Raw genomic sequence first — 55,559 nt, 5'->3', positions numbered from 1 at the left:
CTTCCGCAACTTCTACTTCACCCCCCGCCCAGACCCCCTGATAGGCATACATTCGTTTGGCGGGGTCTTCAGCTACGTTTTGGGGCGTATGCTGCGGCTTAAGCGGAGCTCCACGCCTCTGGCGGTTTGGGGCTGCAAGCTCTCAGCGGGGCAAGCTTTAACGATAACTAACATCGCTGACCGCGCAAGAGGACCCGGCTCAGGCGCCACTGTTTGGGATATGGCTGCGCGTTTCCACGTTGAGGTGGATCAAGTTAGCTGGGAAATGCTTGCTTCTGTGACGCATAAGCCCCTGGTCGTGGTGCGCAGGGTCGTTAAAAGTTAAAAGCGCTGAAAAACTATTTAGGCTAAGATAAGAGAGAACTTTTAGAGGGCAACACATAAAAATGTGCCTTAGAAGCAGTTACCGAAAAAGATGGGATACGTATGGACGCAGAACTTCAGAAGCTAGATGCCTTCTTTAACCCAAAGTCAGTCGCGGTTATCGGCGCAACCAAAAAAGTCGATAAAGCAGGATATGTCATCTTCAAAAACCTCGCCACCAACAAGGACCGCAGCGTCTTTAAAGGCGAACTTTACCCAGTTAACCCCGGCGAAGACTCCATCTTAGGCTACAAATGCCACAAGAGCCTAAGCAAAATCCCCGGAGAAGTCGAACTCATCGTTGTAATTGTACCAGCAAAAATCGTGCCCTCCGTCATGGAGGAGGCAGTGGCTAAAAAAGTTAAAACAGCCATTATCATCAGCTCAGGCTTCAAGGAAGTCGGCAACAAAGACCTGGAAGCCCAAGTTATCGCTGCCGCAGCAAAAGGCGGCATCCGCGTGCTGGGCCCCAACTGCCTAGGCGTATATTACTCCAAAACAGGCATCGACACCCTGTTTCTGCCCGAAACCAAAGTGCTCACCACCGGCGAAGACGTCGTCGCCACCCCCCGTCCGCTCCCCGGCAACATCGCCATGGTCACCCAAAGCGGAGCCTTCGGCGTCGCAGCACTCGACTATCTCACAGGCCGCCAGATGGGCGTAAGCAAATTCGTGAGCTTCGGCAACAAAAGCGACGTAAGCGAATCCGACATTCTCCATTACCTCCTCTATGACAACGAAACCAAAGTTATCCTCGTTTACCTTGAAGACGTCAAGTCAGGGCGGGAGTTCCTAAAAATCGCCAAGAAAGTCACCGTTAAAAAACCCGTTGTCGTCATCAAGTCGGGGCGCAGCGCTGCAGGTGCAAGAGCCGCCGCCTCACATACGGGCGCTATAGCGGGTTCAGATAAAATCTATGATGCAGCTTTTGAGCAGGGAGGAGTGATCCGCGCCCGCGACATGGAGGAGTTCTTTGACATCGGCAAAGCGTTGGCGATGCAGCCGCCTGCCATGGGCAAAAACATCGGTATTCTCACCGACGCCGGCGGACCGGGAGTCATGACGGTGGATGAGCTGGAATCCTTGGGTTTAACGGTTGAGCGTTTCTGTGAGGAAACAGACCGCAAATTCGAGGAACTGAAAGCCAAAGACGTCATCCTTAAAATCGCGGCTACCCACAACCCCGTGGACCTCACCGGCTCAGTTACCGACGACATGTTCGTAACCGCTGCGGACATCATGTTCCAGGACCCGCAGATCTACGGCATCATTCTGTTGGGGCTTCATCATATGCCTGGTCTTCGAGAAAAATACATCGACGGCATCGTTGAAATCAGCAAGAAATACAACAAACCCATCGTTATGTGTGACATCGGCGCAACCGAAATGGCGCTCTACACCCGAAGCCGCTTCGACAGGCTCTGCGTGCCAAGTTTTGAGTCGCCTGAGGACGCTGCCCGAGCCATGGCGGCGCTGGTTTCCTACGGTGAATACCTCAAACGCAACGGATGCGCAGACGAATACATAGCTAAATTCAAGAAGAACTGCAAACCCTAAACAGACACCGTTACCGAAACCACGCTGCCATCCACTAACCCAAATTTCTCCCTCAAACAAACAGCTGCAATGACTTCCAGGACATCTTTTGGGTAAGCAGCCACCTGGGGAATCACCACGGCGCAGGCTTGGTTGCCGATTTGGGCTCGGTAGAGGACGCCGGGGCAGAATCCGCTTTGGGGCACAACCAAAACGCCCTCGGCTTGCTCAATTAACCTGCGTTTCTCTATGCCTGCTTCTGTAAGCCGGAGGTTTAGGGTGCCGTCGTAGGGTACAAAACCCAGCTTCTGCTGTATCTGCTGCTTAACCCAGGGCAACCCCACAAACCGTTTGCCTTCGCCTTTCCCAGAATATACCGTGCCTTCAACGGTTATCTGCGTCAAAACCTGCGCCTTCGCGGCTTAAAGCTGAGATTTCAGCCACGTCGCCACCGACTTGAGGATGAGATCGGAGGATATGTCCACGACGGGCACGATGATTTTCTCTTTGGTTTCAATCGTCTGCATGTAGCGGGGCATAGGTGCAAAACCCACGAAGGTCCAGTAAACCCGCCGCTTCTCAAGCAACTCGCGGGCTACAGTTGTGTTGGAGGCGGATAGCGGAAAATAGAGGAAGACGACGCCGTCTACCCAGTATAACCCAGCTAGTTTGCCGCCTGCGATGACGGAGGTGAACCGAGCGATTTCTTCGGGGCTGCCGAAGCGGGTTTTCTCCATAACAATGATTTCTTTGAAGGGTTCATAGCTGACGGCAACTTCGTTATTGCTCATACTCTGCACCGTTGACACCTAAATGTCGGGGGTTCCCTTTTAATTTTGCCGTACCTGCCCTTGTCTAATCAGAATGGGAACCAAACCGAAGTAGCCCCTGATGCAAACAGCCAATTTGCCGAGGCATCGATATCGCAGGGCTACCCCTATGCGGGGTATCTTTTTTGCTTGATCAGGTTTCCTGTAATCGTTATCAGGATTACGTTGCCATTAACGGTGACTGTTATGTGTTTGGATGCGAGGTTGTAGAATCGGCTGAACCTTTCAGGGATTTCGAAAACCACGGTTTCTCTGTTTTTTTGGATAGGGGCAGTCTCTTTGAAGCAGGCGTTTTGAGCCCATTCGGGCATTTCGTGTCCAGCAACGCCGATGGTGGAGCTGTCTAGGGCAAAAATGTGGGCGCAGTCAAGCCACGCTCCATTTTCATGCAGCAAAAGATCTGCGGTATTGTTCAATTAAATTGATGAGCAATATTGATTCTAAAGAAATAGATGTTATATCGCAAATCGCAATACTAAGAAGTAACATGGAATATTACTGTAACACTTGTAAACAAGCGATAACTCAAGCTGAATACACTTATTCTACATACCATTTTAGAGTACCGCTTTGCCGTGAACACCAAGAAGCAGCCAGAAGAAACGGAAAACAACCAAAAGTCCCCTCAGGGACCAAGAGTCTTGATGAAGTAATCTTCAATTCAAGAGTGATAAACAACCAAAATCCCTCAGTAACCCAAGACCAAATGAAGATAGAGTTAGTGCTCAAAGACGAAAGGGCATTAAGAATTGTGAACAACATACCACCGATTAACAGAGATGAAATTCTCGAGAAATACATAATTCTCGGCGAAATGGTAACTTCCCACGCCGCCATAAGCACAAACAAAGAAACAATAGAAGAGTTCTTTTCACCCCTAAGAAGCGACATAGACCTAATCACCCAACAGTTGAAATTCATAATCCCAACCGTCTCAGCTCCCCCGAAAAAGGGAAAGATGACTGTGGAAACAATCTTTGAAAGCCTAAAAGAACACTTTATTGATGATTCCTTCGAAGATGTCTCAACAAACGCGAAATTCGCGGACATCTCAGCCACCACAGCGGATTCAAAAACACCAATCTTAATTGAACTCAAAGATTACAATGGGACAGTCCCTAACGCTGAAGTTGAAAAGTTCTGGAGAGACCTAGAAAGGCGAAGCACAAAATACGGCATATTCATCTCAATGCGGTCTGGCATCTACAAATGTTCAAGTTGCATAAGCGTAAAAACTGAAATGAACAAAACCGCAGTATTCGTAAACAACAGCGAACTAAACTGGTCTGGGCACATTTTCGCCTACTATGTTATTAAAAAAATCGCAGAAATAGAATCGCTTAAAAGAAGAGAACTAAAAGGAGATGAAATCTCCCAAACAATTTCTAGAGTAAACAAGCATATTACAGACCTCCAAAGAACAGTCGAATCAATTGACCGCATAGCAGATATTGCAGACGGTTTAAGAACAACCTGCAACAAGAAACTTGACGAATTGATCTCATTATCAAATGTGCTCAAGAAGAATCTGAATGAAGGCATAAACGAAATAATAACCGATTTAGAAAAAGTTGAAGCATAAAAATCTCAACGTAGAACCCGGAATGATTACTCGACCTATTGTACTCCAGGTGACCGACGCAGGTTGACGGATGTTTGATATTCATAGCCCTTTCCTGAAAGCATCTCATGATATCTATGTCTTGGTTGGTTAGTGGTTCTATGCATAAGCAATAGGGGGTCTATGTGCAGGCGTCTCTGCCCCTACGTGACTGGGGCAAAGTGACGTTTTCTTCCCCCGCAAGCTCCCGCTCCAGCTTATCGGCACGCTTCGCCACCGCTTCAGCTTCCGCTTTGATCTGCGGGTTCTGCATTTCGTCTTTGCGTTTCTGGTTAGACTCCAAAATCAACCGTAGCATGTCGCTGTCGTAGCTTTTCAGCAGCAGCTCCGTGTTGGGTATGAGGCAGTGGCCGCCGATGTAGCCGGGGAACATGATGGGGCGGTCGAGGCGTTGGCGGTGGGTGTCTTCGAGGAAGTCTAGGGCGTCGTTGAAGTCTGCGCCGTATTTGCGGCTGATGCGATGCATTTCTTGGAAGCAGGTTATCATCCAGGCGCGGTAGGTGGTTTCGAAGACTTTGGCTAGTTCGGTTTCGGTGCAGCCTTTGAGGACCTTGACAGTTAAGCCCAGCTTCTCAAAATGCGCTTTGGCCAGCGCAGATGCTTTTGGGGTGGCGCCGCCGACGTATTTTGGCCAACGCTTCATCTCCCAAACCATATGCTCGGCGGTGATGTGGACGCCCCGGGAGGGCGAATGCACGATGGGGCAGCCTATTTGGGCGGCAACTTTTAGGGTGGTGCCCGGCGGAACCGTGCTGTTGTTAACGACCAACGTGGGTTTGTATTGGGAGGCGTAGCCGGCGACGACGTCTGCGAATCGCTCAGGGTTGGCGCAGGGTAGGCAAATTTGGAGGGTGTCGATTTGGGGGGGCACCGCCGTTTTGGTTTGGTTGAGCTGACGCATTTTTGCTTCGTCTAAATCTAAGCCGTAAACCGAAAAATCCTCGCTTTTTTGTTGGTAGAGCATGAATAGGGCGTGTCCGATTTCGCCTAGGCCCACGATTAGCACTGTTTCTTTGGTCAAGCCATTTGCCTCCATGTGTGGATTGTTTGTTAATGTTAAACTATTTAAATCTGGAGCCAGAAAGTGAGATGCATGCAGAATGCTAAGCGTGGAGTAGGAATCGTCACCGGCAAGAATGTGCAGATAGGCGAGGGCTGTGCTATCTGGAACTATGTGGTTATCGGTGATAACACCCGAATCGGGGAGGGCTGCATCATCGGCAGCTTTGTGGATTTGGGCAAAGATGTGGTTTTGGGTAGAAACTGCAATATTCAAGCTCACGTGACTATCTCTAACGGCTGCGTGCTCGGCGAGGGCGTGTTTATTGCTCCTAATAGTAGCCTGCTAAACGATAAGTATCCTAAAAGCTCATTCATGACGCCTCCCGTGATTAAGGACGGCGCGGCTATCGGCGGCGGAGTTACCATCCTGCCCTCTGTTACTGTTGGCGAGAAAGCTGTTGTGGGCGGGGGTAGCGTGGTCACTAAGGATGTGGCTGCGTGTACGGTGGTGGCGGGTTGCCCGGCCCGTAAGGTTATGTCGCTTGCTGAGTTTGAGGCGAAACGCGAAGAGTTTTTGGCGGATAAGCGCAGGGTGAACTGATGAGGGTTTGGTATGACGCCTGCACGGGCAAGCATACCCGCTACGGCGCCGCCATCGGCAAAGCCCTCCGAGACCGCGGACACGAATTTATCTTTACCACCCGCCTGCACCCCGACACGTTGCCGCTGGCGCGTCTTTTAGGCGAAAAACCCCTTGTCGTCGGGAAATATGACCCCTCCACTAACACCTCGCGGCTCAGGGAAAGCGCCGAGCGCATAATCGAATTCGCCAAGCTTTTCGAAAAAAATCGCCCCGACGCCGCGGTCGCGCATCAATCCGTGGAGCTTTGCCGCGTCGCATTCGGTTTAGGCATACCCATCATTTTAACTGCGGATACACCCCACGCGTTGGCAGTGAACAGACTCACCATCCCCTTTGCCCATACAGTGGTGGTTTCTGAGGGGCTGCCGAAGGGTTTTGCCAAGCAGTACTGTCCCAAAAGGGTGGTGACGTTTCGCGGCGTGGATGAGGCAGCGTGGATTCAGGGTTATCAGTCTGCGAAGCTAAACGTTAAGAAGCCGCTGATTGTGCTTCGCCAAGTTGAAGCCAAAGCCGCCTACGCCGAGGGCAAAGCAGACACCGCCAGCCCCCTCAGCCTGCAGCTCTCCAAGTTAGGCAACGTGCATCTGCTGAACCGCTACAACGGGGGAGGCGACGCTTTCAAAGAGAAAACCGTTTTTGAGGACTCCGCAAGTCTTGTGGCGAACGCGGATTTGGTGGTGAGCTACGGGGGAACCATCAGCCGAGAAGCCGCTCTGCAGGGTGTGCCAAGCATAGTCGTCGGCGACATGGCAAACACGCCCGTTAACGTCTACACCGCTAAGAGGGGCTTTCCGCTTTTCATAGCACGCGAAGAGAAGGTGATGGCGCTTGCAAGGCAGTATTTGGGCAGGCGGTTTGATGTGGCTGACAAGTTGGCGGCGATGGAGAACCCCGTTGACGTCATAGTAGCTGAACTTGAAAGCCTCAGGTCGCCGGCGTAACCTCTACTTTGTCGCCGATGTTCACGCGGTATTTCTCGTGGAAGCTGCCCTGGTTGAGCGCTACCTCCAGAAAGCCGCTGCTGCCAAAGAGGGCAACTGCCTGCAACGGCTCAGCATCCGCGTAGGTACGTGTTACCGGCAACTGTAGGCAGGCATGATGGAACCTAACCGAGACGGAGGCTGCGTTGGCGAGGTCTTTTCGGGTTAAGTTGGTGACTACGTTGCCAAAGCCGTCCACATGCAGCACTTCGGCGCCTAAAACGCCGTTTCTGCATTCCACCTGAGTGAACATGGGGGTTTGGGGGTCAAAGAGTTCTGGTCCGAAGCTCTGGATGGCAACGCCTTGGCTGAGGTGCGCTGCTGCGGGTGCAAAGATGTCTCTGCCATGAAACGTGCAGGATACAGTGGGCAGCATCAGCTTGGGGTTTGAGATTTCGTATATGCGCTGGATTCCCTGTGCCTGCGCCGCCAGCATCAGCACGCCGTTGTCTGGACCCACAAAAAAGGCCCTCTGGGTCTGCACAGCTATTGCGCGCCGCTGTGTGCCGACGCCGGGGTCAACCACCGCCACATGCACGGTGCCGTCTGGAAAGTAGGGTGCGGCTGACGCCAGCATAAACGCTGCCATGCGGACGCTGAATTTGTCGACGCCATGGGAAACATCGATTATCTGAGCCTGCGGGTTGATGCTTAAAATTGCGCCTTTCATTTCTGCAACATAGGGGTCTTTGAGTCCGAAATCGGTGGTTAGAGTAATCATGTTTGCTCAGCCACCATGCACCACGGGCACAAACACGACTTCGTCGTCGGCGCCGACTTTGGTTTGGTACCCCTCGAGGATGCTGATTTCTTTGCCGTTGACAAGGATAAGGGAGTTGGATTTGGCATCGTTGAGTTCCTGGTCGCTGAAGATGCTTTTGAAGGCGGGGAACTGCGTGGTTAGGGCAGCCACGACCTCCGCGATGGTGGTGCCTTGGGGGCAGTTGAGGGTTAACTGTTTTTTGCCTGAGATGTGGCGTAGGGCACCGATGAATTTTATGGTCTGGGGCATATTTGGCCTCACCTTGAGAATACTCGGGGCTTCTTTAAAATCTATACATTCAGCAGCCATTTTTTGGGAAAGAGGAAAAAAGAGTTACTGTGGGGCGTCTTGGTTTTTGATCTGTTTTCTCTGCCTAGACATCAAAACCACGCTGACGATTGCCACCAGCAGCGAAACCACCACGACCCCGACTAGAATCGGCACCAGCATAGACTCTGATACATCGCCGATTAGGGGAGCAGATGAACCGTCCAGCGCCATAACCACCGAGTGCGTGCTGTGCGTGTACTCTGTGGTGATTATCCAGGCGTTGTTTTCTGCGTATGTGTGGTAGGGTACTTCTTGGCCGTCAAGGTAGATTTTGAGGTTCGCCACCACCGGCATAACCGACTGGGGGATACATATTTGTACGTAGCCGACGGTGCCTGATGGACCCGAAACGGTGAAGCCTAATTGATCCGCCTCTGAGTCGAAGTTTAACGCGGAGAGCGTGGAGTTGGAGGAAACCGAGAAGACGTTGTCGTCCTCGTTATTTGAGGGCGTCACGGCAAAGCTTATGGCGGTTGTTAGTGGCGCGTAGGCGTCGTCGCCGAGCCAGGTGCCTTTGATAAGGTAGTTGCCTGATGCAGAGGGCATCCAAACCGCGGAGAAGTTGCCTCCGTCGCCCGTAATGAGGTAAGCCAGGTCATGCCATGTTTGTCCTCCGTTGGCGCTGTACGCGAAAAGTATGCCTGAGCCTGAAAGCCCGATTTGATTGTAGACTAAGGCGCCGTCTATGTTTACTTTAAAGCCCGATGAGGTGGTGGAGCTGGCGCAGTAGAATGATAGGCTTGGGACTGGCAAGTTGCTGTTTGGCGGCGTGGGGTTAGGGGTTGCCTGCGGAGAGGGGGAGGGTGTGACATCGGGGATGTTTCCTGAGTAGAATGCGCCTATTTGGCGGTCCTGGGTCATGGGCACAGATATGCTGGTTCCCAGTCCCTGATAGACGCCGTCAAGGTACCAGCCGCTGAAGTTGCAGCCCGCATTCGGATACGCCGTGACGGTTACGGTGGAGCCGATGGAGTAATTCCATATGCCTGCAGTCGGCGCGGTTTGGCCGCCGCCGTAGGGGTTGTTTGTGATTGTGAGGCAGACTGTTCGGACGCTAAATGTTGCTACCAGAGTGTAGTCCTGGGTCATGGTTATGGGGATAGAGGTGAGTTTTCCCTGGTAGACTCCGTTGAGGTACCAGCCGTTGAAAACGTAGCCGGGGTTGGTGTAAACGTAGGCGTAGACGGTTGAGCCATAGTAGAAGTATCCTGAACCGGGATACACGTAGCCTGCTCCAGGATAGTTAACTTGGACGTTTAGCCAGTTCTGTGAAAGAGGATAATAGTATGACTGCGCGTTTGCTAACGACGCAAACGATAAACCGCAGCTTACGATTAGAACCAAAACTAATGAAACGCCTATCTTGCCCGCGCCTTTGCCCATAGATTTAGCCTCAACTTATCTGCTCTGGGAATGCTTATAAAGTTTAACTCAGCACCTGAATGAGTAATGGCAGGCGAAAAACCGAAACAGCCACAGACCATATAGCTATGAAACGCTAAACCTATACTGTCCCAAAGGGCGGTCGCATGGTTAACAAAAGAAGCCTCACTTTCCTGCTCTTAGTCGTCGCAGCAGCGGGTTTCCTCTACCGCTTCGCCCTAACCACCATGAACACCTATCCGCCCGGCGCCGACATCGGATTACATGAAAGCGTCATTAACTCCATCCTCAGCCCCCAAACCTCCTTCTTCCACAATTATTACCACATGGGCGGCGGTGTCTCAGCCACCAACCCAGGCTACCACATATTCACCGCCTTCATAATAGCCCTGAGTGGCGCCCCAGATTATCTGGCGCAGGCAGCGGTGGCGTCGCTGTTTTCTGCGCTCATGATACTGGCGGCTTTTTTGCTAATTAAGACCGCCTGGGGCGAATCAGCGGGGCTGGTTGCCGCGGTGCTGGTGGCTTTCTCTGCAAGCGACCTCATCATGCTGGATTGGGCAGGGTACCCCAACATCGTGGCGTTGACTTTGATTCCTATTCTTTTCTATTTTTTCCTTCAGCCCACGCGGCTGGCTTTGAAGGGCACTCTTGCCGCTGCATCCATACTTGCCTCAGCACTTTTCCTGACACATCTGTTCAGCGCCATCGTCTTCTCTGCCATAACGGTCCTTACCCTGCTGCTAAGTTTAATCTTCTCCAGAAAGGGGTTAGCGCCTAAAAAAACGCTGCTTTGGCTAGTTCCCATAATCCTAGGAGCGCTATTGGTGGCGCCTTACCTCATAAATACCCTCCCGGTTTACTTCGGCTCACAAGGCGCCATCACCGGTTCCGCTGCGGTAAATCAGCAGGCAGTCGTGGAAACCCGTGTGCCCCCCGTCCTCATCGTGAGCTTAGCCATCATACCCCTCTTCCTGTTCCCCGTCATCTCTAAACTGCGCAGCGGCAGATACTTCACCTTACCCACCCTTCTGTTCCTGTCAGCAGTACTTGTGCCGCTTGCCGCAACCCAAAGCTACCTCGCAGGGGTCTTTTTGGATTACCAGCGGTTCCTCTATTTCTTGGCTTTGCCCGTTATGGCTTGCTTGGCCTTGGTCATTCTTTGGGTAGCCAACAACACCGAAAAAATAGTCAACAAAAAAATCAGGGGCTTATCCACCGGCAAACTCAAGACGGCTGCCACGGTGGTCTTGGTGGCTGTGTGTCTGTTAACGCCTCTTTTTGCGTTGCCTTGGACACCCTGGCGGCAGGAATCTTCGGGGATTTCGCAGGCGAACTTTTTCCAATTTATGACTCCTGCCAAATATGCAGCTATCCAGTGGGCGGCGGCTAACACCTCTGAGGCCTCGATTTTTGTAGCGGACGCAAATTATGGCTGGTGGCTATCGGGCTTTGCCAAGAGACCTACCTTTAGCGCCGTGGATCCGCAGTACCTGATTTTGCAGCGTGAGTTTGAACCCGCGCAGGTGGCGTCGAATCTGCTGCAGGCGGATTACCTCGTCGATAACGGGTTGCTGCAGGTTGAGCAGGCGGGAAGCTTGGCTAACGGCAGCACACACGACATCTACGCGATTCTCAACAGCAGCTATGTTCACCCCAAGGTTTTCTCGCTTAACGACACCCAAATCAGCCTTCTCTACCGAAGCAGCGGGGCACCAAGCGAGGTGAAACTGGGCGACTTCAACCAGTCATGCACCCGAGTCATCGGTGAGGGTAACAGTGCATCCTTTGTTATAACCCGCGGTAACTCGGAGTTCAACGTAACTGAGGAAATCACGATTAACCGCGGCGTCCGCTTCGCCAAGGTCTCCTTTATTTTCCAGAGCCTAAATGACGCGGAGTTTGATTGGCTACGTATCCCCTTTCTGGCACGCGGCGAAGTCAGGCAGTGCGCCAACAGCATCGGTATTGTCGATAATAGCCTGCATCAGATTAACCAGATTGTGTTTCCCAGCGCCAGGCTGGGCAGCGACGTGTGGCTTCAGGAGAACTCGGCTTTCTACGAACTCGTCTACAGCCTCCAAGGCGGATGCACCGCTGAGGTCAGCTTCTATGTGGGCATCTACCCGATTTCGGAGACCCAAGGCGAGGACGCAGCCATCCTTAACGGTTTAATAGAAAGCTATTCCCGAACCTACATCAACAACGTCGCCGATTTGCCCCTGACATGCTTCGATTACCAAGTAGCCCTCAAAAAATACAACATCAGCTACGTTGCCCTAACAGACCTCTCTTTGCTGCCCCGGTTTGCCGATGACCCCACCTACTCGTTGGCGTTCCGAAACAGCGAAGTCGCCATATTCAAGGTTAAAACGACACCGTAATTCCCACGGCATCCCCGCATCCCACCCTCTGAGCAGACAAATTACATTGACCGGCTGGAATCTTCGTTGACTCTTTATATAAGGGAGGGGAGAGGTGGCCAGAGCAACAGTGGCAGCCAGCGGTTTGCATACGCTTCCATATACTGCCTATATAAAAGGGGCCTATAGAAAAAAATCGCAGATGACAGAAGAGTTGGATAAAAAGAAGAAAGGAAAAATGGAGATTAATTTTCTGGTTACTTGCCCATGATTTTTCTTGCGGCTATTTCGATATCTTCCGCTTTGATGGTTTTTCTTCCAGCGTGCATCGCGAAATCCAGTGATTCCTTGGCGATTTTGATGCCGATTTCCTCGAGGGCTTTGGCAAGTTCTTTGGCTGCGGCTTCGCTTACTCGGTCAGCGCCAGCTTTCTTGCAGAGTCTATGCATGGGAGCTACAGCAATTTCTAATTCAGTCATATCAGCTTCACTTCTGGTTCTTTTTCTTTTTAAAGGCATATTTAACCTTTGTTATCGTTTTTTCGTCTAAAAACACCCTCATCCAAAACTGAATAGGCAAAGCTTAAGAAAATCTTAAAACCAACCACCGCAATATACCCGCTGAACACAATGAACCTGATAGACGCACACATCCACCTGTCCGACACAGGATACAGCGGCCACATAGACGAAGTTATAGCTGACGCAAAAAAAGCAGGCGTCAAAGCATTAATGACTAACTCAATGGATCTGCAGACCTGCCAAAGCGACATTCAACTTGCCGCTTTGCACCCCAACATCATCTACCCCGCATTGGGCATTCACCCCTGGAACGTCAACGTCCTCAAGGAAGGTGAACTTGAAGCAACCATAAGCTACATTCAAGCCCAACGTGGCGCCGTGAAAGCCATCGGAGAAATCGGTTTAGACTACAAATACGAATCCATCTGGGAAAAGCAACTGATGGTTTTCGACCGGATGCTGCATCTTGCCGAGTCCCTAAACCTCCCAGTCATCATCCACTCGAGAGGCACCACCGACAAAATCGTGGAGATGCTTCCCAGCTACAACCTAAACCGCGTGCTCCTCCATTGGTTCAGCCACCCCATGGCAGCCCTCAAAAAAGCCATCGACAACGGCTACTACATAACCGAAGGACCACCAGTCACATACTCCAACGGCATCCGCGAAGTCGTCGAAAACACGCCCCTCACCCACCTGCTCACCGAAACCGATGGTCCAGTCGCCTACTGGAAACAGCCCTTCAAGGGACAACTTACCAAGCCCTCCTTCATCCAGAACGTGGTAGCCGCGGTGGCGGAAATCAAAAAGCAGCCCCAAGAAGAAGTTGCCCAGCAAGTCGCCAGGAACTTTGAGGGCTTCTTTGGCATAAAACTTGCCTAAGTAGTCAATTTTTTTTGCATCGGCACCTACGCTGCTGGTCGACTGTTTAAATGCGTGGTTTTAGCCGCAAGCTTAAATTAAGCCTGTTCTCTATTGAGAGTTGCTCCTACGCTTTTAAACGTCGGAGAAAAAAAACACCGTTAACTCGGAGGAAACTGATCTGGGAAAAGTAAAGACTGAGCAGATTAAGCATCTGGGCAAAGAACTAATGACTCGCTTCCCCAACAAATTCACCACCAACTTCGACGACAACAAACGCTTAGTGGACGAATACACCAAAGGCACCACCACGCGAGTCCGAAACAAAGTTGCAGGATACATAACACGTACCCTATCATTAGCTCAAGCCGGCTCTGCAGACGAATCTGACATCGAAGAAGAACTCGCCGAATAAACAGGAACACACCCGCATGATGGATGAGTACCGGAAAGGTTGGGCGCTAAGGTACCTGCGTGAAGCAAAAGCTGAATTGGAAGCTGCACGCAAAATCCCCTACATGGCGCCAGGACTGGTTTTAGAGGCCATCCGCAAAGCACGAAACGCCATCTACTACAGCCTCGGAGAACCCGCCTTCATCGAGGTACTTATCCGAGAGGAAATAAGCAAAAACCCCCAGCCTGACGACTCAGTGCTGCGGTTCCTCATCGAAATCGAAACCATCGTGCAGCAGATCAGCCAGCTTGAGGAAGTCAACGGCGACGCCATGATGAAGCAGGCTGATTCCATCGTGGGCATTGCCGATGACATCGTGCATACCCTCACGCAGGACAGCGTTGGAAACTAGCTCTGCCTGCAAGAATTTTCTGTTTTCTAATCTATTTTATTATTTACCGAATCATTGCCATAAAGCGCCAACATCCCCTTTCAGGGGAAAACGATTCGTCTTTTCTGCACTGAAAATGTGGTTAGGCGATTTTGGTTAGCTCCACCTGCAATTCGCTGTAGTCTGGTTCAACGCTGGGGTTTTTTGACGCCCACATATATCGTATGATGCCCTCTTGGTCAAGGATGAACACTGCACGTTTCGCAGCCACAAACCCCTCCACTGCCTCATCGCCCGGCAACTCTAAACCGTAGAGTTTGACGACTTCAAGTTTGTCGTCGCTAAGTATGGGGAAGAATAGTTTTTCTTTTTGCTGAAATTCCCTGTTTGCGTTGGGGTCGTTGACGCTGACACCGATGACCTGCGCATCTAAATCAGTGAGCCTATCCATAGCATCACGGAAGGAACAAGCCTCCATCGTGCAGGTTGCAGTGAAGGCGCCCACAAAAAAGGTTAAAACAACTTTTTGCCCCATAAACTCATGTAGGCTTCTGGGCTGCATGTTTGAATCCAGTAAAGTGAAGTCAGGAGCCTTCTCTCCAACTATAACATTAACCAAAACAAAGTCACCTACTGAAAAAAGAGCAAAGCAAGTATAAATTGGTACTGCTAACCGAAGGTGAAGGCGGAAGGGCAGATTTTGTTAAGCACACAGACCTGGCATTTGGGCTTCTGTGCGATGCAGACTTGGCGGCCATGGTAAATCAGCAGATCCGTCAGCGGCATCCACTTGTCCTTAGGCACAATCGCCATCAAGTCACGTTCAATTCGGTCCTGATCATTCTGATGCGACAACCCCAATCGCTGAGCCAGCCGCTTCACATGCGTATCCACCGCGATGCCAGCGGTTATGCCATAGGCATTGTAGAGGACGATGTTGGCTGTTTTGCGTGCAACACCCGGCAGCTCCAAAAGATCAGTCATGGATTTAGGCACTTGGCCGCTGTGCTTTTTAACCAATATTTGACAGGTGCCTTTGAGGTTTTTGGCTTTGTTGTGGTAGAAACCAGTGGAACGAATGTCCTGCTCGATTTCTTTGGTTGGGGTGTCAGCGTAGGCTTGGGCGGTGGGGTATTTTTTGAAAAGTGAAGCGGTGACTATGTTTACTCGGGCATCGGTGGTTTGGGCAGAGAGCATGGTGGCTACTAGTATTTCGAGGGGGTTGCTGTAGTTGAGGGCGGTTTTGGCGTTGGGGTACTGTTTTTCGAGGAGTTCGATTATTTGTATGGCGCGTGGTTTGGGGTCTAGGTATATTTCGGGTGTTTTCACGTTGGGGACTCCGGAGGTTTGGCTATGTATGTTTAGCTGTTATTTGGAATAAAAGAGTTTTGAATCCCCTCGGCACCCTGCTCTAAACACTTGTTTAGTAATATGCGGTTATCCTTTAAACATGCAAACAAAAACTTGCAGCTTGTGGAGTAATGTTTATATAATTTCCATTAAACTGAAAAGCTGTCACATAACAGTTGAGTGAACCCCCATGGCAAACCCCACACGAATAACCGTAGCCTTCGATAAACCCACAGCTGACCTGCTGGAAAAAATCAGCACCGAAGCCCAAGCCTCCCAGAGCGAAATCATGCGCCGCGCCATAAAATTCTACAGCGAAAACAAAGCCCTCGAAGACCCAGCCGTCAAGAAAAAAATCCGCCAATACCAAGACATGCTCCTAACCGGCGAACACATCATACTTGACGTTGATCACTGGCTTATGTTTCTGCAGCTTATTGCTTCCTCTCCGCAGAAGGATCAGTTCTGGAAGGAACACCGTGAGGTTGCACGCTCTCATTGGGAACAGCTGAAAACTGTTCACTCCACAGAGGACATGTTGACTCGTCTAGAAGCCTGCAACTTCTATCGCCTAATCAAGAATGCGCCTAACGATTATACGTTGGTGTTGGTTTCGGAGGTTTCTAAGGATTTTATCCGGATTTTCCTTGAGGAGTATTTTGCGGCGATGGGTGCGAAGGTGGAGATTAAGGAGAACCTTACCAAGCTGCGGGTTATCCTTAAGCCCAACGGCTCAAAAGTTTAAACCGTCCAGTTTCTACCCACATTCCCTTCACTTTATTCATTTTTTCCTAATTTTTATGAACAAATCTTAACCACCTTTATATTTAATTGAACAGCAATAAGATATATCAAAGGTGGATTGAAAGATGATTACAGCCATCATACTCGGTTCAAGTTTAATCGCGTTAGCAGTGGGTTCACTAATCACCACTGGGTACCTGGCAAAAATAGTAACCCCCAGCCTCCAGGTTAATCAAAGGCCCCATCACTAAAACCGACTCTGCTGCTCCACCAGCCTCTACCTCCCTCTATATCAGTAGATCAAAATTCTGGCGTTAACTGGTTTTCTCTATAGTTGTTGTCGTGGCAGGGCGCCTTTACACAACAACAACCCAAGGTTGGCCTAAAACAACCCAAATTGCAAACGGGCGTTGAGGCACATTGCAGATTGGTTGTGGAGCAAACCACAAGCAGAACAAAAATTTGTATACTGATAAATAGCGTCAACAAAGAGTCAAACTGAACGTCCAGCCCTCTAAGGGGAAAGCATCCGGAGCAGTTTTTCCCTCAAAACCGCCAAGTCCTCAGCTACCTCGTCTGCTACCTGCTGGCTTTCCGCGAGGTCTTTTAGGCTGTTGAACTGTGAGGGCACAAAAACCGTTTTTATCCCAGCGTTTTTGGCGCCCCCTATATCCTCTATGGGGCTGTCGCCGACGAAAACTGCCTCTTCCGCTTTAACCTGAAGCCGCGCCAGTGTATCCTGGAAGATGCGGGAGCTGGGTTTGCGCCAGCCAACGTCTTGGGAGACGACTATGGCGTGGAAGTAGGGGTGGATGCCGATTTTGCGTAGGCTCCGGTGGATTACGGGTCCATGGGTGAAGTTGCTGATTAGCCCCAGCTTCGCCTGCGTGCCGGTTTGCCTGAGGAGCGTTTTGGCGCCGCTGCGCAGTTCGAGGGTGTCGATGAAGTCTTGGAAGAACACGTTAAGCGCCGCTTTTACCCGATTATCGGCGGGAGTAACGGTGAATCCCAGCGTGCCCAGCGCCTCCGCAACCCAGACGGCGTTGGTGACTTCACGGTATTCCTCATAGCGTATCCGGCGGTACTTCTGATGTGCCAAGTTGTAGGCATCCAAAAAAGCGGCCTTTTCCATTTCGAAGCCCTCAGCGCAGAGTGCACGGTAGAGGTTGTCCTCGGAGTCCTGCATACTGTAGCCTCTGCAGTTCACCAATGTGCCGATGTAGTCGAAGATGACGGCTTTAATGGGCATGGCTGGTTCCCTTTGCGGCGGCTTTTATGATTTGTGGCATAGCTTTGCCCATGGCGGTTTGCTGTAGTTTAGCGGGGTCTCCGATGGCGTTTTCAACTTGGGGGTCATAGGCAACTGAGCCCAGGTAAGTGAGCCCCAGCTTCTCTGTTTGCTTCTCTACTGCATCCGAGGCGTTTATCTTCATGTTCTCTACGACGCCGATAACGGGCATCTTCAACTCAGTGAGCAAAGAAACCTGTTTTTTGACGACTTCAAAAGCAAGCATCGAAGGCGTTGTCACGACCAGAAATTCTATCCGCTTGACCAGCCGCACCAAATCCAGGACTGCGTCGCCGATGCCGGGTGGCATGTCGATTATGAGGTAGTCCAGTTTGCCCCATTGGGTAACTGCTAAAAGCTCGATTAACGCGTTGGATACGTCGGCTCCCCGCAGCGGCGCCGCCCTGTCGCCGACAAAATACACCAGCGACATGTACTCGAGTCCCTCCACAACAGCTGGAACCAAACCCTTGTCCTCGGTTGGCTGCACCGAGTTTGGCACCCCCAATATAATGTGGGTGGACGGCCCCGTGAAGTCCACGTCGAAAAGCCCCACCCTGCAGCCTCCCTTAACAAGAGAGAGCGCCAATGCCGTGGCAACCATGCTTTTGCCGACGCCGCCTTTACCGCTGGAAACCGCAACAATCCGGCTTACCCCTGCTAGTCGCTTCTCAATTACGTTTACCCGGGGATCTATCACTGGGGTTTGGCTCCTTTTAGGTCTTCGAGCCATACGCCGCGTCCAGAGGCGATTTCGAAGTCGGGGCTGCCGCATTTGGGACATTTTATGTAGCTGTGGGCGACTTCGGGGACGAAGTGGATGGCTTCGGCGGTGGCTTTGTCGAGTTTTCTGGTGCTGTACTGCCAGGTGCTGGCGCAGACTCGGCATTTAAGGGCGGATTTGGCTTTGAGGATGCGGAATTTGGCGTCTTTGAGTTTGCCGCCGCGGAGCTGCTTGAGGGCAAAACGCAGGATAGGCGGCTCCACCTGCTGCAGTTCACCGACGCGGATGGTGACCTCTGAAACTGACTCGAGGCCCTCTTGCTCCGCGATTTTCTCTGCTGAGGCAAGGATGCCTTCAGCTAACGCCCATTCATGCATAACCGTAACTGCCCTGTTGCACAATAAAAAAATAACGCATACGAAGCCTATAAGCAGCTTTAAATCTCAACTTCAGCTACAATAAATTGGTTTTTGTATGTCTCAGATTAAGGTTCTTGCTTTTGCAGGTAGCCTCCGCGTGGGCTCCTATAACAAGGCGCTTGTCCGAGCCGCAGTCAAAGTCGCCCCCTCCAGCGTCGCCATAGAAGTTTATGATTTAGCAGGTATCCCGCCCTACAACGCTGACCAAGAAAGCAACCCGCCCCAGAGTGTGGTGGAGTTTAAGCAGAAAATCCAAAGCGCCGATGCCCTCTTAATCGCTACCCCCGAATACAATTACTCGGTTAGCGGCGTGCTGAAAAACGCCCTTGACTGGGCAAGCAGACCCAAAACCGACACTCCGCTGCTGGGTAAACCCGTCGCAGTCATGAGTGCCTCAACTGGCAGGTTCGGCGGGGCAAGAGCGCAGTATCATCTGCGGCAATGCTTTGTTTTCCTTGACATGCATCCTGTTAACCGCCCCGAAGTGATGCTTTCTGACGCTGCCCACAACGTGGACGAGGAGGGAAACATCAATAACCAAAAGACGCTGGAGCTGATAGTGCAACTGCTAGATGCGCTGGCACAGTGGACAATTAAGCTTCAAGCACTGCCCCAGTAATCCGCGGCGGCGCCAAGCTGCATGCTGGTTGACCGTGCAAACCCTTAAAATGGTGCTTGTCCACGTATGGCTTGGTGGTAACAGATGAAAGTTATAGCTGACCTGCATATCCACGGCAGATACAGCCGCGCAACCAGCGAGCAAATGAGCTTAACCGAAATCGCTCGGTACGCAAAAATCAAGGGCTTAAACTTGGTGGGCACAGGCGACTTTACCCATCCCCTGTGGCTAAAAGAGATCAAAGAAACCCTGCGTGTTGACGCCGACACTGGCTTAATGCAGCTGGCCCAGAGCGATTCATCCGTGCGGTTTATGCTTCAAACCGAAGTCTGCACCATCTTTGAGGTTGACGGAGAATCAAAAAAGGTTCATCACGTAATCCTTGCCCCCGGCCTTGAAGCCGCCGAGCAAATCAACGATCGGTTAACACGCTTCGGCGACTTAGCCAGCGACGGCCGACCCATCCTTGACGCCTCCGCGCCGCAGCTGGTGGAGGAAGTTATGGCTGTGTCCGCGGACAACATGGTTTTTCCTGCGCATGCCTGGACGCCCTGGTTTAGCCTCTTTGGCGCGTTTAGCGGCTTTGACGCCGTCGAAGACTGCTACCGGGACATGACATGCCATATCCACGCATTGGAAACGGGGCTTTCGTCTGATCCGCAGATGAACTGGCGACTAAGCAAGCTGGACCGCTACGCGCTGCTCTCTAACAGTGACTGCCACAGCTTCTGGCCTTGGCGCATCGGTAGAGAAGCCAATGTCTTTGACCTCCCCGACTTAACCTACAGAGACGTAACCTCCGCCATCATAGACAATGACCCCATGCGCTTCAAATTCACCATAGAAACCGACCCTGCCTACGGCAAATACCACTGGACGGGCCACCGCAACTGCAAAATCGCACTGTCGCCCAAGGAAGCTATCAAATTCGGCAACATCTGCCCCGTCTGCCGCCGCAAACTCACCAAGGGCGTGGAGCAACGCGTCGAGGAACTTGCTGACCGACCCGCCGACTACAATAGAGCCGATGCACCGGGCTTTAAGCGGTTGTTGCCGTTGCATGAAGTTATCGCAGCGGTGGTTGGAACCGATTCCCCTGCCATCCAAGCAGTCTGGAAACCTTACAACCTGCTTCTGGAGCGTTTCGGCGACGAATACTCGGTGCTGTTGGATGCGCCGCTTGAGGAAATGGCGAAGGTTGTGGAGGCGCCGTTTGCAGAGGCGGTTATGCAGGTGAGGGGGGGCGCCGCGAAGGTGACGCCTGGCTACGATGGGGTTTATGGGCAGCTGGTGCTGGGGTTAGAGGCGGCTAAAGTTAAGCCTAAAACGTTGTCTACGCCTCGGGTGCAGCAGCGTAGCATGTCTGATTTCTGGTAGCGCCTAAACCATCAGGGGATAAGCCAGCGAGTACCCCTCTGTGGATACCGAAAAAGTGGATGGTGCCCCATAGCTGATGAAGGTTTGGCCTGCATAATCCGGTGTCTGCGCTGTTCCGGTCCACACATCGTTTTTGATAAGTGCCTCCCCCGCGAAGCCATAGGCCACAGAGACTGAGTCCTGCATCCAATAGTACGCGCAAACCCCGATTCCCAGTTCCTTGGCGCTGCGCAGCAAACCATCCCAGAAGGAGTAGGCTTCTTCGCGGTGCGCCAGCGTCAGCGACTGGACCGATTGGTTTTCTTCGCCGCTTACCTGATAATTATAGATGTAATCCGCATCCAGCAAGCCAATCTCGTTGAAAACCAGCGGTACACTGCACTCTGCGCTCTGAGTTTGCGGCAGCATCTCCTCTGCTGTTAACTGCTCGTAGAGTTCGGTGTAGTTGGTTGCCCACTGCAGGTTATGGCTTGGTGAATGAAGGTAGGGATGAGTTGTGAAAACCAGATTTGTCGGTGCCTCTCCAGCGGCGGCTTTCAATTGGCCATAAAGCTCGGGCGCCCACGTTAGCGAGTTCCAGCCGGGCACAATCCCAGGCTGCCACTGCATGAACACGAGGTTGCGGTTTCCCAGCGCTCGAATCGTCTGGTAGGTGTCGACGGCGTAGCCAAAGAAGGCTTCTTTGTTGTCGCCGGGTTCATTCCAAACCTCAAAAATCACGTTAGAGTAATCTCCGAGGTCCTGAACCACGCTTGTCCACCATTCACGCCAAAACTGCGCTTCGGTTTTCCCTACCGCGGTAGTGACGCTTCTGATGAACTCGTAGCTGCCGGTGCCCTCTACCCAGCCGCCGGGTTCCCCCTCGAATTGGCCGCTGAACTGGTAGGAGCTCACGACACTGTAAGGACAGAAATCCACGTATATGCCGTATTTGGCGGCTTCGGTAACTAGGGTTTCTATGTAGCTGCGGTAGCTTATGGGTTCGTTGATGTTGGCGTCGGGCTGGTAGTCGCGGGGGTATATGGTGTCTTGCATCCACCAATTTGCACAGACGAAAATCCGAATCATATTCACGTGCCAGTGGTCGCGGTAGCTTTTAAGGGTCGCCTGCATCTTAGGCAGGTTATCTTCTATACTGAACCATTTCTGGTTCCAGTTAAAAATCTCCTGCTCAGGCCCCGACCACATCCCCGAAGCCGACTGAATTTCGCCGGCACGTCCAATCCCACGCAGATACACAACGCTGCCGTAGGCGTCAACGATTTTTGTTCCCTCCGTGTGAAGCGCAACGGCTCTGCCGGATTGGCTTATGTTGAGCGGCAGCATAGCTAAGAGAGTGCTTGCCAAAAGCAGAACAACAAAGCTGCCTACTATTTTGTGCGTTGAATCACCAAAACCGTTCTTTGCCATCTTGGACAGTTGCCGGATAGGAATGCAACATGCGGGTAATACAAGATGTAAAGCGCCTCTTAAAGGATATTGTTAACCCCGCTATATTCATCAATCAAATAAGCGCTTGAACACAACCGTTTTATGCCTAAGCAAAACTCTATTATCGCATCGGATTGTGTTACTCTTGAAAGAGCTACTGACAAGAATAACGGAGCTTGCCACCTCCAAGCTGAATGCAGAATACGCTGAAGCACGAGCCCAGCATCTAACCAAAACAATGCTTACCCTAAAAGAGGAGCGGGTGGAAGCCGCCAGGCAAGGCATCGAAAACGGCGTCGCCATCCGCGTGCTCGTCAACGGCGCATGGGGCTTTGCCTCAGTGGGCTCCTTGGACCAAAAAATTTTAGAGATCGCTGCTTCGGATGCCTGCCGCATGGCAAAGCTGGCAAGCACCCGCCTTAAAGCCCCCATTAAGCTGGCAGCCGCCAAGCCAGTGCAGGATCATGTGGAGGCTAAACCCAAAAAGAACCCCGCTGAGTATTCTGTAGAGGACAAAATCAAGATGGCGCTTGCCGTAAACAAAACCAGTCTGGGCTTTGACGGGCGCATCAAAAGCTGCGGACTCGATTACCTTGACCTTATGGGCAGCAGCTTTTTTGTTAACAGCGAAGGCGCAAGCGTAGAGCAGGATAAACTCTACGTTTGGGCACGCATAACCGCCTCCGCGCAGAGCCAGGGCGTCTTCACCTATAGCCGCGAGGAAATCGGCTCCACCGCAGGCTACGAAGTCTTCGACGAGCAACCCCCCGAGGCGTTGGGCGAGAAAGTGGCTAAACGCGCCATAGAGCAGCTGAATGCTAAACCACCTAAAGGCGGCAGATACCCCGTGGTGCTTGGCCCCAACGTGGTAGGGGTGTTTGTGCATGAAGCCTTCGGGCACCTAGCCGAGGCGGATCTGGCGCTCTCCGGGGGTTTGCTGGCGAGTAATATGGGCAAAAAAATCGGTTCTGACCAAGTTACGTTCTACGACGACGGCACGGTCCCCGGCAGCTTCGGCGCTTTCCGATACGACGACGAAGGTGTCCCGACCCAGAAAACCCTGCTTATCCAAGATGGCGTGGTAGCGGGGCTGATGCATAACCGCGAAACAGCCTACAAATTCGGCGCTCAACCCACGGGCAACGCTCGGGCAGAGGACTTCCGGGTTGAACCGATTATACGTATGCGCTGCACCTACATGGCGCCTAGAGACCGGAGCCTTGAGGAGCTTTTGGAGGGCGTCAAGGAGGGCTACTTCCTGAAGAGTTTCCGGGGCGGCCAAGCTAGCTTAGACGGCACCTTCCAGGTGGGCATACAGGAGGGCTACGAAATTCTAAACGGCGAAGTCCAAGCGCCCGTGCGGAACGCGTCCATCAGTGGCAACACGTTGGAGACGCTGCATAAGGTGGATGCGGTGGGGAAAGATTTCGTTTTGGATCCGGGCAGATGCGGGAAGGGTCAGACAGCGTTTATCTGTGACGGTGGACCGCATATCAGAGTCAGCGAGGTGGTTGTCGGTGGCAGCGCTTGAGAAACAGGTAATGATTGATTTGGCTCAGCAGGCGGTTGCGGCGGCGCAGCGGCTGGGCGCAGCGGAGGCAGAAGCCTACGTGTATGATGGGCAAGCCACCAACATCGGCATCGAGCTGGGGCAAATAAGCAAAACCAACCGCATCATCGACCGCGGAGTAGGCATACGCGTCATACACAGCAAAGCCACAGGGTTCGCCTACACCAATATCCTGGGCGATGCAGCAGCCATCGAAAACGTGGCGGAGCGGGCGTTAAATGCGGCGCGTGCCAGCCGACCCGACGCTGACTGGCATGGGCTCCCCCAAAAAAGGCCCTACTCCACTGTAGAGGGCACCTTTGACCCAAGAATCCTTGAGCTTAGCCCCCAGGACCTCGTTCAAGTCACCGCAGCTATGCTTGACGCTGCAGGCGCAGTGGATAAGCGTGTGTTCCCCGTTGAGGGCGGCGTGGGCAGCGGCTACGTCTCAAGCGCCATAGCGAATTCAAGTGGCATCTCAGTCTTTGACCGCGGCACCATCGTTGAATGCAGTGTGGCGGCGCTGGCAAAAGACGGTTCCTCAGTTACCCCCGTATGCTTCGAATTTGATGCTAGCCGAATCTACAGCTTAAACCCTGAGTGGGTAGGCAAGGAAGCGGCGAAGCTGGCGGTTTCCGCACTTAAACCAAAGCCTGTTGATACCCAAAGTGCCCGCGTGATTCTTACCCAGTTTGCGCTGCAGGACCTCTTGGCCTACACGCTGATGGGCGCGGTTAAAGCCGACAGTGTCCAACGCAGTCAATCGCCGTTTAAGGGCAAAATAGGCGAACAGGTTGCATCCGAAAACCTCACTGTCACCGACGACGGCTTATATCCCATGGGGCTGCGGACCTCGGTTTTCGACGGCGAAGGCGTCCCCCACCAGAAAACCCCAATCATCGAGAAGGGCATACTGCGCAGCTTCCTCTACGACAACTACACCGCCAGAAAAGACGGCAAAGAAAGCACAGGCAACGCGTCGCGGGCAGGCTACCTGTCCACGCCGGGTATAGAAACCTCAAACTTCCACATCCCACCCCAAAGCCACAGCGCCGAGCAGATGCTCTCGGAAGTCGGCGACGGCTTCATCGTCTACTACCTGCAGGGCGCACATAGCAGTAACCCGGTTAGCGGCGAATTCTCCGTGGTTGCTTCCCCCGTTTTCAAAGTCAAGGGCGGCGAAGTTACTCATCCCTGCCGCGGAGTCATGTTGGCGGGTAACGTGTTTGATTTGCTCAAGAACATATCGGTGGTCGGCGGCAACCAGCGGCAGATGGGCGCGTTGATTGCTCCCTGGGTGGTTGTGGAGAATATGAGGGTTATTGGGAAGTAGTTTTCGCCCAGAAGCTCTTGGAGTACTCGCCGAGCACGCCCTCGTAGATGTGTTTGGTCTGCTGCGCGATTTTTTCCCAATCATATGTTTCCTGCACTTTGCGGTAAGCGTTTTCTCGCAGCTGCTTTGCATAGGCTTCGTCTACCAGCACCTTAGTGATGCCCCATGCCAGCGAATCAGGGTTGTTGGGGTAAACCTTCACGCCGGTCACGTCATGCTCGATGATTTCGGATAATCCGCCGGTGTCAGAAGCCACCACGGGGCTCTGCGCCGCCATAGCTTCAAGCGCCACGATGCCGAATGGCTCAAAAAGCGAAGGCACCACAGATACATCCGCTACCCTCTGCAGCTTAAGCAACGTGGCCTCATCGAGGAAGCCCTGGAAAAGCACTTTATGCTCAAGACCCATGCTGCGTACGATGTTGAGGAGCTGCTCCTTCATGTAGCCGCTGCCCACAATGATGAATTTAGCGTTGGCTTTGCTGAGGATTTTTGGCACCGCGTTGATTAGGATGTGGATGCCTTTCTCGTAGACCAGCCGCCCCACGTAGAGCACGATTTTCTCTTCCGGCAAAGCGAATCTGCCGCGGAACTCTGCTTTGTCTAAGTCTCCGTCGTAGTTTTGGATGTTCACTCCGTTAGGAACCATAACTAGCTTGTCGTTGGGTAACCCGAAGACGTAGCGGACATGCGAAATCATGTAGTCGCTGCAGCATATGACCTTCCAGGCTTCGTAGGTGAGCCACGCTTCGGTTTCATGAATCATCCGCTCCGCGGTGGTATGCAAACCGTCGCGCCGCCCCATCTCAGTGGAATGCATCGTAACCAGCAGGGGCTTGCGGAAAACATGCTTAAGCCCTATGCCTGCATCCGCCACCAGCCAATCATGCGCGTGGATTAAATCGATTTTTGCGGAGATTTTCTTCATCAATGCGGCGGTTTCGCGTTGCATGTTCATGTTCATAAGGTAAACCCAGGTGGCGAAGTCCGGTGAAGGGTTCTTGTAGGAGTCGATGCGATAGACTTCTACGCCGTTGACGACTTCGTGGGCGGGGGCTCCGGGGAAGTCACAGGTGACCACGTAGACCTTCATGTCCTGCTTGGCCAAGTGTTTGCTTAGGAAGTAGATGTGGGGTGAGATGCCTCCGATGACTCGGGGCGGATACTCCCAACTTAGCATCAGAACCGACAGCTTATGTTGCATGCTTCTTTGCCTCCGCAACGTTGCCGTACAGCTTTAAAACATCCTCTATCCATTTGTCAGAGGTAACTTCGATAACAGCGATTTTCTCTGCAGGCACCTTGTAGATGCGCATAACCTCTTCCTTCATCCACTCAGACTTAACCATAGCCATTTTGGCCTCGTAGAAACCCAGCCACTCTATGCTTTTGATTGCTAAGTTGTAGGATGAATTCGCCGTTGGGGAACGATGATCCTCAAGGCTCTCCACTGAGTAAATGAAGGGTATGCCTAAACCGTTCTTGAGGGTAACGGCTGCTGGGATAAAATGCCAATCGAACACGTCGATGACATCGATTTTTCCGTTGGCGCCATAGTATACGTTGGCGGCGGCGCGTTCAACTTCCTGATTGAGGGTAAGCACCCAGGTTAAAACGCCGATGTGTGTCTTCACTGGGTTGGAGACGCGGATGGCTTGCACTCCGCTGGGCTCGATGGTTTCGCCGGTGTCGTGGTCATCGTATGTGACGACGGAAACCTCCACTTCTTCGGCTGCAAGCTGGGTGGTTAATGATTTAACGTATCCAGAGAGTTGTCCAACCACTCTAGGCGGATACTCCCATGATAAAACGATGGCGCGCATGTTTCCACTACGTGAATAATGAGCAGACCTTGATTATTCCTCGTCCATTGAGATAGTACCGTTTCTTGCCTTCGTTATCAACGAAGCTCTCAGCGAAACCTTCTGATTTATAGCGGTCTAGGATACTTTCGATTTCGTTGGGGTCCTTCTGCAGTAACCGGGCAACCTCGTCGCTGCGCCGAGCCAAATCCGCTGCAGTTGCACATAGGTTGTGGAGTGTCTGCAGAACTTTATCTGGAAACGGAAGCTCTTCTCTCATTTCTTATGCACCGTGCCAACAGATAGTACGGCAATTTGGTTTATAAACGCATATGAGGCAGAGGGCGACTATGAGAGGCGAGTGGCATCCTGAACCTCTCTAGTCTGGGTGGCGAAGCGTTTCTTCGCGGCGGCGACCAGAACTCCTCGGAGTTTCTCGCCCGTATGGTTTGTTGCCTTCGCCGCTTTGATGCTGTCGGCGAATTTATCGTCTCTTAGCGAGAAACGCGCCCAATTCTCGAAGTCCTCGTTACCCACATGGAACTCGATTGCTTTGCTGGGCACCGATTCTAAACCGCTGATGAAGCCTTTAAGGCTCCACGTCATCGTGCCCGTGTAGTATTCTTTGCCTATGCCCGTGTAGAACATGAAGGGTTCATTAGCCGTTAAAATCGTCAATCGCAGCCGAGCCTCAAAATCGTTAATTAGCGTCTGCGCCGCAACAAAGGCATCCATCGGGGACTCGTAGGGGCTAAAGTAGCTGTGGACTTCGCCGGGGCCTCCGCCAGCCGTGAACATGTAGTAGAGGTGATCGCTGGTCTGGAAATCCCTCCACAACCGCATAAACACCTCGTCCCCCGCTTCCTTGACAAGCGGCTCAAGGCGCCGCAGAGTCGTAAAATACGCCCACTGCATAACGTTGCCCAGCCAGCCGGATTGGTCACGCTGCACATCCGCCCAGGACACCGTGCCTCCGGATTCAGGTACATCCAGCTCCCCCTCAGAAGAGTGTTTCTCAACCACGTCACTGGGCGTTGACATCTGCAAATGATCATACTTTAGCAACTCATCTGGGAGATGCTGTAGGAAACTGTGGATGCCGGTTTCGGGCCAGTGGTGCTCGCCGAAGGTTTCGTAGTCGGGGAATATGTTGATGACTTCGCCGCGGGTTGTCGCCAGCCAACCTGCATATTTAGGTGCAGTCAGCGGCCACTCCGGCCACCATCTGGCGGAGAAGCGGAAGCCGATGTCGTCGGTTAACTTGTAGTTGCGCAAAAATACACGGATTTTTTTAGCGCCTTTGGGCGTGTAGATGAAGTTGGGGGATTTCTCGCCCAGTATCTTCTCGACGCCCTCGGTGTAGATGCCGCGGTAACCCATGTCCTCGACGGTTTTGGCTATGGTGTTGTTGTAGAGGAGTTCGGTGTTCTCGAATATCTGGGGGGTGTAACCCAGCAGGTCCTTGACGGTTTGCTTGTGCATTTGAGCCTGCGCGATGAACTCTTCCTTTTCAGGGTAGAGGCTGGCGATGGAGTGATAGTAGGTCTGGTTTAGGAACTCCACCTCCCCCGTTTCGGCGAGCTGATGGAAACTCTCCAGTAAATCCTTATCGAACATCTCGCATTGCTCAAGGAAAGTGCCTGAGACGCTAAAGGAGAACTTGGCTTTTTTGCGGCTGTGCTTGTGCTTGTCAACGACGTCGAGGATGATTTGGTTGCTGGGGAAGTAGCATTTGCGGGCAGCGCGCTTGAAGATGTCTTTGTCGACTTCGTTGTCGAAGTAGTAGTTGAAGAGTTCCTCTTTGGTTTGGCGCCGAAACACCTTGCCTTCCCAGAAGAGTTTACGCCGCAATCGATGGGGCTGATGAACCTCGAATACAAACACAACATCCGTCATAACAGTTGCCTCTAAACCAAACAAATACTGTGCCGCGGTTATTTCTAATTTATGTTCCCAGACGGCTTCTGCATGGGGCTGCATCCGACTTTTTGCTAGCATAATTGAAAAAGCTTTAATTTCATATGAAGCTATGTATCCCCTAGCGGTTGACTAAGGGTGCCGGCAGGTAAAGAAGAAATCTACTCCATCATGTTTAGTTCACTTAAGCATCCGGCACGCCGGAAAATCCTGCGCGTCCTAGCCGACAAACCCATGACTTTCTCGGAGATGCTTGAAATCCTCGGTATCTCCAGCTCTAACTTAACCTATCATCTAGAAAACCTCGGGGAACTGGTCTCTAAAGACGAAAACGGTGTTTATCGTCTCTCAACTTTTGGGCAAGCCTCCGTTTCCACCATGAAGGTTGTCGAGGAAGCACCTGAGGTTCAGCCCAAAAAAGGCAATAGGGCAAAGCGCAGGTGGCAAATGATAACTGCGGCGGTGCTTATCGGTTTAATCGTCTGCGCCAGCTTGGCAGCAGTAGAATTCGTTTCGTTAAACCAGGTTAACGGGGAGCTAATTAAGTTGCAGTCCGATTACACTCAGCTTCTCGCCTGGACCAGCACCACCGACGACGCCATATCTTTCCTCCACGATGTGGTTCAGCTGGATACCTCCAAGTATCAGGCGACGCTGCTGAGTCGAACCATTGAAAGCCGCAAGGATCTAGGCGGTATACCCGAGGAAGTGATGCGGTACTCGCTGGTGGGCACAGACGATTCCGGAGCCGTGAGCAAATTAAGTGTGTATTTTAGGTTCCGCAACTGCGAATTTTCCAGGTACCAGCTAACCGTTGAAGAAGGCTCACCCATCTACGCTGAACCGCAATCTCCCTTCGTGTTGGATGCAGCCAAAAACGTGGTGGATAGATTACAGGCCTATGAAAGCGGCTCCTATCTAGCTAACATGAGCCAGCTCATGTCGCTTGCAAGCACCTCAAACACCTCCGACGGCATCGAGATCAAAGTGGGAAACATCAAAGTTAACGCAACCGTCACCGGCGACAACGCAGAAGTCCTGATGGAATACACCGAAAACGGCGTTGACTTTTCACCTAAAAGCGTAGAGGTAATCTTCAAGAACAATATCCTGACCGAGTTAACTGATGGTTGGCGCCTATTTGGCGTCGGAAGCACCGGCGTTACCGTTTCAAGTGACCGTGCGGTGACGTTGGCAAAAAACGCGTTGGGCGGTTTCCAGTGGGCATCTGGCGGCGTGGTGGTTTCAAGCTTTGAGTATAACCCTGACCCGGCATCGGTGGTTTTCCACCCCAACACCAAAGATGGGTTAACACTGTACCCGCAGTGGATAGTGACGTTTTACTTGAATAAGGTGTATGCCGGCGGCGTTTACATGATTTCAGTCGCTATTTGGGCAGATACAGGCGAAGTAGCGGGGACCCCGCAGCCGCTTAACAGCCCGCAGACATTTAACCTGTAATCTCACTGCTCTTCCAGCAATTTGCATCCTGAGCCAAACGCCGCCTCGCAACCGCAACCGTTTAATAATTACGCTCATCCACTTTTAGCAGACAAACAAGAAGGAACACTGATTGTCACTAAACCAGAACATAGAGAAACTCTCCAACGCCTGCGGAGTCACAGGCAGAGAAACCCAAGTCCGCGACTTACTGGCAGAAATGCTCAAGCCCCTCGTGGACACAGTCCAAGTTGACCGCATGGAAAACCTCATCGCCACCAAAAAAGGCAAAGCCGACGCACCCAAAATCATGTTGGCTGCCCACATGGATGAAGTGGGGTTGATTGTTAAAACCATAACTAAAGACGGGTTTATCCAGTTTAGCAAAATCGGCGGCATAGACGACCGAATCTTGCCTGCCCAGAAGGTTCTTGTTAACACCCAAAAAACCGCTTACCCCGGCGTAATCGGCTCCAAGCCGCCGCATGTCCAGAAAGAGGAGGAACGCAAAAAAATCGTGACCTACGACGACCTCTTTATCGATGTGGGCGCAGAAAGCAAGCAAGCCGCCGTCGATATGGGTATAGCGGTCGGTGACCCCGTGTCTTTTGATGTCCAGTATACTCCGTTAGGCAAGGATATGGTTATGGGTAAAGCCTTCGATAACCGTGCAGGGTGCGCCGTGATGGTTGAAACGATGCGGCTGCTGAAAGATGTCGACTGCACCGTCTGCGCGGTCGGAACCGTTCAGGAGGAAGTTGGGTTACGTGGCGCTGCTACGGCGGCGTTCGGGGTTGACCCTGACCTTGCACTTGCCCTTGACGTCACCGTTGCAGGTGATGTGCCGGGTGTGCGGGAATTCGACACCACCATCAAAGTCGGCAAGGGCCCAGCGGTGACGTTGAGTGATTCTGGCTTAATCACTCATCCCAAGATTCTGCGGTGGCTCCTTGACTCGGCGGAGCAGCAGAAAATTCCCTTCCAGCTTGAATCCGGCTTGATGGGCAGCACCGACGCCGCACGCATCTCGCTTACCCGGGCAGGCATTCCAAGCGGCATCATAGCTGTTCCCACCCGCTACATCCATAGCCCAGCAGCCATCATGAGCCTGCGCGACCTGCAGGACAGCGCTAAACTCGCCGCGGCAGCCATCGCGAGAATAAGCCAGTACTTCTAGGAGATACTGCTTTATTCCCCCTCTTCTTCCTTGTTACTTGCGGGTGAAGTTAAATGAGTAAGCTTGAAAAGTTCGCTGGAAAATTCGAGTTTTTAGAGCACACCGCTGATGTGTATGTCCGCGCGTTCGGCACCTCAATGCAGCATGCATTCGAGAACTCGGCGCTTGCCATGTTTGAAACCATGACTAGAAGCGACAAAATCGCGCAGACAACCGAGGAAACCTTGGAGGTGGAAGCCGAAGACCAGTATGCGTTGCTCTACAATTGGCTTGAGGCTTTGCTGGTGAAGTTTGAAACCGAGGGCATGCTGTACTCGCGGTTTGAGATTTTTGATTGGCAGGAATCCCGGGAGAGCTTTAAAATAAAAGCGAAGATATGGGGAGAAAAATTTAACCCCAAACGGCACCCGCAGAAAGTCGCAGTTAAAGCGGTGACGTATCACCGGATGGTTGTTATCTGCGAGCCTGAGCGGGTTGTTTTGGAGTTCATCCTTGACATCTAAGCAAAGCCTAAGGCTTTGAGGTCATCGAGCATCTTGGCAACCATCGGGTCGGGTGGTGCATCCAGTGATTTGGTTCCGCTGACGACGAATGGAATGCCCTTCTTCTTGTAGTATGCGATAAGTGGCTCGGTTTGGTCTTTGTAGACTTGGAGGCGGTTTTTGATGACTTCTTCGTTGTCATCGGCGCGTTGGTAGAGTTCGCCGCCGCATTTATCGCAGACTCCTTCGACTTTGGGTTTGAGGAAGCGGATGTTGTAGACTTCTCCGCATTTGCGGCAGATGCGTCTTGAACTGAGGCGTTGGATGATGATTTCGTCGGGGACATCCAGCAGCAGGATAACGTCGAGTTTGGTGATGCCTTCGAGGATTTTTGCTTGGGGAATGGTGCGTGGGTACCCGTCGAGTATGAAGCCTTTGCCGGCTGGGACGCGGCTGAGTCGTTCCTTGAGGACTTCGATGACGACTTCATCGGGGACAAGCGCGCCTTTTTCAACGAAGCTTTTGACTTTTCTGCCTAGCTCGCTGTTCTGCTTTACGGATTCACGGAATATGTCTCCCATAGCGATAACGTCTACGCCAAGCTTAGCCTGCAACCGCGACGAATAGGTGCCTTTGCCTGCTCCTGGCGCTCCAAAGATAATGCCTTTCAACTTAAATTTCACCTAATCAGTGACTGCAATACACAGAAAATAAATAATTAAGGTTTATCATGCTGCGGCTCTGCTGGGTTAGTGCGGTGCGCTTTTTTGGCTTGCGCACGCTTTTTTCACTGGGGAATCGTTGAGGTATAAATTGCTGATTTAAGCGTATCTAGTAATCTTGTTGCTCCGTTGTAAGAATTCAGCATCAGCCCGCCCAATAACCCGTCGCCCCTCGTTAAGGCAAGTGTGGCATACAGAACGCTGCTTGTATGTGTGTGATCGATTTTTAGGGCTTGCAGGTAATACTTTTTTGCCTCTTCTCTTTTATCGAGCCTCGATAGGTAGTAGCCGATTTGGTAATTGATGTCTGCTTTAGCTTTAGATGACATTTTATCTGAGAATCTATCGAGGAAGTATCGGCGTATCCTGATTTTGTCTTTTGCCCATTCCTTTTCTTTTTGGAAGGTTATGTTGTTTCGGTGAAGGCGATACTTCGCGAGGTGCTCGGGCATAAACCGGAATGTATGGTGAACTGCTAAATCCACCAAAAGACGGTGGTCATTGACGTACCCTAGATTATCGGCAAATTGGAGTTCCTTAAGGTATTCTGCCTTCAAAATGACGGTTTGTAGAAGAATAAACTGTTCTCTTAGCATAGGCTGAAAAAGGTCCCCGTTTTTCTTATGGGGGGCGTTTAGGAATTTTGTGAAAACCTGCCCTGTTTTTTGGCCTTCATCATTTATTATTATTCCATCTGACCAGAGGATTTTCCTATCATCTTGCCTTAAAACCTCCAGTTGTTTTTCGATTTTGTTTTCCATCCAGAGGTCATCCGAGTCTAAAAAGCAAACGTATTTGCCGTGGACTCGACCTAAACCATCATTTAGGGTCTTGGTTATGCCCATGTTTCTTCTATGAAAAACGGCGTTGACACGTGGATCCTTCTGCTTGTAGCTTTCTATGATTTCTTGGGAAGAATCTTTGGAGCAGTCATCGGTGATGATGAGTTCAAGGTCCCTGGCGGTCTGGTTTAGAACGCTTTCTATAGCCTGAGAAATGTATTTTTCGTGGTTATATGAACACATAACAACGCTAACTAAGACCGTTTCACTCACCATTTACTCTTGAACAATCCAACAAGGCCCATTGTCCTATAGTTTGTCCGCATGATATGCTTTTCGGTTACCGTCAAAGCGATATTTCAGATGCTGATCAGGCTAGGAAATCGGAATTAGTTATTAGAATTCTTTATTCCCATTTTCGGACTATATTTATGGATCAACCTCTACTTTGTTTCCAGTTCGGGGCAATCATTTTGCATACAAAGAAAATCGGAAAGAACCTCTACCAAGTTGATTTGGAAACAGGCGGAATAAAGCAGCTTATCTGCAGCTACATCCTCTGCGGCTCAAAACCCCTGCTGGTTGAGTCTGGACCCACAAACTCGGTGCCTCACCTAATCGCCGCGTTGCATGAACTAGGCATTAAACCCGCAGACATCCAATACGTGGCGGTTACACATGTTCATTTAGACCACGGCGGCGGAGCAGGCACGCTATTGAGGTATCTGCCCAACGCAAAGGTGCTGGTGCATCCGAAGGGGGCGCCCCACCTCATTAACCCGGATCGTCTCTGGGCATCCGCGCAGTCGGTGCTAAGCTACGTCGCCGGCCTCTTCGGTAAGCCCGAGCCAGTTCCACAAGATCGAATAACCCCCCTTACAGAGGGCACCTTCGACTTGGGCAGCGGCGGCAAATTGTCAGTCATTGAAACTCCCGGTCACGCCTCCCATAATTTGAGTTTTCTGGAATCCTTCAACATGGGCATTTTCCCTGGAGATGCAGCAGGCACGTATCATCCAGACTTTGATGTTGTGGTTCCCACTGCGCCGCCTCCCTTCTATCTTGAGGCTGCGTTGGCGTCGTTGGATAAGTTGATTAGCTTAAACCCGACGGCGCTTTACTTTAGCCATTTTGGAAAAGCTGATCAGGCGGTTAAGCGTCTTCAAGATTATAAGGCGCAGCTTAAACTGTGGGCTAAAGTAGCTTTGGATGGGGTTAAGGCTAACCTTGATGAAAAGCAGATATGCGAAAATATTCTTGCACAGGATCCGGTTATGAGTAGGCTTGCTGGCTACTTTAGTGAGCACTCAGTATATTCTGTTACTGTGATGGAAAATGACCTGCGGGGCTTTGTCGAGTATGCAAAAAGGACGGATGCGGAGCGCAAGCAACCATAGGTGCGTTAACCAGCCCATATGTAACCCTTCTTTTCCCCTTTAGGAACATAGTTTATTACCAAGTTAGCTGTAGCTAAAATATCAGGATAGTGTCAATGTGTATTTTTTCAGGGATTGTGATTTTCAACCAGTCGATAAACTGATAATTACTTTAGCCCCAACAGGGATGATTCCGACTAAAGACCTAACTCCTCACGTGCCCATAACCGCCGAGGAGATTGCAGCAGACACCTACGAAGCCTACAAACTAGGCGCTTCGGTTGTGCATGTTCATGCCCGGGATGAGGAAACCGGCAAGCCCACATGTAACGTCGCTGTTTTCGAAAAAATCTTTAAAGAAATCAAGCGGAAATGCCCCGACATTATCATCTGCGCCACAACCAGCGGCAGAACTGACCCGCAGGTGGAGCACCGAGCGGAAGTTTTAGATCTCTATCCTGACCTGGCAAGCTTGACTTTGGGTTCGCTGAATTTTCCCCAGCATCCCAGCGTTAACCCTCTAAGCACCATAGAGAAACTTGCCACGTTAATGAAGGAACGCAACGTGCTGCCTGAGCTTGAGATTTTTGAGCCCGGGTTCATTAACACCGCAAAGTACCTTTTCAAGAAGGGTCTTCTTAAAAAGCCCATGCATTTCTGTATGCTTCTTGGCTCTCTAGGCAGTATACCCGCGGGAATTAATGACCTTTCATATCTTGTTCACTCTTTGCCCTCAGAGTCTAACTGGTCCGCCACCGGCATCGGCAGATTCCAAACCCAAATCAACGCCGCCGCCGTCCTTATGGGTGGACATGTACGCATCGGCATAGAGGACAGCATATACTACAATTATCCTAAGCAGGAGCTGGCGACTAACGCGAAGCTTGTTGAGCGGATAGTTAATGTTGCCAAGGAACTGGGACGCGATATAGCGACTCCCCGCGAAGCTAGGGAACTTTTGGGCTTGTCCTAAATGAAACCTGACACTTCATCCGTGGTTACCCGGGAGCGGCTTATAGATGATTTTAAGCGGATAGGCCTCAGTGAAGGCGACACCGTTGCGGTTACGCTTTCGCTTAAAAGCATAGGCTACATAGAGGGCGGCGCAGACACATTCATCGATGCCTTGCTGCAGGCCGTTGGCGCTCAGGGAACCATAATGATGAATGCTTACACCCAATCTTTTCCCGCCTCCGAAATCCAGTCAAATTACGTTTTTGACCCCAAAACAACACCGCCCTACACGGGGGTAGCGCCAAAGATGCTGCTTAAACGCAAAGCCGCAGTGCGCAGCCTCCATCCAACCTGCTCGGTGGTTGCTCTTGGAAAAAACGCCCATTACCTAACCCAAAGTCACAACGAAAAAGCCCGCCCTTATATGCCCTACAGTCTGCTGGCTCAGATTAACGGCAAATACCTTTCAATCGGAAACGGCAACAATCTCGTCGCTATCCGCCACGAAGCCCAGTACAATGCGGGGCTGCCGCGGTTCCTCCGCAGTGGCGTACAGTACAGAAATGTCCAGGGAGAAATAGGTTTGTTTGTGTGGGAGCATGCGCCCTGCGAGAAAAACCTGCATCGCCTCGTCCCCCGGCTTGACCGCCTCGGGTTTATGCAGCATGGAAAAATCGGTGGGGCAGACGCGGTTTTAATGGTTGCCAGCGACTTTTTAGAAAACCAATCTGCGATGCTACGCGCTGACCCTGCGCTTAACTCATGCGGAGACATTCTGTGTGTCCAATGCCGGGAAACCGAGCGGAAAATGAACCTGCGCAATTTTGCTGAGCCACGGTTCTTTCAGAGAAGCCTCTTGATGCGTAAGGTGCTGCAGATGCGAAATCATATGGTGATAATGAGGAATAGCCGCGCTCTCGTGCGTGATAAAGACTCGGGGCTTTTCTGTCGCTTGGATTACGGTTTTCAAGTTTCGGCTAAAAAACTCGCCCAAATCCTAAAGTAACCGTCACCGCGAGGCTGAAGAGATTGGAGTCTGGTTGTAAATGTTTAACTAATCGGCTTTCTACTCTGTGCAATGTGAAAGAATATGGGCGAAAGTGAAAGCCGAAGCGCCCCCGAGCGGGTGCCCCTTGAGAAAATCAACGATTACATGTGGCAGATACCCAAGTACAAGTCCGCCATGAAGGTTCCAGGCGTAGTTTTTGCTAATCAGGCTCTTTTGGAGAAGATGCAGACTGACCGCACGCTGTGGCAATGCAGCAACGTCGCGCAGTTACCGGGCATCTACAAGCACGCCATCACGTTACCCGACGGGCATGAGGGCTACGGATTCCCCATCGGCGGCGTCGCAGCCACCGACTACGAGGACGGCGTAATCAGCCCCGGCGGCGTCGGCTACGACATAAACTGCGGCGTCCGGCTCCTCCAAACTAACCTCAGCGAAAAAGACATCCGCCCCAAACTCCCCGCATTATCCGAAGCCATATTCCGCAACGTCCCCTCCGGATTAGGCAGCAAACGCAACGACTTCACGGTGTCAAGAAGCGACCTTGAAACGTTGGCGACGGAGGGCGTGCAGTGGCTTATCGACCGCGGCTTAGGCTGGGCAGAGGACGCCGCGCACTGCGAAGAAAACGGGCAGATGAAAGGCGGCAACCCCGACAAAGTCTCCAGCGTCGCAAAGAACCGTGGGCTCAGCCAAATCGGAACCTTGGGCAGCGGCAACCACTTCCTAGAAATCCAGAAAGTAGACAAAATCTTTAATCCCCAAACCGCCAAAACCTTCGGACTCACCCATGAGGGCCAAGTCACCGTTATGATACACTGCGGCAGCCGCGGCTACGGGCACCAGGTCTGCAGCGACTACCTGCGCGTGATGGAGCACGCCGTCCAGAAATACAATATTAGCCTGCCGGACCGTGAACTTGCCTGTGCACCCGGCAGCAGCCAAGAAGCCCGCGACTACGTTGAGGCGATGGCCTGCGCCGTTAACTATGCCTTCTGTAACCGCCAAGCCATCATGCACTGGGTTCGCCAGAGCTTCCAGCAGGTGTATGGGCAGGAAGCTGAAAAGTTCGGGTTGGGGCTGGTTTATGATGTTGCCCACAACATCGCCAAAGCAGAAAACCATACAATCGATGGCGTAAAACGCAGGGTCTGGGTGCACCGCAAAGGCGCCACCCGCGCATTCCCCAAAGGCCACCCTGATGTGCCAGCGGATTACCGCGGCGAGGGCCAACCGGTTTTGATTCCGGGCAGCATGGGCACCAGCAGCTGGGTGCTTGTGGGCACCGAGAAAGCCATGGAGCTTTCGTTTGGCTCAACCGCGCATGGAGCAGGTCGCATGATGAGTCGCAGCGCCGCTAAACGCCAGTTCTGGGGCGGAGACATCAAAAGCAGCCTAGAGAAACGGGGCATATTGGTCCGCGCCGCCAGCGCCTCCGTGCTTGCCGAAGAAGCTGACCCAGCCTACAAAAACGTGGATATGGTCGCGGAGGTCAGCGACGCCATAGGCATAGCCACCAAAGTAGCTCGCCTCGTGCCCCTGGCAGTCGTTAAGGGCTAACCCCATCCTTTTCTTTTCCAAGCAACTTATATTAGCAAACCCCCCGAATTGTTTAGCCGTGAACAGATGTGATTGTTGACTCCGTCCTGCATAACGCCAAAGCATACCTTAAAGGCAACATCGTAGACTGCAGCATAGCCCTCGAAGAAGGCAAAATCCACAGAATCGGCAAAGAAACCCATATGCCCCACGCTGACCAAAAAACGGATCTGCATGGTTTGCTGGTGCTGCCGGGCCTCATCGATGAGCATGTGCATCTACGCGACGAGGGCAAAGCCTACAAGGAGGACTTCGGTTCTGGTACCGCGGCGGCTGCGGCAGGCGGCTTCACTTCGGTTCTGGATATGCCCAACAATGAGCCCGTCACCCTGAGTGCGAAGCGGCTGAGTAATCGCATGGGGTTGGCGGAGCGCAGAATCCTGGTTAACGTTGGGTTTTACAGTGAGTTTCCATCGGACCTCCCCGAGGTCAAAGCCATCGCGGAGCAGGGCGCAGTGGGCTTCAAGCTTTTCATGGGCAGCCAAGTCGGGGGCTTAAACCTTGGCGACGACGCTGCCTTAGCGGAGGCATGCAAAGCCGTCGCAGATGCAAAGTTGCCGCTGGCGGTCCACGCTGAAGACCACAGTGAAATCGCCCAGAACGAAGCCAAAATGCGGCAGGCCAAAAAAAATAGCCCCCTCGACTACCTCCGCGCCCACAGCGAAACCGCCGAGCTCGAAGCCATCCAGCGCATCCTCTGCCACAGCGCCGAAACCGGGGTGCACCTGCACATCTGCCACATCACCAGCCAAGACGGCTTAGAAGTAATCGGGGACGCTAAAGCCGCGGGGCGCAACGTCACCTGCGAAGTCACCCCCAACCACCTCATGCTTACCTGCGACGACCTCGCCCGCTACGGCTCACTGGTAGTTATGGCTCCGCCGCTGCGCGACCGAACCCACCAGGACGCACTGTGGAAAGGCATCGAAACCGGCGCCGTGGACACCATCGGCTCAGACCACGCTCCCCACACCCTCGAGGAGAAATCCGCAGGCAGCGTCTGGGACGTCAAAGTCGGTGTGCCCGGGCTCGAAACCACGTTGCCGCTGATGCTTACGATGGTGCGTAAAAACCGCCTCGCCCTCAGCCAAGTCATAGCGCTACTCGCCGAGAAACCCGCCCAAATCTACGGCCTCACCGACCGCGGGCGCCTCGAAGAAGGCAAAGCCGCAGACCTCACCATCATAGACTACAGCCCCTACAAGGTGGACGCCTCCAAATTCAAGTCTAAAGCCAAATTCAGCCCCTACAGCGGCTGGGAACTCTGGGGCAAAGTCGCCAAAACCCTCGTGGCGGGGCAACTGGTCTATGAGGACGGTGAAGTGGTGGCGAAGGGCGGTGCGGGCAGCATTCTGCGGGGAGGCGCCCCTTGAGGTTTTTAGCCGACGGCATGCTGGGGAAGCTGGCGCGTTGGCTACGGATGATGGGGCAGGATGTACTTTACTCGACTCAACTGGGCGATAATGAGCTTTTAGAGATGGCGAAAGCTGAGTGCCGTGCGCTGTTGACGAGGGATTTGGAGCTCTACAGGCGCGCGGTGGGGCGGGGCCTTGATGCGTTTTATGTGGATGGCAAAACTGAGTCGATGCGGCTAAGCCAAATCGCCCGGCGCTACGGGCTAACGCTTGAAATCGACATGGACAAATCACACTGCCCCATCTGCAACACCAAACTCGCCGCCGCAACCAAAGAACAACTCAAAACCCAGCTTAAACCCAACACCTACCGCTACTACACCCAGTTCTGGCAATGCCCCAACTGCGGACAAATCTACTGGCAAGGAGCCCACTGGAAACAAATAACAAACACACTAACGCAAGCGCAGCAAAAGCGTGCTGTATCTAGCGAGGGGACAAAACATTCTTGAAATAGTCAAAAACGCTATACAAAAAAGAAAGATGCCACTGGCTAAGCGCCGATGGGTGGCAGTTGCCCTTAAACTGGGGTTTGGCTTCGTGCTGGTTGAGCTGGCTGAGTTGGCGGAGTATAGGCGTATGGTGTCTGGCTGTATGGCGGTACCTGCTGGTTCTTCATGCTAAAGAAGCCCACTGTTGCGAATATCCAGCTGACAAATATCAGGATTAAGCCGACACCGACGATCGTCAGTATGGCGCCGATCCAGAGCAGGGTGCCTGCGGTTGCCAGCGATGTTTCGCCTGTTTTCTCTGCCAGCGTGTTTAGGGTGTTTTTGAGGTGGGTTGCTGCGAGCACGTAGAAGACGAATGCAACGATTAAGCTTGCGACCCCTATGATTGCGGCGGCGCTGAAGCCTGCAGTTAACGCGACGAAGCCTTCAAAGGTGAAAGCTGTTGCAGCTGCTATAGCCATAAAGGCTGCGACGCCTGCGACTGCTATGGCGACCAACGCGACGATGTAGTATTTGATGCCTGTCCACGCATTCTGGTAGATGCTTGGGTCTCTGTAGTAGCTGCTGAATTCCTTCATGCTCTTCATTAATAGGATTATACCCACAATGCCTATGACCCAGCCGACATAGGGAACAATGCTCAGTAAAAGCAGCACTGTAGCTACAGCGGCCATGGTTTTGCTGTTTTCAAATTCTGTGTTCAACTTTTTTGCCTCCGAATTCTTGAAGCCTATAAAGCGGATTTGTTGATTTAGCCCTAACAGATAGAAGAAAAAACGCGCAGGGAATCCAACAATTAGAAAAAGCGGCTCTAAAGGTTAGAGCAGCATCAAATGGTGTTTAACTGCATCCGCATAAACTGCTTTCTCTGGCGGTCATACTTGCTCTTGACTGGTATGCTGGAAAACAGTTGTTGATAAAACTTCGCCGTCTAAATGCAAACACGCAAACAGCCCAGTTTCCCCAAGGCACCTGCAGACGTAACCCCGCCGTTTCTCTGTAGTTGCTGAGACTATAAATAAGGGGGTATAGAGAAAAAAACGCGCCTAAGCGCCCTGCAGCTGATGGCAAAACCGCTTTGCTGTGGCTTTATCATCATGGCTTGCCTAGAAATACTTATATGTTAAAGGCTGTCATGTTGTTGTTCGCATTAATGGAGGTTACTTGATTTGTCAGCAGCACCAACACAAGCAGGCGGAATCCCCATCATGGTTCTTCGGGAAGGCTCTAAACGCAGCCGCGGAAGAGACGCCCAGCATGGAAACATCATGGCCGCCAAAGTTGTCGCTGAATCCGTCCGAAGCGCCCTAGGCCCCAAAGGCATGGATAAGATGCTCGTGGACAGCTTCGGCGACGTCACCATAACCAACGACGGAAGAACAATCCTTGACGAGATGGATATTCAGCATCCAGCCGCAAAGATGCTTGTTGAAGTCGCCAAAACCCAGGATAAGGAAGCAGGCGACGGAACCACCACAAGCGTCATCGTTGCAGGCGAACTTCTGAGCAGAGCAGAGGAACTCATCGACAAAGACATCCACCCAACCGTCATCATCGAGGGCTACAAGCAAGCCGCAGAGAAGGCACTGGCAACCCTTGAGAAAATCGCGTTAACCGTCGATGCCTCCAAACCCGAGTACCTCCGAAAAGTCGCCATCACCGCTATGGGCAGCAAAATCGTCAGCGAACACAAAGAGCACCTCGCCGACATCGCCGTCAAAGCCATGTTAGCTGTCGCGGAGAAAACCGCTGAGGGCATGAAGGCAGATGTGGACGATGTGAAGGTGGAGAAGAAAACCGGCGAATCCCTCGCGGACACTCATCTGATTAACGGCATTGTGCTGGATAAGGAAATCGTGCACAGCGGCATGCCTAAACGCCTCGAAAACGCAAAGATCGCGCTTCTGGACGCCTCCATGGAAAACGAGAAACCAGAAGTTGACGCCAAAATCAACATCGAGAACCCCGCGCAGATCGAAGCCTTCCTCAAACAGGAAGAAATCATGCTTAAGGCGCTGGTGGATAAGGTTGCCGTCAGCGGCGCCAACGTGGTGGTCTGCCAGAAAGGCATCGATGATATGGCACAGCACTTCATGGCACGCAAGGGCATAGTGGCTATCCGCAGAGCCAAAAAATCAGACATGGAAAAACTCGCCCGCGCAACAGGCGGCAAAATCATCAGCAACATCGACGCCCTATCAGCCTCAGATCTGGGCTACGCCGCATTGGTGGAGGAACGCAAAACCGGCGACGACAAAATGACCTACATCGAAGGCTGCAAAAACCCCAAATCCGTCACGCTGCTCATCCGAGGCGCAAACCAACGCTTAACCGCAGAAGCCGAACGCAGCATCCACGACGCACTATGCGTCATACGCGACATAATCGAGGACCCCCGCGTGGTCGCAGGCGGCGCAGCACCCGAAATGGAGATGGCTAACCAACTTAAAAAATACGCCCAAACCCTCTCAGGCAGAGAACAGTTTGCCGTGCGGGTCTTCGCGGATTCACTGGAAGCCATCGCGACCACCCTAGCGGAGAACGCCGGATTAGACCCCGTGGATTTACTCACACAGCTCCGCGCTGCCCACGAGAAAGGCCAAGTTTGGGCAGGCATCAACGTGCTGGAAGGCAAAGTCGGCGACATGACCAAACTCAACATCTACGAGCCCCTCACAGTCAAAAAACAAATCATCAAATCAGCCAACGAAGCAGCCTCCATGATCCTCAAAATCGACGATGTCATCAGCACAGCCAAAATGAAGGCTCCTCCGATGCCACCGGGAGGAGGCATGCCAGGCGGAATGGGCATGGGCGGTATGGGTGGAATGCCAGGAATGATGTAGAATGACCCAGAAAGTAAATGTTGGACCACCAAAAATCACTCGCTTCGAGAAGGCACGCATAGTCGGCGCACGTGCCCTGCAGATCTCGATGGGAGCCCCAATTCTTGTGGATGCACAGGAAAACACGAACCCCATAGACATAGCCGTAACTGAACTCGACGCAGGCATACTGCCCATCACGATCAGGCGCACTCTGCCAGACGGCACCTTCCAAGACATACCCCTCAGATGGCTCTCTTAAACGCCATTTCCCTTTAATTTCGCCTGTTTTGATTTGTTTTCCTGCAGTTTACTCTAGGCTATTTGTGTTTTTTTGAGAAGCAGTTTTCCCATCGATTAGAGCGCGGTAACTTGCTGTTGCTCCGCCACGTCTATCCCCCCTCTATTTATAGGCTCAGCAACTGCAGAATGGAGCGGTTGGGTTGTGGGCATTTGTTGGTTAGGCACGTTGGGAGTTGCATGGTTGCTGGTGGGGTTTGGGATTTGCTAGGCGTCTGTTTTTGGGTTATCTGTGTTTGAGTAATGCTTCTCAATACGAACCGTCTTTTGCTCGGCTATGACCCTCTAACCCCTATAAAAAGCGTCTAAAACTCAACATAGGGCACCTACTACCTACCTCCAGCGGGACCTCCCTATCCCTTATTTAAAGCAAGAAACTATGATTTTTGTGCAGTTGCATACAGCAAACCCATCTTGGAAGCTACCGAGATATCCTTGAATCCAGCATGCTCCAAAACCTGACCTAACGCTTCTCGGCTCAGACCAGGCGGTTCACTCAATCCAAAAACGTCCTCAAAGAGGATTTGACTAAACATGTTATCGGATTTCTCGGTTTCAATGGCTAAAAGGCGCCCGCCCTTCCTTAAACTCGCAAAAAGTTTACCCACACAATCGGTAATATCGGAGGCGTCATTGCCGATTAAGCAGCCAACGCCGATAAAGCTCAGCGCGGTGTCAAAGGTGCCTGCTGGGACTTGCAGGTCGCTTGAGTAGGTTACGTCTGCGCCTTTTAGGAAGCGTTTGAGTTCGTCATGGTCTAGGGTGGAGAGTACTTTTTCGTGGCGTTCTATTTGTATTAGGTTTTGTACGTTTTCTAGTATTTTGTTTACGTAGTTTGAGGTGTCGCAGCAGAATTTCATGGAACTTGTTAAGTGGTTGCGCATCTTTTTTGTACCGAGTTCTGTTAGGAAGTAGATTTTTTTGCGTGTAGCGCCGTTGACTTCGACTTTGAAGTCGACTAAGCCTTTTGTCCGTAGGTTATCTAGTACGGGGTAGATTGTGCCGGGACTTTTTAGGTGTAGACGTTTCATTAGGTCTACGCCGCAGAGTTGTTCTTCTCTTAGGAGCATCATGATTTTTGCTTGTAGGTTTCCTGCGATTTCGTCTTGTGGTGGCTGCATTAGGTGGTCTCCAGTATCGGTTACCGACACGAAATCTTATAAGAGTATCGGTTACTCCGATATTGGAGTAACCAACAATGAACCAAACCAACGTAAAAAACATGATTGAAAACCGCAAATTCCTGTTCTTCGGCGGCAAAGGCGGCGTAGGAAAAACAACAATGGCAGCCGCAACAGCCACATGGCTAGCCGACCAAGGATACAACACCCTAATCGTAGCAACCGACCCCACAGTGAGCCTCTCGGCCACCTACGAACAAAAAATCGGAGAAACCGAAATCACAAACATCACCAAAATAGAAAACCTCTGCGGCCTAAACATCAACCCCAAAAAAGCCACCGGCGTCTTCCAAAACCGCCTCCAAGGCATGATGCAAAACTTCGACCAAATCTTAGGCAAAGACGCCATCAGCACCCCCTGCGCAGAAGAAATGGCAGCCTTTGACCAATTCGTAACCTACCTCGGCGACAAAACCTACGACCACGTCGTATTCGACACAGCCCCCACAGGCCACACCCTACGAGAACTCTCCATGCCCTTTGACTGGTCAACCTTTATGACTAATCAAATCAAGAACCGCAAAGAACTCTCCGAAGCCCTAGGCGGAGTAGACGAAAGCACTTTGGAAGGCTTGAAACAAGAGAAGAACCGCTATGACCAAGCCGTAAAAAGCCTCTCAGACGAAACCACCTCCGCATTCAACTTGGTGCTATTACCTGAGAAGTTGCCGATAGAGGAAACAGCTAGAGCCGTTGCTGACCTATCCAAGTTTGGCATAAACGTCGCGTCATTGGTTGTCAACGAAGTCATCCCAACTAACGTGCTGAACGGCAACTGGTTCCTAGAAAAACGGAGAGCTACACAGGAAAAGTACTTCAAAGAAATCGAAACCCGATTCAATGGCATCCCAAAAAGTGAGGTTCCACTCTTTGAAACCGATGTATATGGCATCGAAAGCCTAAGAAAGGTAGGGAAACACCTCTATGGCCAATAACCTAAAAATCACAATTCTCACCGCCTCCTGCTGCAACCCCGGACTCAAACCAATGGACGAACAATACACCGCCAGAGTTAAGCAAGCACTGGAAAAAGTCAACGCCCAAGCAAAAATCGAGACTGTAACCGCAACCGAAGTCTACTATGGCAAAAAAGTGGGTGACCAAAGCAAACTAAAGCCTCTCTTTGACAAATATGGCATGGATGCCTTGCCGGCTTTGTTTGTGAACGAGGAGTTGGTGCTCTATGGGGGGTTGCCATCCATCGAGAAGCTAACCGAGGTAATTCAGAAGGCCCTAAACCCATCCCAAAAGCTCATATAAAAAAGAAGGCACCACTTGCCTTTTTCTTTAACTTAGTTTCAGGTGCATCAGCACCGCGGTTTTGGGGCAAGCGCTTTTAAACTCCACCGACTCAGCAATTGCTGCAGTTACTTTTTCGCGGTCTTCCTCTTTGAAGCCCAGTTTCTCAAAGAATTTCGGGGCAGTGGTTGTCAACAAAAACAGGTCCACAACTCCACTCTTTTTTGCTTCCCCAATAATATGGCTAACTAAAGCTCTGCCGAGACCTTGATTCTGCAGCTGCCATTTGACCGCAACAGAACGCAGCAAACCCTGATGACAATAAACCTCCAGACCCGCAACGCCTACTATTTCGTCGGCGTTTGATTGAAAAATCCACAACTTAGTTTCTTCAAGTCCGTCCAGTGGTAGCTTAAAACCCAAAAGGAGGGGGTGGATACTATTTTTGTCCTTCAGTTGGGCTGGTCTAATTCTGAAATCGGGCGTATTCATGTCTCCTCCTTATCCGCAGGTGCAGTTAGCACTATCCAGCTTTTCCCTCTTAAGCGCTGCCCTAATCATCGCACCTGCGCAGCCTACACCGCTCTCTACAGTCATTGCATTTGTGGGGCAGTTTAGTTGGCATGCGCCGCATTCCATGCAGGCCTTGGGATTGGTAAGTTCTGCTTTGCCGTCGTTTAAGCTGAAGACTCTGTGTGGGCATACGGCGCTGCATTTGCCGCAGCCGATGCATTTGTCTTTGTCAAACTTAAGGGTGGTTTCTTGGTAAGAGTTGAACATCTATATTGCACCTCCGAAAAAGTGCATACCGATGACTATAGTTGCGAGCACTATGCCAATTACCGCTGACGTAACCATGGCGGGGATGTAGCGACAGATTTCTTTTTTGACTCCTGTTCGGCTGGTGAAGGTTGATGCCCCCGTAAAATTCAAGGCCAAATAGGCTGTGAGTGGTGACATAAGCAAAACATACGCCAAACCCTCTGCAACTCGCAGCCACATTGCCGAAGCAGGAGCACTCAAGAACGCCACTGCAGCAAAAGGCAACGCCAATACAGCACCGAGTATGAAACCTTTTGAGCTAAAGTCCTTTGTAGGCAGCCAAGGCAATGCTAAAGGAAACAGAGCAGTACCGCCCAATACCGCGGTAGCCACGGCGATTGCTGGGTAGACACCGCCCAGAAAATACAGGACTAATACTGAGACGATTAGAGGAAGGAGGGCTGCATTTAGTTCAACTGGTATCAGCACGGCGCGGTCTTTTAGGGTGTATTTTACTTGGCGCATCTCAGGCGTGGCTTTTCCTGTTTTTAGGTATTCTGGGAGGTCGTTGGCTCTTATGGGGCCATATTCTACTTTGAAGCCGCTTTGTTTTTCCACTTCAAAGCTGTTTACGCCTGAGGCGCCGAGTTGTGGGAGGATCAGTTTTCGATGTGAAACAACATCAGCTAAGCCGGTAGTTTTGATTTTATCAATTATCTCTTCGGTGCCAAACGTGCCTTTGCCTGCTGCACACCAAACGTTTACTCCCATTGTGTCCAAGACCAGAATGTAGGCGTCTTGGTTTTTTAGTGACGAACGCAGGGCATCGAAACTCACGGTATAGTTTGCGGTGACGAAGACGGGTGAGTTGGGGTTGGGGTTTCCTAGTGAGTAAATGCCGGGTGTTACGGTGTGATTTTGTCGGTTGATTCCTAAGCGGGCTAGGATGTGGTCTTTTAGTTCGGTGTTGCCTGTGGACCAGGTTGTGGGTTGGATTTTTGTGGATGTTTTTTGTTTTTGTGTAGTTGGTTTTGCGGTGCTGCAACCGCATGATTGCTTACTCATTTATTATCATCTACTACTTTTCGGTAGTAGAAAACTATTTAACAGTTTTCTCACACTTACTCACAAGAAAGAAGAAGGAAACACCCATGGAAGACACAGCCACCAACCAAATAACCCTCCAACTCAAAGAACTCGGTCTAACAACCCACGAAGCCCTGACCTACTTCACCCTCCTAACCCACCCAAACATGACCGCAAACGCACTCTGCAACCAAACAAAAATCCCCGACTCAAAAATATACTACGCCCTAGACAGCCTATCCAAAAAAGGCATGCTCACCATCCAACAAAGCACCCCAGCCATCTACCGAGCAACCGCACCAAACGAAGCCATCACAAACCTCAAACAACAACAAAAAGAACAATTCGAACAAAAAATGAAACAAGCAGACACCCTTATAACCAAACTAACCCCCCTCTATGACAGCACCGAAAAACCCGAAGAACTCGAAATCGCCTACATCATACGCGGACAAAAGAGCATCGTCAACCGCCTAAAAACACTCATTCAAAACTCCAAACGCGAAGTTACCTTGTTCATGACTCTCCCCGAAGTCCTCAAAGAGATACATCCAGCCCTCAAAGAGGCCAAAGACAAAAGACGGATAAAACTCAACATAGCTGTAACCCCACAAATCGCAGCCACTCAAGACCTCTCCGACCTGGGAGACATCAAGTGTCTCTACTGCAGCTTAGCTATGTTTATTTCTGATATGAAAACCCTTGTGACCCTCACGAATTGGCCTAATGAAGTTGCTCTGATGACCCAAGATCAGGGCATTATTCAGGCGGGCAGAGATTACTATGATAACCCCCGATGTTGTGGTTCTGCTGCAAAACAATCTTGTGAGCGCTGTAGATGACAGTTTTGGGTTTAGTAGACTGAGACTTTTGCTACTCCGGGGATTTTTAGTAGTTCTGGGATGAGTTCACCGGGGATTTTTCTTTCTACAATCAGCGTCAGCTTCGGCTCCGGGGACAATTCGGGGTCGTCTACGATGGCTTGGCGTATGCCTAGGCCGGCTTTGTTTAGGGCGCTGGCGGAGTTAGCTAGGATTCCCCGTGTGGCGGCGCTGGTGGGGGTGATTTCGATTACGCCTAAATCGAGGTGTTTGGCGATTTCTTTGAGGCTGTGGCCTGCGGGGCGGATTTCCTCGAAAATCATGCGGAGCTCTGGGTTGGCTTGGATGGCGTGGAGGGTTTCGTTGACGGTTCGGCGGTCGACGCCTGCGACTCGGGCGATGCGGATGGGGGGGATTTCGATTTGGTTGAGGTAGATTTTGTCGCCTTGTGCTGATAGGCCGTTTTCTATGAGGACGCGTGCGACTTTGAGGCGTTCGGGGTAGTTGTCGAGTTGGCTTTCGATTTTCTTCCACATATTCATGCGCTGATGTATGCTTCTGTGCGTTTAGGTATAAAAGTGTTGTTTATGGTTTTGTTGCCCCAGAAAGCGCCATGTACATTTATGTACAGAAAAGCCTTAAATAAAGCTTCAAAGAACAGTTCTCTGCAAGGCGAAAAGATTTGCCAGAAAAGAAAATCCTACTTAAAGAATCAGAAATCCCAAAACAATGGTACAACATAGTCCCCGACCTCCCCCACCCCCTCCCGCCCTTCCTAGAAGCGGAAACAGGGCAACCGGGCGTCGGCATAGTCCCCAAAATCTTCCCCAAAGCCATCATCGGACAAGAAATCAGCCAGGAACGCTGGATAGACATCCCCGACGAAGTCCAAGAAGTCTACCGCATCTGGCGCCCCTCACCGCTTTTCCGAGCCCTAAACCTCGAAAAAGTCCTCAAAACACCCGCTAAAATCTACTACAAATACGAAGGCGTCTCGCCCTCAGGCAGCCACAAAACCAACAGCGCCGTCCCCCAAGCCTACTACAACATGAAAGAAGGCATCACCCGCGTCACCACCGAAACCGGCGCAGGACAATGGGGCAGCGCGCTCTCTTTTGCCGCTAACAAATTCGGCTTAGAAGCAACCGTCTACATGGTCCGCGCAAGCTTCGATCAGAAGCCCTACCGCAAAGCCATGATGAACGCTTTCGGCGCGGAATGCATCGCCAGCCCCAGCAACAAGACGGCGGCGGGCAGAAAAATCCTGGCGGAGGACCCAAACACCAAGGGCAGCCTCGGCATAGCCATCAGCGAAGCCGTCGAGGATAGCTTGGAAAGCGAAAAAACAGGCAAGAAAGCAAACTATACCATCGGTAGCGTCTTTAACCACGTCTGCATGCACCAAACCGTCGCGGGTCTGGAGGCGCTGAAGCAGTTTGCGATGGTTGAGGATTACCCCGACGCCGTCTACGGATGCATCGGAGGCGGCAGCAGCTTTAGCGGCTTATTCTGGCCCTTCTACCATGATAAAGTCGGCAAGAAGGCACCTAAAGAAACCGCGTTCGTCGCGGTTGAGCCTACGGCGTGTCCCAAAGTCACCCGCGGCTACTACACCTTCGACCACGGCGACACAGCCAAACTCACCCCGCTGGTGCCCATGCATACACTCGGCCATGACTTCATGCCAGCGCCCATCCATGCAGGCGGCTTACGTTACCACGGCATCGCCCCAACCATCAGTGTGCTTGCGCAGGAAAAGAAAATCAGCACCCTCGCCATCAACCAGGTTGGAGCATTCGACGCAGCAAAGATTTTCTTGCGCAGCGAAGGCATCATTCCAGCGCCTGAATCCGCGCATGCCATCAAAGCCGTCGTCGACGAGGCACTGCGTTGCAAGGCAGCCAACGAGTCCAAGACGCTGCTCTTTGCTTTGACTGGTCACGGCTACTTCGACATGTCCGCCTACGAGGAATACTTCAGCGGCAGACTGCAGCCCTACGAGTACCCCGCAGAGAAAGTGGCGGAGTCGATGGAGAAGCTGCGTAAACTCTACCCGTGGCTAAGCGACGCCACCAAAAAATACATCGGCTGCGAAACCATCTAAACTCGCAACCAACCCCCTTTTACTTTCTTTTGTTTACTTGAGCCCTTTTAGCAGTGCTTTTGCTTCCGCTGACAGGCTGGGCTTAGCTTTTTTGCCAACAAGCAAAAACATGCCGCCCACCAATATCAACGCTGCCCCAAAGAATGCGGCGCTCTCCACTGGCAAAAACCCGAACCTGAGGCCAACAGTGAACAGGACGATGGCTACGCCCATGATGACCATGATCCAGTTGCTCATGGAGGCGGTGGAGTAGAGCGCGAATTCTTTTTTGCCGGTGTCGGTGACTTGGTAGTAGCCTGATTTTTCCTCTATCATGCCTGCGCCGATGAGGTAGTTCCAGTCGTAGTGGAAGTGCCCATCGCTTTTGTAGCCAAGCGCGGTGCTGATGCTGCTTTTGGTTCCGGGGGCGGCTTTGATGCGGCTGTTGGGGGCGCTATAAATCAGATAGAGCAGTCTGGTTCGTGGTGACTGTATGTCTGTGCTTATGCCGCGTGACTTCGCCATTTGCCCATTCAACCCTGCCCTGCTATGTTTGCTGCATTTACAATAAAAAGCTATACTTCCCAATCTACATAGTTGCGCCTTAAACTGCCCCGTTTACTGTGACTCTAACCCTTAGAGTCCCCCCTCTAAACGATAGTGTCGGGCTTCTAAATGTTAGGGCTATATCCAAACCCCACATTAATGGTTACATCCGAAAATCGGAGGAAAACAAAATGAACGTGAACTTCCAATACAGCAAAACATTAGCCATTGAAGGATCAATCCTTCTATTGCTCGGTTTAATTCCAACCGTGGGGTGGGTGCTGGGTATAATCGGCATAGTCCTGCTCCTTAGAGCAACAAAAGAACTATCCTACTACTACCAGGACGAAAGCATCAACCGTAACGCCTGGACTGGCCTCAAATACTACATAATCGCTTTGATCGCGGCGGCGGTGGCAATCAGCGTCGGGGTAATCAGCTTTGCAACCACAGGGCTGATGGCGGGCGCGCCATTCTCGTTTGCCGCAGGCATCGTAGGCGGCATAGTCGCAATCATAGTGGGGCTAATCATAGCCTTCATATTCTACGTGCTGGCAGCGGTGCACCTGAGAAAAGCATACGAAACCTTAGCGCAGAAGACCGGTGAAGGCTCATTCAACACTGCGGGAACACTGCTCATGCTCGGGGCATACCTAACATTGCTATTCGGCGTCGGCTTAATCCTCATCTTCGTCTCCTGGATATTCGTGATAATAGGCTTCTCCAGCATGAAGCCCCGCGAATACCAACCCTACCCGGGCCAAAACGGCAACGGGTACCCCCAGCCGCCTCCAGCGCCTCAGCCCCAATCCACTCCCCAAAACGGGCAAACAGCCATCTAGGAGCAAAACGCCATGACACAACAAACCCCCATCCGCACTGAAGCAGACTGGTCCGGTTTTATGCGTAAACACTGGGCTGCCTTCGCCGCTTTCATAGCCGCCGCAATCCTGGCTGTCGCCGGCGCAGTCTACGTGTTTGTCTGGTTTACAGGCAACATTCAAGCCTCCGGTTTGGTGCCTTCGATGCTTGGTCTATGGTCCATGGGCGACATAGTCACTTTCATCTTGCATGGCATCTTCTGGGAACTGCTGCTGATCGGCATCCCCGCAGCCGTGGGCGCAGTCATCGGCTATGTCTGGTGGCGAGGTGTGTCCCAAGCAGAGAAAAGCAGCTATAACCTCTCAGGCAAAAAGCAGCACGGCAAAAAATCCAATGCAGGAGGCGCCATCTCGCCGCTGCTCTTCATCGCCTTTGCCCTTAAAGTCTACGTGGACGGAAACTGGAACCAAGCCATCGCAAGCTGGAGCCTCGACTACGTGGTCGGCTCGATGGTTACGATACTGATCTGGATAGCTGCAATCCTGGCAATCCCCGGCGTGATAGTGCTGGTCTGGTGGGTAACCCGCGGCAGACACAGCCGCCCCCACTCCTCCCCCCTTTGAGGTGGAACCCATGGCGGACGACCAAAGCTTTCTCTTTTTATTAATGCCCCACACCTATCTACTACACAGGTTAACCCAATTTGACAGCCAAAGCCATACCCACCAAAACCCTCGGCTTCATAGTCAACCCCATCGCAGGCATGGGCGGCGCCGTCGGACTCAAAGGCACAGACGGCAAACAGATTCTCCAGCAAGCCCTCGAACGGGGCGCTAAACCCATCGCCTCGCAACGCGCCGAAACCTTCCTCTGTGAACTCTCAAACGCTAAACCCCACCTAAGGCTGGTGGTGGGCGCTGGCGAAATGGGCGAGGCAGAAGCCAAACATCAGGGCTACAGCTACACCGTGGTGGGCCAGGCTAAAACCGAAACCAGCGCAGCCGACACGGCGTCAAATGCCAAAGCCATCTTGGAGGCAGGGGTGGATTTGCTTGTTTACTGCGGCGGAGACGGAACAACCCGCGACATCCAAAAAGCCATAGATCTTAAGCTGCCCGCGTTGGGGGTTCCCACGGGTGTGAAGATGCATAGTGCGCTTTTCGCTATCAGTCCCCAAGCCGCGGCAGGTGTGGTTATCCGTTACCTGTGGGGTGGCTTGCCAATTCGGGAAGCCGAGGTGATGGATATTGATGAGGAAGCCTTCCGTGCGGGGCGGCTCTCCGCGGAACTCTATGGCTACATGCTAAGTCCTTTTGAGCCGCATCTGATTCAGGGCAACAAGATGCAGAGCCCAATCACCGAGGATGAAGTTGAAAACCAAGCCGCCATCGCACTCGGCGTCATTGAGGAAATGCAGCCCAATGTGCTCTACATTGTGGGTCCGGGGTCAACCACCCGCACCGTCGCCGACCTGCTTGACCAGAAAAAAACCTTGCTGGGCGTAGACGTGTTTTTAGATAAAAAAATAGTTGCCAAAGACGTTAACGAAACCCGGCTTCTTGAGTTAACCCACGGTAAACCCACAAAAATCATCGTGACCCCCATCGGCGGGCAAGGCTTCATCTTCGGCAGGGGCAATCAGCAGATAAGCAGCCGTGTTATCCGCCAAGTCGGCTTAGACAACATCACCGTCATCGCCACCAAAAGCAAGCTGGATAAACTTAAGAGTCTACGGGTGGACACCGGCGACTCCGAGTTGGATTGCCTCTTTAAAGCTCGGGGCGTCAATGTCGTCGCCGATTACAAGACCACTCAGATCTTAACGGTGGAGTAGGCTACTTCCACTCCCAGATTTTCCCGACCCAGTTATCCGCCATATCCGTCTGGTACTCATGCAACGCGACGATGCGGTTTAGCCTCATAAGCTTCTCAGAGGTGGTTGCCTGGATGGATGCCGCCCGGGTGGCGCCGCCCTCGCCGCTGGGGTAGCCAACTGCGTTGCCCTGCAGAATCACTGATTCGCCGCTTGCAATCGTTATGACGCTGTTAACCCTGCCTACAAAGAGCCCGTTCTGCATGGTTCCCACTGAGGTGCTCACGACGTAGGCGTCTATCCCCAGGATTTTTCCCATGCCCTGTCCCGAAGTCTCCACTTTTCCGTTGTCCAGCACGCGGTAAACCGTGTTTCTGCCTTTGAACTCACCGATTAATTCACCTAACAAATTTCTTCCCCATGCCAAGTTGAGGCAACGCCCAGATTAGCCTATGTGACTGTAGCCTGGCAACCACGAATCTGCTGGCAGCGAGATAAGTGAAATATAGCAGCGCCACGTAATGCTACAAAGTGAGGCACATAAAGTGATACCCATCAACAAGCCATCAACCGACGAAGCAGAAGTTCAAGCTGTCCTAGAAGTTATGCGTAAAGGACCCCTGACTAACGCACTCGGCGCAGGTCCCCAGGTGACTGCATTCGAGAAGAGCTTTGCAGAATTCACAGGCGCAAAGCACGCCGTTGCAGTTAACACCGGCACCGCTGCTCTGCACGCCGCCGTGATGGCTGTGGGCGTTAAACGCGACGACGAAGTCATCGTGCCCAGCTTCACCTTTGTCGCCACCGCCGAATCCGTTGTGCTCGCAGGCGGCCGCCCCGTGTTTGCTGATATTGACCCCCAAACCTACACGCTCTCGCCGGAGGCAGTGGAGAAGGCAGTCACAGAGAAAACCAAGGCTATCTTGCCCGTGGACCTCTACGGTTACTCCGCGGATATGGAGCCGCTGCGTGAAATCGCCCAAAAACATGGATTAGCCATTGTGGAAGATGCCGCGCAGGCGCATGGCACAACCTACATGGGTAAACCCGCAGGCGCATATTCGGATGCGGCATGCTGGAGCCTCTATGCCAGCAAAAACATGATGACTGGCGAGGGCGGAGTCGTCACCACCAACAGCGACGAAATCGACGAAACCCTCCGTATGATCCGCACCCACGGCGAAAAAGCCAAGTACGCCTCGCTTATCTTGGGCACTAACTACCGCATGTCCGAGTTGCAAGCCGCCATCGGCAACGTGCAGATGCATAAAATCGCCCAGTTCATCGCTAAACGCCGCGAGAACGCCCGGCAGCTTACCAAAATCCTTGCGAAGAGCAGCAGGCTGGTTTTGCCCACTGAATCCGAGGATAGACTGCACAGCTGGTACCTCTACACGGCGCGGCTAAAGGATGCCTCTGAGGAGGAACGCAACAAGCTGCTATCTGACCTTAAAGCTAAAGGCATCGGCGCCGAAGCCTACTATGTGAATCCGGTGCATCTGATGCCGTTTTACAAAACCAACTATCCGGGACCCACCTTGCCCCAGACGGATTGCGCCTCAAAGCAGGTGTTCTCTCTGCCCATCCACCCCGCCGTGACTGCTGAAGAGATAAGTTTCATCGGAGAAACCGTCCTGAGTCTACTCTAAGCTGGCTGCTTGAATCGGCTACTGTAAGAGTTAAATGATACTTTCACTACTATACTCTATAATCCGCATTGGTTTATGGGTTATTTTCAAAGGAGAATGCCACATTTGAGTAACGATGAAGACGTCTCTCGCATAAAAATCAAGTTCATCCTCGAAGGGTTAGGAGAAGCAGAAGGCGAACTCGTCAGGTTCCTAGCGCCCCGCACCATAGACACAATCGTACGCAAGTTACCTATAGAGGGCAGGGTTGCATTCTACAAGGAAGAAATCTACTTTGAAACCCCGCTTAAGATGGGTGAAGAAAAAGCTAAAGCAAACGTGGAAGCAGGCACCATCGCGTTTTGGCCCATGGGCAGCGCCATCTGTGTCTTCTACGGCAAATCACAGCCCTACAGTCCAGTGTCGATTCTTGGAAAAGTAACCAGCAACCTAGACCTGTTTAAGCAGGTTAAAAGCGGCTCAACCATAAAAGTGCAGTTGCTGAATGCTT

64 protein-coding genes (3 of these 64 only partly in view) are annotated in these 55,559 nt (G+C 51.9%); 35 read left to right on the top strand and 29 right to left on the bottom strand.

Features of this window, described 5'->3' with window-relative positions; genetic code table 11:
* Together NWE93_14005 and NWE93_14000 are read left to right on the top strand one after the other, a co-directional pair.
* Nucleotides 1-325, top strand: partial view of a coenzyme F420-0:L-glutamate ligase gene (locus NWE93_14005; GenBank protein ID MCW4001344.1) — the 3' portion only. The gene continues 524 nt to the left of window position 1, outside the view; 325 of the gene's 849 nt are visible here — the last part of the coding sequence; its start codon lies beyond the left edge, outside the window; its stop codon occupies nt 323-325.
* 101 nt (nt 326-426) lie between these two features.
* Nucleotides 427-1,920, top strand: coding sequence for an acetate--CoA ligase family protein (locus tag NWE93_14000; GenBank protein MCW4001343.1), 1,494 nt, complete (start codon nt 427-429; stop codon nt 1,918-1,920).
* On the opposite strand, the gene NWE93_13995 is transcribed toward NWE93_14000, so the two are convergent.
* The 3 genes from NWE93_13995 to NWE93_13985 form a co-directional block, all read right to left on the bottom strand.
* Nucleotides 1,917-2,303, bottom strand: a complete 387-nt coding sequence (locus tag NWE93_13995; protein ID MCW4001342.1) for a CTP-dependent riboflavin kinase — start codon at nt 2,301-2,303, stop codon at nt 1,917-1,919. The two genes, NWE93_14000 and NWE93_13995, sit on opposite strands and share 4 nt — an antisense overlap.
* A gap of 18 nt (nt 2,304-2,321) precedes the next feature.
* Nucleotides 2,322-2,690, bottom strand: a complete 369-nt coding sequence (locus NWE93_13990) for a hypothetical protein (GenBank protein ID MCW4001341.1) — start codon at nt 2,688-2,690, stop codon at nt 2,322-2,324.
* A gap of 146 nt (nt 2,691-2,836) precedes the next feature.
* On the bottom strand, nt 2,837-3,124 hold the full coding sequence (locus NWE93_13985; GenBank protein MCW4001340.1) for a hypothetical protein: 288 nt from the start codon (nt 3,122-3,124) through the stop codon (nt 2,837-2,839).
* A 29-nt stretch (nt 3,125-3,153) separates the two neighbouring features.
* On the opposite strand from NWE93_13985, the gene NWE93_13980 reads away from it, so the two are divergent.
* Nucleotides 3,154-4,311, top strand: a complete 1,158-nt coding sequence (locus NWE93_13980) for a hypothetical protein (protein MCW4001339.1) — start codon at nt 3,154-3,156, stop codon at nt 4,309-4,311.
* Nucleotides 4,312-4,471: 160 nt separating this feature from the next.
* Here NWE93_13980 and NWE93_13975 read toward each other — a convergent pair whose 3' ends face one another.
* Complete coding sequence (locus NWE93_13975; protein ID MCW4001338.1) at nt 4,472-5,371, bottom strand: GDP-mannose dehydrogenase; 900 nt, start codon at nt 5,369-5,371, stop codon at nt 4,472-4,474.
* A 72-nt stretch (nt 5,372-5,443) separates the two neighbouring features.
* Here NWE93_13975 and NWE93_13970 point away from each other — a divergent pair, with 72 nt between their 5' ends.
* Both NWE93_13970 and NWE93_13965 read left to right on the top strand, forming a co-directional pair.
* Nucleotides 5,444-5,953, top strand: a complete 510-nt coding sequence (locus NWE93_13970) for an N-acetyltransferase (protein MCW4001337.1) — start codon at nt 5,444-5,446, stop codon at nt 5,951-5,953.
* Nucleotides 5,953-6,936, top strand: coding sequence for a DUF354 domain-containing protein (locus NWE93_13965; protein ID MCW4001336.1), 984 nt, complete (start codon nt 5,953-5,955; stop codon nt 6,934-6,936). Before NWE93_13970 ends, NWE93_13965 begins: the two co-directional genes overlap by 1 nt.
* Here the strand turns inward: NWE93_13965 and NWE93_13960 are convergent.
* From NWE93_13960 to NWE93_13950, 3 genes are all read right to left on the bottom strand, one after another.
* Nucleotides 6,920-7,696 carry an S-adenosyl-l-methionine hydroxide adenosyltransferase family protein gene (locus tag NWE93_13960; GenBank protein ID MCW4001335.1) on the bottom strand — a complete coding sequence of 259 codons (777 nt, stop codon included), beginning with the start codon at nt 7,694-7,696 and terminating at the stop codon, nt 6,920-6,922. The two genes, NWE93_13965 and NWE93_13960, sit on opposite strands and share 17 nt — an antisense overlap.
* A gap of 6 nt (nt 7,697-7,702) precedes the next feature.
* Nucleotides 7,703-7,987 (bottom strand): MoaD/ThiS family protein, encoded by a 285-nt coding sequence (locus NWE93_13955; GenBank protein ID MCW4001334.1) that lies wholly within the window; start codon nt 7,985-7,987, stop codon nt 7,703-7,705.
* Between the two features lie 84 nt (nt 7,988-8,071).
* Nucleotides 8,072-9,451, bottom strand: coding sequence for an InlB B-repeat-containing protein (locus tag NWE93_13950; protein MCW4001333.1), 1,380 nt, complete (start codon nt 9,449-9,451; stop codon nt 8,072-8,074).
* A gap of 146 nt (nt 9,452-9,597) precedes the next feature.
* Here NWE93_13950 and NWE93_13945 point away from each other — a divergent pair, with 146 nt between their 5' ends.
* Nucleotides 9,598-11,835, top strand: a complete 2,238-nt coding sequence (locus tag NWE93_13945) for a hypothetical protein (protein MCW4001332.1) — start codon at nt 9,598-9,600, stop codon at nt 11,833-11,835.
* 236 nt (nt 11,836-12,071) lie between these two features.
* On the opposite strand, the gene NWE93_13940 is transcribed toward NWE93_13945, so the two are convergent.
* The gene (locus tag NWE93_13940; protein MCW4001331.1) at nt 12,072-12,332 is read right to left on the bottom strand and encodes an NFYB/HAP3 family transcription factor subunit; all 261 of its coding nucleotides are present in this window, start codon (nt 12,330-12,332) and stop codon (nt 12,072-12,074) included.
* A gap of 111 nt (nt 12,333-12,443) precedes the next feature.
* On the opposite strand from NWE93_13940, the gene NWE93_13935 reads away from it, so the two are divergent.
* From NWE93_13935 to NWE93_13925, 3 genes are all read left to right on the top strand, one after another.
* On the top strand, nt 12,444-13,217 hold the full coding sequence (locus NWE93_13935; protein MCW4001330.1) for a TatD family hydrolase: 774 nt from the start codon (nt 12,444-12,446) through the stop codon (nt 13,215-13,217).
* A gap of 160 nt (nt 13,218-13,377) precedes the next feature.
* A complete protein-coding gene (locus NWE93_13930; protein MCW4001329.1) occupies nt 13,378-13,611 on the top strand; it encodes a 30S ribosomal protein S17e in 234 nt (77 codons plus the stop codon).
* Between the two features lie 16 nt (nt 13,612-13,627).
* Nucleotides 13,628-14,002, top strand: a complete 375-nt coding sequence (locus NWE93_13925; GenBank protein ID MCW4001328.1) for a hypothetical protein — start codon at nt 13,628-13,630, stop codon at nt 14,000-14,002.
* Nucleotides 14,003-14,123: 121 nt separating this feature from the next.
* Here NWE93_13925 and NWE93_13920 read toward each other — a convergent pair whose 3' ends face one another.
* Nucleotides 14,124-14,600 carry a peroxiredoxin gene (locus NWE93_13920; GenBank protein ID MCW4001327.1) on the bottom strand — a complete coding sequence of 159 codons (477 nt, stop codon included), beginning with the start codon at nt 14,598-14,600 and terminating at the stop codon, nt 14,124-14,126.
* 50 nt (nt 14,601-14,650) lie between these two features.
* Nucleotides 14,651-15,310 (bottom strand): endonuclease III, encoded by a 660-nt coding sequence (nth, locus tag NWE93_13915; protein ID MCW4001326.1) that lies wholly within the window; start codon nt 15,308-15,310, stop codon nt 14,651-14,653.
* 211 nt (nt 15,311-15,521) lie between these two features.
* Between nth and NWE93_13910 the strand changes: the two genes are divergently transcribed.
* Both NWE93_13910 and NWE93_13905 read left to right on the top strand, forming a co-directional pair.
* On the top strand, nt 15,522-16,076 hold the full coding sequence (locus NWE93_13910; GenBank protein MCW4001325.1) for a ribbon-helix-helix protein, CopG family: 555 nt from the start codon (nt 15,522-15,524) through the stop codon (nt 16,074-16,076).
* Between the two features lie 124 nt (nt 16,077-16,200).
* Nucleotides 16,201-16,326 (top strand): hypothetical protein, encoded by a 126-nt coding sequence (locus tag NWE93_13905; GenBank protein ID MCW4001324.1) that lies wholly within the window; start codon nt 16,201-16,203, stop codon nt 16,324-16,326.
* 263 nt (nt 16,327-16,589) lie between these two features.
* Here the strand turns inward: NWE93_13905 and NWE93_13900 are convergent, their stop codons facing one another.
* The 3 genes from NWE93_13900 to hypA are packed head-to-tail and all read right to left on the bottom strand — an operon-like array spanning nt 16,590 to nt 18,464.
* Nucleotides 16,590-17,324 (bottom strand): HAD family hydrolase, encoded by a 735-nt coding sequence (locus NWE93_13900; GenBank protein MCW4001323.1) that lies wholly within the window; start codon nt 17,322-17,324, stop codon nt 16,590-16,592.
* Nucleotides 17,314-18,060, bottom strand: a complete 747-nt coding sequence (locus NWE93_13895; protein MCW4001322.1) for an Mrp/NBP35 family ATP-binding protein — start codon at nt 18,058-18,060, stop codon at nt 17,314-17,316. Before NWE93_13895 ends, NWE93_13900 begins: the two co-directional genes overlap by 11 nt.
* Nucleotides 18,060-18,464: a hydrogenase nickel incorporation protein HypA gene (gene hypA, locus NWE93_13890; protein ID MCW4001321.1), complete on the bottom strand. Its 405-nt coding sequence runs from the start codon at nt 18,462-18,464 to the stop codon at nt 18,060-18,062. Before hypA ends, NWE93_13895 begins: the two co-directional genes overlap by 1 nt.
* 97 nt (nt 18,465-18,561) lie before the next feature.
* Here hypA and NWE93_13885 point away from each other — a divergent pair, with 97 nt between their 5' ends.
* Nucleotides 18,562-19,125 (top strand): NAD(P)H-dependent oxidoreductase, encoded by a 564-nt coding sequence (locus NWE93_13885; protein ID MCW4001320.1) that lies wholly within the window; start codon nt 18,562-18,564, stop codon nt 19,123-19,125.
* A gap of 84 nt (nt 19,126-19,209) precedes the next feature.
* A complete protein-coding gene (locus NWE93_13880) occupies nt 19,210-20,502 on the top strand; it encodes an endonuclease Q family protein (GenBank protein MCW4001319.1) in 1,293 nt (430 codons plus the stop codon).
* A gap of 3 nt (nt 20,503-20,505) precedes the next feature.
* Here NWE93_13880 and NWE93_13875 read toward each other — a convergent pair whose 3' ends face one another.
* A complete protein-coding gene (locus NWE93_13875; protein MCW4001318.1) occupies nt 20,506-21,912 on the bottom strand; it encodes a glycoside hydrolase family 5 protein in 1,407 nt (468 codons plus the stop codon).
* Between the two features lie 166 nt (nt 21,913-22,078).
* Between NWE93_13875 and NWE93_13870 the strand changes: the two genes are divergently transcribed.
* Both NWE93_13870 and NWE93_13865 read left to right on the top strand, forming a co-directional pair.
* Nucleotides 22,079-23,464, top strand: a complete 1,386-nt coding sequence (locus NWE93_13870) for a TldD/PmbA family protein (protein MCW4001317.1) — start codon at nt 22,079-22,081, stop codon at nt 23,462-23,464.
* Nucleotides 23,451-24,815 carry a TldD/PmbA family protein gene (locus tag NWE93_13865; GenBank protein MCW4001316.1) on the top strand — a complete coding sequence of 455 codons (1,365 nt, stop codon included), beginning with the start codon at nt 23,451-23,453 and terminating at the stop codon, nt 24,813-24,815. Before NWE93_13870 ends, NWE93_13865 begins: the two co-directional genes overlap by 14 nt.
* Here the strand turns inward: NWE93_13865 and NWE93_13860 are convergent.
* The 4 genes from NWE93_13860 to NWE93_13845 form a co-directional block, all read right to left on the bottom strand.
* Entirely contained in the window at nt 24,802-26,019 is a 1,218-nt protein-coding gene (locus NWE93_13860; GenBank protein ID MCW4001315.1) for a glycosyltransferase family 4 protein, read from the bottom strand. The two genes, NWE93_13865 and NWE93_13860, sit on opposite strands and share 14 nt — an antisense overlap.
* A complete protein-coding gene (locus tag NWE93_13855; protein MCW4001314.1) occupies nt 26,009-26,638 on the bottom strand; it encodes a glycosyltransferase in 630 nt (209 codons plus the stop codon). The genes NWE93_13860 and NWE93_13855 overlap by 11 nt, the downstream gene beginning before the upstream one ends.
* Before the next feature lie 7 nt (nt 26,639-26,645).
* Nucleotides 26,646-26,897: a hypothetical protein gene (locus NWE93_13850; protein ID MCW4001313.1), complete on the bottom strand. Its 252-nt coding sequence runs from the start codon at nt 26,895-26,897 to the stop codon at nt 26,646-26,648.
* Between the two features lie 68 nt (nt 26,898-26,965).
* Nucleotides 26,966-28,513, bottom strand: a complete 1,548-nt coding sequence (locus NWE93_13845; protein ID MCW4001312.1) for a glycoside hydrolase family 57 protein — start codon at nt 28,511-28,513, stop codon at nt 26,966-26,968.
* Between the two features lie 159 nt (nt 28,514-28,672).
* Between NWE93_13845 and NWE93_13840 the strand changes: the two genes are divergently transcribed.
* The 3 genes from NWE93_13840 (at nt 28,673) to NWE93_13830 (ending at nt 31,654) form a co-directional block, all read left to right on the top strand.
* Nucleotides 28,673-29,995 (top strand): winged helix-turn-helix domain-containing protein, encoded by a 1,323-nt coding sequence (locus NWE93_13840; GenBank protein MCW4001311.1) that lies wholly within the window; start codon nt 28,673-28,675, stop codon nt 29,993-29,995.
* A 112-nt stretch (nt 29,996-30,107) separates the two neighbouring features.
* Complete coding sequence (locus tag NWE93_13835) at nt 30,108-31,151, top strand: M42 family metallopeptidase (GenBank protein MCW4001310.1); 1,044 nt, start codon at nt 30,108-30,110, stop codon at nt 31,149-31,151.
* Between the two features lie 53 nt (nt 31,152-31,204).
* A complete protein-coding gene (locus NWE93_13830; GenBank protein MCW4001309.1) occupies nt 31,205-31,654 on the top strand; it encodes an archease in 450 nt (149 codons plus the stop codon).
* On the opposite strand, the gene NWE93_13825 is transcribed toward NWE93_13830, so the two are convergent.
* Nucleotides 31,651-32,304 carry an adenylate kinase gene (locus NWE93_13825; protein ID MCW4001308.1) on the bottom strand — a complete coding sequence of 218 codons (654 nt, stop codon included), beginning with the start codon at nt 32,302-32,304 and terminating at the stop codon, nt 31,651-31,653. The two genes, NWE93_13830 and NWE93_13825, sit on opposite strands and share 4 nt — an antisense overlap.
* Nucleotides 32,305-32,420: 116 nt before the next feature.
* Nucleotides 32,421-33,410: a glycosyltransferase gene (locus tag NWE93_13820; protein ID MCW4001307.1), complete on the bottom strand. Its 990-nt coding sequence runs from the start codon at nt 33,408-33,410 to the stop codon at nt 32,421-32,423.
* Between the two features lie 200 nt (nt 33,411-33,610).
* On the opposite strand from NWE93_13820, the gene NWE93_13815 reads away from it, so the two are divergent.
* From NWE93_13815 to NWE93_13790, 6 genes are all read left to right on the top strand, one after another.
* Nucleotides 33,611-34,534: an MBL fold metallo-hydrolase gene (locus tag NWE93_13815; protein ID MCW4001306.1), complete on the top strand. Its 924-nt coding sequence runs from the start codon at nt 33,611-33,613 to the stop codon at nt 34,532-34,534.
* Nucleotides 34,535-34,631: 97 nt separating this feature from the next.
* Nucleotides 34,632-35,486 (top strand): 3-keto-5-aminohexanoate cleavage protein, encoded by an 855-nt coding sequence (locus NWE93_13810; protein ID MCW4001305.1) that lies wholly within the window; start codon nt 34,632-34,634, stop codon nt 35,484-35,486.
* The gene (locus NWE93_13805) at nt 35,487-36,473 is read left to right on the top strand and encodes an AAC(3) family N-acetyltransferase (GenBank protein ID MCW4001304.1); all 987 of its coding nucleotides are present in this window, start codon (nt 35,487-35,489) and stop codon (nt 36,471-36,473) included.
* Between the two features lie 84 nt (nt 36,474-36,557).
* Nucleotides 36,558-38,036: an RtcB family protein gene (locus NWE93_13800; GenBank protein ID MCW4001303.1), complete on the top strand. Its 1,479-nt coding sequence runs from the start codon at nt 36,558-36,560 to the stop codon at nt 38,034-38,036.
* A gap of 68 nt (nt 38,037-38,104) precedes the next feature.
* Complete coding sequence (locus tag NWE93_13795) at nt 38,105-39,448, top strand: dihydroorotase family protein (GenBank protein ID MCW4001302.1); 1,344 nt, start codon at nt 38,105-38,107, stop codon at nt 39,446-39,448.
* Nucleotides 39,445-39,942, top strand: a complete 498-nt coding sequence (locus NWE93_13790; protein MCW4001301.1) for a Mut7-C RNAse domain-containing protein — start codon at nt 39,445-39,447, stop codon at nt 39,940-39,942. The genes NWE93_13795 and NWE93_13790 overlap by 4 nt, the downstream gene beginning before the upstream one ends.
* Nucleotides 39,943-40,010: 68 nt before the next feature.
* On the opposite strand, the gene NWE93_13785 is transcribed toward NWE93_13790, so the two are convergent.
* A complete protein-coding gene (locus NWE93_13785) occupies nt 40,011-40,646 on the bottom strand; it encodes a DUF996 domain-containing protein (protein ID MCW4001300.1) in 636 nt (211 codons plus the stop codon).
* Nucleotides 40,647-41,150: 504 nt separating this feature from the next.
* On the opposite strand from NWE93_13785, the gene thsB reads away from it, so the two are divergent.
* Both thsB and NWE93_13775 read left to right on the top strand, forming a co-directional pair.
* Entirely contained in the window at nt 41,151-42,788 is a 1,638-nt protein-coding gene (thsB, locus tag NWE93_13780; protein MCW4001299.1) for a thermosome subunit beta, read from the top strand.
* Nucleotide 42,789: 1 nt separating this feature from the next.
* Nucleotides 42,790-43,029, top strand: coding sequence for a DNA-directed RNA polymerase subunit K (locus NWE93_13775; GenBank protein ID MCW4001298.1), 240 nt, complete (start codon nt 42,790-42,792; stop codon nt 43,027-43,029).
* A 415-nt stretch (nt 43,030-43,444) separates the two neighbouring features.
* Here the strand turns inward: NWE93_13775 and NWE93_13770 are convergent, their stop codons facing one another.
* Complete coding sequence (locus tag NWE93_13770) at nt 43,445-44,188, bottom strand: PadR family transcriptional regulator (GenBank protein ID MCW4001297.1); 744 nt, start codon at nt 44,186-44,188, stop codon at nt 43,445-43,447.
* A 77-nt stretch (nt 44,189-44,265) separates the two neighbouring features.
* On the opposite strand from NWE93_13770, the gene NWE93_13765 reads away from it, so the two are divergent.
* Both NWE93_13765 and NWE93_13760 read left to right on the top strand, forming a co-directional pair.
* On the top strand, nt 44,266-45,183 hold the full coding sequence (locus NWE93_13765) for an arsenical pump-driving ATPase GET3 (protein MCW4001296.1): 918 nt from the start codon (nt 44,266-44,268) through the stop codon (nt 45,181-45,183).
* On the top strand, nt 45,173-45,508 hold the full coding sequence (locus NWE93_13760; GenBank protein ID MCW4001295.1) for a thioredoxin family protein: 336 nt from the start codon (nt 45,173-45,175) through the stop codon (nt 45,506-45,508). The genes NWE93_13765 and NWE93_13760 overlap by 11 nt, the downstream gene beginning before the upstream one ends.
* 27 nt (nt 45,509-45,535) lie before the next feature.
* Here NWE93_13760 and arsN2 read toward each other — a convergent pair whose 3' ends face one another.
* From arsN2 to hgcA, 3 genes are read right to left on the bottom strand one after another with little or no spacing between them, the layout of a single operon-like run.
* On the bottom strand, nt 45,536-45,979 hold the full coding sequence (gene arsN2 / locus NWE93_13755; GenBank protein ID MCW4001294.1) for an arsenic resistance N-acetyltransferase ArsN2: 444 nt from the start codon (nt 45,977-45,979) through the stop codon (nt 45,536-45,538).
* Between the two features lie 9 nt (nt 45,980-45,988).
* Nucleotides 45,989-46,267 carry a mercury methylation ferredoxin HgcB gene (gene hgcB / locus NWE93_13750; GenBank protein MCW4001293.1) on the bottom strand — a complete coding sequence of 93 codons (279 nt, stop codon included), beginning with the start codon at nt 46,265-46,267 and terminating at the stop codon, nt 45,989-45,991.
* The gene (gene hgcA, locus NWE93_13745) at nt 46,268-47,314 is read right to left on the bottom strand and encodes a mercury methylation corrinoid protein HgcA (protein MCW4001292.1); all 1,047 of its coding nucleotides are present in this window, start codon (nt 47,312-47,314) and stop codon (nt 46,268-46,270) included.
* Nucleotides 47,315-47,400: 86 nt separating this feature from the next.
* On the opposite strand from hgcA, the gene NWE93_13740 reads away from it, so the two are divergent.
* The gene (locus NWE93_13740) at nt 47,401-48,177 is read left to right on the top strand and encodes a hypothetical protein (GenBank protein ID MCW4001291.1); all 777 of its coding nucleotides are present in this window, start codon (nt 47,401-47,403) and stop codon (nt 48,175-48,177) included.
* A gap of 11 nt (nt 48,178-48,188) precedes the next feature.
* Here NWE93_13740 and NWE93_13735 read toward each other — a convergent pair whose 3' ends face one another.
* On the bottom strand, nt 48,189-48,692 hold the full coding sequence (locus tag NWE93_13735; GenBank protein MCW4001290.1) for an amino acid-binding protein: 504 nt from the start codon (nt 48,690-48,692) through the stop codon (nt 48,189-48,191).
* Nucleotides 48,693-48,838: 146 nt separating this feature from the next.
* Here NWE93_13735 and NWE93_13730 point away from each other — a divergent pair, with 146 nt between their 5' ends.
* Nucleotides 48,839-50,260, top strand: a complete 1,422-nt coding sequence (locus NWE93_13730; protein MCW4001289.1) for a TrpB-like pyridoxal phosphate-dependent enzyme — start codon at nt 48,839-48,841, stop codon at nt 50,258-50,260.
* A gap of 33 nt (nt 50,261-50,293) precedes the next feature.
* On the opposite strand, the gene NWE93_13725 is transcribed toward NWE93_13730, so the two are convergent.
* A complete protein-coding gene (locus NWE93_13725) occupies nt 50,294-50,764 on the bottom strand; it encodes a hypothetical protein (GenBank protein MCW4001288.1) in 471 nt (156 codons plus the stop codon).
* Nucleotides 50,765-50,976: 212 nt separating this feature from the next.
* Between NWE93_13725 and NWE93_13720 the strand changes: the two genes are divergently transcribed.
* The 3 genes from NWE93_13720 (at nt 50,977) to NWE93_13710 (ending at nt 53,441) form a co-directional block, all read left to right on the top strand.
* Complete coding sequence (locus NWE93_13720) at nt 50,977-51,627, top strand: DUF996 domain-containing protein (GenBank protein ID MCW4001287.1); 651 nt, start codon at nt 50,977-50,979, stop codon at nt 51,625-51,627.
* A 12-nt stretch (nt 51,628-51,639) separates the two neighbouring features.
* On the top strand, nt 51,640-52,230 hold the full coding sequence (locus NWE93_13715; GenBank protein MCW4001286.1) for a hypothetical protein: 591 nt from the start codon (nt 51,640-51,642) through the stop codon (nt 52,228-52,230).
* Between the two features lie 80 nt (nt 52,231-52,310).
* Nucleotides 52,311-53,441 (top strand): ATP-NAD kinase family protein, encoded by a 1,131-nt coding sequence (locus tag NWE93_13710; protein MCW4001285.1) that lies wholly within the window; start codon nt 52,311-52,313, stop codon nt 53,439-53,441.
* A gap of 1 nt (nt 53,442) precedes the next feature.
* Here NWE93_13710 and NWE93_13705 read toward each other — a convergent pair whose 3' ends face one another.
* Nucleotides 53,443-53,829, bottom strand: coding sequence for a hypothetical protein (locus NWE93_13705; protein MCW4001284.1), 387 nt, complete (start codon nt 53,827-53,829; stop codon nt 53,443-53,445).
* A gap of 112 nt (nt 53,830-53,941) precedes the next feature.
* On the opposite strand from NWE93_13705, the gene NWE93_13700 reads away from it, so the two are divergent.
* Nucleotides 53,942-55,069: a DegT/DnrJ/EryC1/StrS family aminotransferase gene (locus NWE93_13700; GenBank protein ID MCW4001283.1), complete on the top strand. Its 1,128-nt coding sequence runs from the start codon at nt 53,942-53,944 to the stop codon at nt 55,067-55,069.
* 105 nt (nt 55,070-55,174) lie between these two features.
* Nucleotides 55,175-55,559: the 5' portion of a cyclophilin-like fold protein gene (locus NWE93_13695; protein ID MCW4001282.1), read on the top strand. The gene runs 2 nt beyond the window's last position; 385 of the gene's 387 nt are visible here — the first part of the coding sequence; its start codon is at nt 55,175-55,177; the stop codon is cut by the window's right edge — 1 of its three bases falls inside, at nt 55,559.
* On the bottom strand, nt 55,558-55,559 hold a 2-nt sliver of the coding sequence (locus tag NWE93_13690; protein ID MCW4001281.1) for a hypothetical protein. It continues 478 nt past the right edge of the window; a 2-nt sliver of its 480-nt coding sequence is all that appears in the window; the start codon falls outside the window, past its right edge; the stop codon is cut by the window's right edge — 2 of its three bases fall inside, at nt 55,558-55,559. The genes NWE93_13695 and NWE93_13690 overlap by 4 nt on opposite strands.

This window comes from Candidatus Bathyarchaeota archaeon (assembly GCA_026014735.1).
Lineage (GTDB): Archaea > Thermoproteota > Bathyarchaeia > Bathyarchaeales > Bathycorpusculaceae > Bathycorpusculum.
Note: the sequence above shows the minus strand (reverse complement) of the source record. Positions and strands in the feature narration are given on the sequence as shown.

Excerpts from the sequence above, each read along its gene's own strand:
- arsN2 (MCW4001294.1), bottom strand. The coding sequence starts at position 45,979 with ATGAATACGCCCGATTTCAGAATTAGACCAGCCCAACTGAAGGACAAA.
- NWE93_13885 (MCW4001320.1), top strand. The coding sequence starts at position 18,562 with ATGTCTCAGATTAAGGTTCTTGCTTTTGCAGGTAGCCTCCGCGTGGGC.
- NWE93_13900 (MCW4001323.1), bottom strand. The coding sequence starts at position 17,324 with ATGCCCATTAAAGCCGTCATCTTCGACTACATCGGCACATTGGTGAAC.
- NWE93_13935 (MCW4001330.1), top strand. The coding sequence starts at position 12,444 with ATGAACCTGATAGACGCACACATCCACCTGTCCGACACAGGATACAGC.
- NWE93_13770 (MCW4001297.1), bottom strand. The coding sequence starts at position 44,188 with ATGCAGCCACCACAAGACGAAATCGCAGGAAACCTACAAGCAAAAATC.
- NWE93_13875 (MCW4001318.1), bottom strand. The coding sequence starts at position 21,912 with ATGGCAAAGAACGGTTTTGGTGATTCAACGCACAAAATAGTAGGCAGC.
- NWE93_13990 (MCW4001341.1), bottom strand. The coding sequence starts at position 2,690 with ATGAGCAATAACGAAGTTGCCGTCAGCTATGAACCCTTCAAAGAAATC.
- NWE93_13765 (MCW4001296.1), top strand. The coding sequence starts at position 44,266 with ATGAACCAAACCAACGTAAAAAACATGATTGAAAACCGCAAATTCCTG.
- NWE93_13735 (MCW4001290.1), bottom strand. The coding sequence starts at position 48,692 with ATGTGGAAGAAAATCGAAAGCCAACTCGACAACTACCCCGAACGCCTC.
- NWE93_13850 (MCW4001313.1), bottom strand. The coding sequence starts at position 26,897 with ATGAGAGAAGAGCTTCCGTTTCCAGATAAAGTTCTGCAGACACTCCAC.
- NWE93_13715 (MCW4001286.1), top strand. The coding sequence starts at position 51,640 with ATGACACAACAAACCCCCATCCGCACTGAAGCAGACTGGTCCGGTTTT.
- hgcB (MCW4001293.1), bottom strand. The coding sequence starts at position 46,267 with ATGTTCAACTCTTACCAAGAAACCACCCTTAAGTTTGACAAAGACAAA.
- NWE93_13700 (MCW4001283.1), top strand. The coding sequence starts at position 53,942 with ATGCTACAAAGTGAGGCACATAAAGTGATACCCATCAACAAGCCATCA.
- NWE93_13960 (MCW4001335.1), bottom strand. The coding sequence starts at position 7,696 with ATGATTACTCTAACCACCGATTTCGGACTCAAAGACCCCTATGTTGCA.
- NWE93_13950 (MCW4001333.1), bottom strand. The coding sequence starts at position 9,451 with ATGGGCAAAGGCGCGGGCAAGATAGGCGTTTCATTAGTTTTGGTTCTA.
- NWE93_13980 (MCW4001339.1), top strand. The coding sequence starts at position 3,154 with ATGAGCAATATTGATTCTAAAGAAATAGATGTTATATCGCAAATCGCA.
- NWE93_13830 (MCW4001309.1), top strand. The coding sequence starts at position 31,205 with ATGAGTAAGCTTGAAAAGTTCGCTGGAAAATTCGAGTTTTTAGAGCAC.
- NWE93_13925 (MCW4001328.1), top strand. The coding sequence starts at position 13,628 with ATGATGGATGAGTACCGGAAAGGTTGGGCGCTAAGGTACCTGCGTGAA.
- NWE93_13720 (MCW4001287.1), top strand. The coding sequence starts at position 50,977 with ATGAACGTGAACTTCCAATACAGCAAAACATTAGCCATTGAAGGATCA.
- NWE93_14000 (MCW4001343.1), top strand. The coding sequence starts at position 427 with ATGGACGCAGAACTTCAGAAGCTAGATGCCTTCTTTAACCCAAAGTCA.
- NWE93_13910 (MCW4001325.1), top strand. The coding sequence starts at position 15,522 with ATGGCAAACCCCACACGAATAACCGTAGCCTTCGATAAACCCACAGCT.
- NWE93_13965 (MCW4001336.1), top strand. The coding sequence starts at position 5,953 with ATGAGGGTTTGGTATGACGCCTGCACGGGCAAGCATACCCGCTACGGC.
- NWE93_13740 (MCW4001291.1), top strand. The coding sequence starts at position 47,401 with ATGGAAGACACAGCCACCAACCAAATAACCCTCCAACTCAAAGAACTC.
- NWE93_13800 (MCW4001303.1), top strand. The coding sequence starts at position 36,558 with ATGGGCGAAAGTGAAAGCCGAAGCGCCCCCGAGCGGGTGCCCCTTGAG.
- NWE93_13880 (MCW4001319.1), top strand. The coding sequence starts at position 19,210 with ATGAAAGTTATAGCTGACCTGCATATCCACGGCAGATACAGCCGCGCA.
- NWE93_13855 (MCW4001314.1), bottom strand. The coding sequence starts at position 26,638 with ATGCGCGCCATCGTTTTATCATGGGAGTATCCGCCTAGAGTGGTTGGA.
- NWE93_13775 (MCW4001298.1), top strand. The coding sequence starts at position 42,790 with ATGACCCAGAAAGTAAATGTTGGACCACCAAAAATCACTCGCTTCGAG.
- NWE93_13845 (MCW4001312.1), bottom strand. The coding sequence starts at position 28,513 with ATGACGGATGTTGTGTTTGTATTCGAGGTTCATCAGCCCCATCGATTG.
- NWE93_13905 (MCW4001324.1), top strand. The coding sequence starts at position 16,201 with ATGATTACAGCCATCATACTCGGTTCAAGTTTAATCGCGTTAGCAGTG.
- NWE93_13955 (MCW4001334.1), bottom strand. The coding sequence starts at position 7,987 with ATGCCCCAGACCATAAAATTCATCGGTGCCCTACGCCACATCTCAGGC.
- NWE93_13760 (MCW4001295.1), top strand. The coding sequence starts at position 45,173 with ATGGCCAATAACCTAAAAATCACAATTCTCACCGCCTCCTGCTGCAAC.
- hgcA (MCW4001292.1), bottom strand. The coding sequence starts at position 47,314 with ATGAGTAAGCAATCATGCGGTTGCAGCACCGCAAAACCAACTACACAA.
- NWE93_13805 (MCW4001304.1), top strand. The coding sequence starts at position 35,487 with ATGAAACCTGACACTTCATCCGTGGTTACCCGGGAGCGGCTTATAGAT.
- NWE93_13860 (MCW4001315.1), bottom strand. The coding sequence starts at position 26,019 with ATGCAACATAAGCTGTCGGTTCTGATGCTAAGTTGGGAGTATCCGCCC.
- NWE93_13945 (MCW4001332.1), top strand. The coding sequence starts at position 9,598 with ATGGTTAACAAAAGAAGCCTCACTTTCCTGCTCTTAGTCGTCGCAGCA.
- NWE93_13725 (MCW4001288.1), bottom strand. The coding sequence starts at position 50,764 with ATGGCGAAGTCACGCGGCATAAGCACAGACATACAGTCACCACGAACC.
- hypA (MCW4001321.1), bottom strand. The coding sequence starts at position 18,464 with ATGCATGAATGGGCGTTAGCTGAAGGCATCCTTGCCTCAGCAGAGAAA.
- NWE93_13970 (MCW4001337.1), top strand. The coding sequence starts at position 5,444 with ATGCAGAATGCTAAGCGTGGAGTAGGAATCGTCACCGGCAAGAATGTG.
- NWE93_13940 (MCW4001331.1), bottom strand. The coding sequence starts at position 12,332 with ATGCCTTTAAAAAGAAAAAGAACCAGAAGTGAAGCTGATATGACTGAA.
- thsB (MCW4001299.1), top strand. The coding sequence starts at position 41,151 with ATGGTTCTTCGGGAAGGCTCTAAACGCAGCCGCGGAAGAGACGCCCAG.